The sequence below is a fragment of the Chromobacterium sp. W521 genome, from assembly GCF_052805975.1.
Map to the genome: position 1 here is coordinate 388694 of NZ_JBRBAF010000002.1, position 56937 is coordinate 445630.

Consider the following 56937-nt stretch of genomic DNA (forward strand, 5'->3'; position numbering starts at 1 on the left):
GCTGGAGCTGGAAGACGTGGTGTGCGGCATCCCGGATTACGGCGACGAGCAGCGCCGAGTGATTGCCGCCACGGTGAACGGCATTCGGGTGATCTGCGGCTATTTCGTCAACGGCGAGGCGGTGGATTCGCCCAAGTATCCGTACAAGCTGGAATGGCTGGCCAATCTGGAGCGCTATGTCGCCGCCGAGTTGCAGCGCCACCCGCAGCTGCTGCTGTTGGGCGACTACAATATCGCTCCGGAAGACCGCGATGTGTACGACCCGGAAAGCTGGCACGAGCAAGTGCTGTGCAGCACGCCGGAGCGCGAATCCTTCCGCCGTCTGATCGCGTTGGGCCTGAGCGACAGCTTCCGGCTGTTCAATCAGGAGGAGAAGCAATACAGCTGGTGGGATTACCGCGCGATGATGTTCCGCCGCAACAAGGGCGTGCGCATCGACCATATCCTGGTCAGCGATGCGTTGAAGCCGCGGGCGCTGGACTGCGTGATCGACAAGGCGCCGCGCAAGTGGGAGCGGCCGTCGGACCATACTCCGGTGGTGCTGACGCTGGCGGATTGAGCGACTCCGCCATTCTAAAGGCCGGCTGCCGCCGGCCTATCCGCCAGCTTTCTTGGCTTGCCTCAAAAATATCGCCGGCCGGTTTTGCTAGTCTGGAGCTTTCTTGCTTTCAGATGGCTGCGCGATGACCCAAAACCACCCCAAGCTGCCGGTAGACCCGTATTACGAGGGCGTGCCGGAATATATGACCCAGGTATACGACTGGGCTTACGTCAACCCGCGCAAGGCCGGCTGGCTGGATCGCAACCTGGTTGTGCGCGTGTTGCTGTTCTTCAACGATCAAAGACTGATGCGCGCCTATCTGGAGCAGATCCGGCCCGGCGACAAGGTGTGGCAGGTGGCTCATGTCTACGGCGACCTGGTGCAGCGGGCCGCGGACCGGGCGGGCCGGGACGGGCGCTTTGTGCTTACCGACATCACCCCGGTGCAGATAGAACACGCCGAGCGCAAGCTGCGAGATCGTCCTCAAGCCGCGGTGGTGCGCGCCAACGCCGGCAATTACCGGCTGGAATCCGACGATTTCAACTTGATTTGCAGCTTCTTCCTGCTGCACGAGGTGCCGGATCATCTGAAGCGCGCCATCGTCGACAATATGCTGTCGCAAGTGCCGCCCGGCGGCCGCGCGGTCTTCGTCGATTACCATAGGCCCAAGCCGTGGCAGCCGATAGGCTGGCTGCTCAAATGGGTGAACCGCGTGCTGGAGCCGTTCGCCGAGGCGTTGTGGAATCATGAGATCCGCGACTACGCGCAAGAGGCTGATGGTTTCGACTGGAGCAAGCGCACCTTGTTTGGCGGGGTGTATCAGGTGACGACCGCGAAGAGGAAGCGGTGAGAGCATGCCGTACTTGACGTTACACGGGCTTACAAGCGACTAACAGACCCGGGGCGGGGGCAGGGCTAGGATACGTCTCAAGGAAGCGCCGAATCCGGCGCGATGTGATCGGTGAACGGGAGCCCAAGGTTCCCAAGCCTGAAACTGGAGATGCATCATGAACAAACTGACTCTGCTTGCCCTGACCGCCGCTTTCGGCCTGAGCTCCGCTGCTGGTTTCGCCGCCGAAACCGCCAAGCCGACCGCTTCCGCTCCGGTAGCCAAAATGGCTCCGGCCGCCAAGAAAGCTGAAAAGCACCCGGCCAAGATCCACCACGCCAAGAAAGGCGAAAAGGTAGCCGCTTCCGCTCCGGCGCAAAAAGCCCAGGCCGCCAAGGCTGAAGCCTCCGCTCCGGCCAAGAAGCACGCCGCTAAGAAGCCGCATGCGAAGAAGCCCGCCTCCGCCGCCGCTCAGAAAGCCCAAGCCGCCAAGGCTGAAGCCTCCGCTCCGGCCAAGGCCAAGCACGCCGCTAAGAAGCCGCATGCGAAGAAGGCCGCTTCCGCCGCCGCTCAGAAAGCCCAGGCCGCCAAGGCTGAAGCTTCCGCTCCGGCCAAGAAGCACGCCGCTAAAAAGCCGCACGCCAAGCACGCTAAAAAGGTAGCTTCCGCTCCGGCGCAAAAAGCCCAGGCCGCTAAAGCCGAAGCCTCCGCTCCGGCCAAGAAAGCGGAGAAAAAGCCCGCTCAACACAAGAAGCACGCCGGCAAGGCCAAAAAGGCCGCTGCATCGGCTGCCAAATAAACCGGACCCCGCGTCTGGCTCGCTAAAAAAAACAGGCCCCTCAGGGAGGCCAAGACTCAAAGGAGGCCTCGGCCTCCTTTTTCTTTTTGAGTGGCTTCTTAAGAGCCTGTTCAACGTCGCGCGAGCGAGAGCGAGACAAGGCGAAAACCGCTGAGAAAGCGGAATGTACATAGGGAAGATGAGTATTTCGAAGAGGGGCTCTGCGGGGTGTCGCTGAAGCGCAGCAGACTTTGAACAGGTTCTTGGCGCGCGACCGCCGCCGCTAGGACAGGCGTGCCCGGCGACCGTATGCTGTTACACTCGAGTGGTTCGATGCCGCCCGCATGCTTCGGCGTTGAAACCGCTTTCGTTCATTTTGCGCATAAGGAGCTTCCATGTTAGCCGCCCCGCAAGTTTCCGCCTTCCTGCCGCCGCGCCGCATTCTGATGGGACCGGGTCCGTCCGACGTTTATCCGGAAGTACTGGCCGCTCAGGCCCGTCCCACTGTCGGCCACCTGGACCCGTTGTTCGTCGGCATGATGGACGAGGTGAAAAGCCTGCTGCAATACGCGTTCCAAACTACAAACCCGATGACGGTGGCGCTGTCGGCGCCAGGCTCCGCCGGCATGGAGGCCTGCTTCGTCAACCTGGTTGAGCCGGGGGAGAAAGTCATCGTCTGCCGCAACGGCGTGTTCGGCGAGCGCATGCGCCAGAATGTGGTGCGGCTGGGCGCGGTGCCGGTGTTGGTGGATAGCCCGTGGGGCCAGCCGGTGGACCCGGATGCGGTGGAGAGCGCGCTGAAAGCCAATCCGGACGCGCGTTTCCTGGCTTTTGTCCACGCCGAGACCTCCACTGGCGCGCTGTCCGACGCCAAGACGCTGTGCGCGCTGGCCAAACGTCACGGCTGCCTGAGCATCGTCGACGCGGTGACTTCGCTGGGCGGGGTGGAGCTGCGGGTGGACGAATGGGGTGTAGACGCGGTGTATTCCGGCAGCCAGAAGTGTCTGTCCTGCGTGCCCGGTCTGTCGCCGTTGTCGTTCTCGCCAGCTGCGGTGGATAAGTTGCAGGCGCGGCAAAGTCTGGTGCCCAGTTGGTTTCTGGACCAGACTCTGGTGATGGCCTATTGGGGCGGCGGCAAGCGCAGCTACCATCACACCGCGCCGGTGAACGCTTTGTACGCGCTGCATGAGTCGTTGCGTCAGCTAGCCGTCGAGGGACTGGAGACAGCCTGGCAGCGCCATCGCGACATGCATCTGATTCTGCGCGACGGCCTGGAAAAGCTGGGGCTGAAGTTTGTGGTGGACGCCGCCGCGCGGCTGCCGCAGTTGAACGCGGTCTATATTCCCGAGGGCATAGACGACGCCGCCACGCGCAATCGTCTGTTGCAGGAGTACAACTTGGAGATAGGCGGCGGGCTGGGCGATTTGGCCGGCAAGGCCTGGCGCATCGGCCTGATGGGTTACGGCGCGCGCCGCGAGAATGTGGCCTTGTGTCTGAAAGCGCTGGAGAGCGTGCTGAAATAAGCGTTCGCTCCCTGCCCAGCGGGCGCGGTGAGACCGCGCGTCAGCCGTTGGAATGGAAAAACGCCATCCGTGAAGGATGGCGTTTTTATTGCGGCGGAAGCCAGGCGACGGCTTATTTTTCGACGAAGGCGCGTTCGATCGCGTAGTCGGCCGGTTCGCCCATGCGCGGCGATTCCTTGAAGCCCATGCCGTTCAGGATCTCGCACAGGTCGTGCAGCATGGATGGGCTGCCGCAGATCAGCGCGCGGTCGTGTTCCGGGTTCATTTGCGGCAGGCCGATGTCGGCGCACAGTTTGCCGCTGGTGATCAGATCGGTCAGCCGGCCCTGATTGCGGAACGGCTCGCGGGTCACGGTCGGGTAGTAGATCAGTTTTTCGCGCACCATCTCGCCGAAGAATTCGTTTTCCGGTAGTTCTTTGGTGATGTAGTCGTGGTAGCCCAGCTCGCTGACCCAGCGCACGCCGTGGGTCAAAATCACCTTGTCGTAACGCTCGTACACGTCCGGATCTTTGATGATGGACATAAAGGGGGCGAGGCCGGTGCCGGTGGACAGCAGGTAGAGGTTCTTGCCGGGCAGCAGATTGTCCTGCACCAGGGTGCCGGTGGGCTTCTTGCTGATCATCACGGTGTCGCCCACCTTCAGGTGCTGCAGGCGGGAGGTCAGCGGACCGTCCTGAACCTTGATGCTGTAGAACTCCATGTGCTCTTCGTAGTTGGAGCTAACGATGGAGTAGGCGCGCATCAGCGGCTTGCCGTTGACTTCCAGACCTATCATCACGAACTGGCCGTTGATGAAGCGCAGGCCGGCGTCGCGGGTGCAGGTGAAGCTGAACAGGGTGTCGTTCCAGTGATGGACGGACAGGACCTTTTCGGAGGTCAGGTTGGGAGAGGACATAAGGTTTGCTGCTCGCTAATTTATGAAGTAGAAGCTCGAAAAGTATTGGGGCCGATTTTAACCGGTTTGGCGCTTCGCCGCTCGCTCTTGCTGGGCAAACCCGGCGCGAGCGGCGTTAAATTCAATTGGAACAGCATGTTAACCGACATTGCCGTTACAGCCGAACGATTGTTTTCTGATGTGTTTATCGCTGCGCGTTATTTGTGGGCGGCGCAACGAAAGAGGGCGTCACCATGGCGGGACGCCCTCTCAGACAACATACGGAGAAATACTGTGCGCTTTACCCTTGCTGGCTTCACTACCACTACTACTGCCGCAAGGCCGTTACCAAAGAGCGGGCTGTCCAAGACAGCTCAATGACGTTGCCGTGTTGAGGCGGAGCCATCATCATGACGGGCTGCCGCGCATGTGTCCTTGATGGACATCACAGAAAGACCAACCGCGCCTTTCTTACTTGGCAAATCGACAAACGGTAATCTCAAGTTTGCTAACTCTGAATTTGGCGGACCGGCCGGGCCTGGGCTGCTTGTGCTCCGTCTTGGAGGCTGGCTTGGCGTTGCGGACTGTGCCGATTTGGCTGGCCGTGGTTATTGGCCGATGCTCAACGCGTGTATCACTGGATGGCCGCCGGCATTCTGCCGTGAAAGCATTCGGAACCCTCCCTGTCGTGTTGACTATTCCACTATAAGACTCCGCCGCGCCCAATGCAAGAGGGGCTCAGCCGGCCTTTGGGTCTGGCAGCGGGGCGGCCAGCGCCAGCCTCGCGGGGCGCAAATGTTGTTCGAACTGGCGGCTGGCCGCTTGCCAGGAATAGCGTTCCGCGACGGCGCGCACATGGCCGCGGTCCAATTCCAGGGCTTTGAGGCAGGCGGCCCGCAGGTCCGCGTCCAGCACGCCGGCGCCGCTGTCGCCCACCACGTCCAGCGGGCCTGCCACTGGATAGGCGGCCACCGGCGTGCCGCAGGCCATCGCCTCCAGCAGCACTAGGCCGAAGGTGTCGGTCAGGCTGGGGAACACGAAGACGTCGGCTGCGCGGTAGAAACGCGCCAGTTCATGCTGGGGAAAGATGCCGGCGAAGTGAACGTCCTGATATTGCTGTTTCAGCCGGGCCAGTTGCGGGCCGTCGCCCACCACCCATTTGCTGCCCGGCAGCTCCAGCTTGAGGAAGGCTTCGATGTTTTTTTCCACCGCCACCCGGCCGATGTAGACGAAGCGCGGCGGCGCGGTGCCGTCCAGCCGGTCGCGCGGGCCGGGGCTGAATAGCGCGGTGTCCACGCCGCGGCTCCACAGCTTGACGTTGCGGAAGCCGCGGGCGGTCAAATCGTCGGCGATGGATTGAGTGGGCACCATCACGCAATGGGCGGCGTTGTGGAAGCGGCGCATCCAGGCGTAACTGACCGCCAGCGGCAGCCGGCAGCGGGCGTGCACGTATTCCGGAAAGCGGGTGTGGTAGGCGGTGGAGAAGGCCAGGCCGTGGCGCAGGCAATAGCGGCGCGCGGCCAGGCCCAGCGGTCCCTCGGTGGCGATGTGGACGGCGTCCGGGGCGAAGGCGGAGATGCGCGCGGCTACTGTGCGGTAGGGGAACAGCGACAGCCGGATGTCGGGGTAAGTGGGGCAGGGCAGAGTGCGAAAGGCCTGCGGGGTGATCATTTCCACCTGGTGTCCGAAGCCGGCCAGTTCGCGGGCGGTTTCGGTCAGCGAGCGGACCACGCCGTTGACCTGGGGCAGCCAGGCGTCGGTGACGATCAGGATGCGCATGTCGGTTCCTTGTGGTCGGCTTGCGCCGCTTGGGGTTGCGGCGCGGCGGCCGGCTGGCCCAGTTGGGTCCAGTACAGCACTTCCAGCCGTCCGTCGGGGTGTTCCACCAGCGCGGACAGGCTTTCCACCCAGTCGCCGCTGTTGCCGTAGAGGATGCCGTCGATATCGCGCACCTCGGCCTTGTGGATATGGCCGCAGATCACGCCGTCGAAGCCGCGCCGGCGCGCTTCTCCGGCGAGAATGGTTTCGAAGTTGCTGATGAAGTTGACCGCGTTTTTGACTCGGTGTTTCAGATATTGCGACAGAGACCAGTACGGCAGGCCCAGTTTCAGCCGCGCCCAGTTGAAGCCGCGGTTCAGTTCCAGGATCAGGGTGTATAGGGTGTCGCCGACGTAGGCCAGCCATTTGGCGTATTGGATCACGCCGTCGAACTCGTCGCCGTGCAGGATCAGCAGCCGCTTGCCGTCGGCGGTGCGGTGCTCGGCCTCCTGGCGGATGGCGATGCCGCCGAAGTCCAGCCCGGCGTATTGCCGCGCCGCCTCGTCGTGGTTGCCGGGCACGTAGATCACCTTGGTGCCCTTGCGAGCCTTGCGCAGCACTTTCTGCACCACGTCGTTATGGCTTTGTTTCCAGTACCAGGATTTTTTCAGTTGCCAGCCGTCGACGATGTCGCCGACCAGGTACAGGTATTCGGATTCGTGAAAGCGAAGGAAATCCAGCAGGTGGTCGGCGCGGCAGCCGGAGGTGCCGAGGTGGACGTCGGAAATCCAGATCGCGCGCAGTTGTCGGGCGCTGTCGGGGGCGGGGTCTGGCTGCATGGCGGCTCCGTCGGCCTGTGGACTGCTGGCGATGCTGCCAGCGGCAGGTGACAGTCGCGTGAGATTTCAGTGACGAGGCGATGAAATTTCTTGAGCGCAGCCTTTAAGATTGTCTTAAGCGCAGGCTGCTGCAATCCGGTTTTGCGGCGGCGCTTGTTACGGCGGCGAGAGCGCGCTAGGCTGCCGGGACCTTGAACGCCCGGCGGCGGGGAGACGGATATGCGGGTTTTGGTGGTGGAGGACGACGCTCAGATCGGCGACGGGTTGAAGATGGGCCTGGAGCAGCTGGGTTTCGTCGCGGATTGGTTTCGCGACGGCAAGCAGGGCCTGGCGGCGCTTGGCGCCGCGCCTTACGACGCGGTGGTGCTGGACCTGGGGCTGCCGGGCATGGACGGCATGGATATCTTGTCCGCCTGGCGGCGCGGCGGTCAGGATGTGCCGGTGCTGGTGTTGACCGCGCGCGACGCGCTGGCAGACCGCGTGGGCGGCCTGGACGCCGGCGCCGACGATTATTTGGTCAAGCCGTTCGCGCTGACGGAGGTGGCGGCGCGGCTGCGCGCGCTCCATCGTCGCCGCCACGGCCAGAGCCATCCGGAATGGCGGCATGGCCGTCTCTGTCTGGACCCGGTGGCGCGCGCGGCCACGCTGGACGGCGCGCCGCTTGAGTTGACCGCGCGCGAGCTGGCGCTGCTTGAGCTGCTGCTCAGCCACAAGGGACGAGTGCTGCCGCGCGAGCTGATCGAGGACAAGCTCTACGGTTGGGGACAGGAGCTGGAAAGCAATGCGGTGGAGGTGCATGTGCATCATTTGCGCAAGAAGCTGGGCAGCGCCTTCATCCGCACGCTGCGCGGCGTCGGCTATACCTTGGGAGATCCGGCATGAGAGGACCGCGCAGCCTGCAGGCGCGGCTATTGCTGCTGCTGTTGTTGATTGTGCCGGCGATCTGGCTGGTGGCTTCCGCCGCCGCGGCCTGGCTGGCGCACGAGGAGGTGGACGAGCTGTTCGACACCCAGATGGGCCAATTCGCTCGGCAGCTGCTGCTGGTGGATGTCGGCGACGAAGAGGTGATTGATCTGCCCAAGCTCAAGCATCTGCTCAAACACGCGGACAAGGGGCAGTTGGACAACGACGATTTCGGCTTGGCGGTATGGGACCGCCACGGCCGGTTGCTGCTCAGCGACGGCCGCGGCCGTCGCTTCGATTTCGAGCCGGAACGGCGCGGCTTCCACGATTATCGCGGCAAGGACAGCGATCACAACTGGCGACTGATCTATCTGGCCGCGCCGGACGGTTCGCGGCTGGTGGCGGTGGGGCAGAAGCAGGGCTTGCGACACGACATGGTGCTGAAGGTGGTGTCCGCCCAGCTGCTGCCGTGGTTGTTGGGTCTGCCGGTGATGCTGTTGCTGATCCTGCTGGCGGTGCGTCGCGAACTGGGGCCGCTCAAGCGTCTGGCCGCCGGCATTGCCCAGCGCGCGCCGGACGACAGCGAGCCGGTGTCGCGCGAGGTGCCGCGGGAGGTGATGCCGTTGGTGGACGCGCTCAACGCCTTGTTCGCCCGCATTGCCTCCACGCTGGAACATGAGCGCCGCTTCACCGCCGACGCCGCGCATGAACTGCGCACGCCGCTGGCGGCGCTGAAAGTGCAGGCCGAGGTGTTGGAACTGTTGCCGGACGAGGAACGGCGCAAGCACGCGTTGCGGCAGCTGATGCTGGGCATAGACCGCGCCACGCGGCTGGTGGAGCAGTTGCTGGCTCTGTCGCGGCTGGACCCGCTTAGCCGGCCGGGACAGGGGCAGCCCATCGCCTGGGCGACGCTGGCGGAGCGCTTGCTGGCGGAGATGGCGGCGGAGGCTGCGCTCAAGGGGGTGAAGCTGGAGACGGAATGGCGTTGCGTGCCGGAGCGGGCCTTGCCTTTGAGCGGCGATGAAACCCTGGTGGGGCTGATGCTGCGCAATCTGCTGGAGAACGCTATCCGCTACGGCGCCGAGGGCGGCGAGGCGCGGCTGGTGCTGGCCGAGGACGCGGTTAGCGTGCTGGACCGTGGTCCGGGCGTGGCGGCGGAATGGCTGGCACGGATACGCGAGCGCTTCTTCCGCCCGCCGGGCCAGGACGTGGCCGGCAGCGGGCTGGGGCTGTCCATCGTCGAGCGGGTGGCGGAGCTGCACGGCCTGAGGCTGAGCCTGGCCAACCGCGACGGCGGCGGGCTGGAAGCCAGTTTGCGTCGGCGCTGAGGCTGCGGCAATTTGCCGCATGGGAACGCCGGGGGAATCCGGCTATGCTGGCTGCGCTGGCCCTGACGCAGCCAGCGTTCTACATTTGGTTGCAGCTCGCCGGTTTCGGCGGGCTTTCTTTTTGCCTAGTCGGGTCGGGACGGCGCGCCAAAGCGCATCAGCCAGAACAGCGCGTTGCAGACGCCGCCTGCCATGGCGCCAAGGTAGAGGTTCATCAGGTCGTTGTACAGCAGCGGTTCGGCCAGTCTGGCGTAGACGAAGGTGACCGCGCTGCCGCTGGAAGCGCCGGGCAGGAAGGCGACCAAGGCCAACAGCCAGCGCGGCCATCCCTGTTGCCAGCCAGCGATGGGACGGGCCAGCAACATGCGCAGCAGGCAGAGCAGCAGACCGAATCCCAATGCCGGGATCGCACCCATCAAATAAGCCATCATCGGCACCACGCCGCTGGCCAGCAAGGCCACCAGCGGGCCGAGCAGGATGAACAGGGTCAGGCCGCAAGCGAGGATTTTCAGATAGGGCGTTTTCATCCGGCGGGGAGAGGGCGGTGGCAAAAGGCCTCCAGCCTAGCAGACTGGAGGCACGGCGGCGAGAGGGCGAGGAATCAGAACTGTAATTGCACGCGGCCCCACAGGGTGCGGCCCGGCTCGTTGACCTGCAGGGTGCGTTCGTAACCGGCCACCATCGCGCCTCCCTTGCTGACGCTTTCGGCGTAGGCTTTGTTGAACAGGTTGTCCACGCCAACCAGCAGTTTGGCGTGTTTGTTCAGCCGCAGGCCGCCGTCCAGCGACACCACGCCGAAGCCCGGCGTCGCGCCGATGTCGGTGCCGACGATATTGCCCTGGCCCGGAGCCACGCGGTCCTGGCGCTGCACGCCGTGCACGGTCAGGCCGGCCGCGTATTTGCCGTTGTCCCATTTCAGCGCCGCCTTGGCGTCCAGCGGCGGAGTCTGGCCCAGCGGGCGGTTCTCATCGAGGTTGGCGGCCCAAACCCAGGCCAGGCTGCCGGACAGTGCCCATTCCGGCGCGAAGCGCCAGCTGAGCTCGCCTTCGAAGCCGTAGCGGCGGGCATCGATATTGCGGGCCTTGCCGCCGATTGCGCCGGGCTCGCCTTCCACCAGGATAAAGTTCTGCACGCGGCTGGCGTAGGCGGATAGCGAGCCTTGCAGCTTGTCGTTGCGGTAGAGCAGGCCGGCGTCCAGCTGACGGTTGGTTTCGCTGTTCAGCGTCGAGCTCTTGTTGCGCTCCCAGAAGTCGGGCGCGCGTTCGGCTTGGCCCAGGCCGACGTAGCGGGTCCAATTGCCCGCCGTGTGCTCATAGCGAAGGAAGCCGGCGTTGAGCTGGTACTGGGTTTCCTGGCGCGCTTGAGCCGGCATCATGTGCGTGGCGGCCTTGGCCTCGTAAACCGCCTGGGTCTGGTCGCGGCGCAGACCGGCAATCAGCTTGCCGCCGGCGCCCAGCGGGTGGCTGGCTTCGGCGTAGACGCCGTGATTGTCGAAGCTTTGGTTGGGCGCGCGCGGCTGGTCCACGTATTGGCCGGCATTGACGCCTTTGCCCATGCGGCTGCGGTGGCGGTCGCTGAGCCAGTCGAACCCGGCGCTCACTTCCCAGTCGCCAAACGCCATGTCGGCGGCCAGGCGGCCGGTGTCGGCGCTGCGGTCCGGGTTCATCGCGGAACGGCTGGCCGGGGCGGTCTGCGGGCGCAGGGAGTAGTTGTCCATCACGTGGTCGACATAGCTATGACCCAGTTGCAGCCGCAGCGCGTCCAGCCAGCCGCTGAGGTTGCGGCGCTCGGCTTTGAAGCTCCAGGCGTCGCGGTCGAACTTGCTGCCGTCCATGCCTCGGTCCGCGTAGGCGGCCTGGCCGTGGCTTCGGTCCAGCGCCAGTTCCAGCGTGGTGTCCCGGTCCGGGGTCAGGCCGGCGATCAGGGTCTGGCTGTCGCGGTCGAAGCTGGAGTGGACCTTGGCGCCGTTGCCGTCCTTGTAGTCGCCGCCGTGATTGCGGCTGGCGATGGCGCGCACATAGCCCAGGCTGGAGCCGAAGGCGGCATCGGCGTAGACATCGTTGCGGTCGGCGTTGCCGCCGGTCAGGCTTCCGTTGAAGCGCACGCCGGCCTCGTCAAAGCGCTTGGTCTTGCGTTCGAAGTTGACGCCGCCGCTGATCAGGCCGGGCCCGAGTTTGACGCTTTGCGGACCCTTGACCACGTTCACTTCGTCATAGGCGTCCGGGTAAAGATAGGCGGTGGGCGGGTCCATGCGGCCGCCGCAGCCGCCGAACACGAAATTGCCGTCGGCGAGGATGGCCAGTCGCGAACCGCCCAGGCCGCGCAGCAGCGGATCGCCGGAGGCGCCGCCCTTGCGGATGACGTTGAAACCGGGCAAGCCTTTGAGCAAGCCGGCGCCGTCGGCGGACGGCAGCGGCTGGCGCGGCGCGCGCGGGTCCACCGACATTTTCAGCGGCTGTTCCTCCTTGGCGGCGGTGACGAGGACCTCCTCGCCGCGGAATTCCGGCAGCTCCTGGGCAAAGGCGTGGCCGACGGCGAGCGCCAGCGGGATAGGCAGCAAATAGTGTTTTTTAGACATTTTTTAGAAACTAACATTAACAAATTTGAGAATGACAATTCTAAATTGCATGATGTCCCGCCCCAATGCGGCAAAGTGTCGCAGCGTCCCTGGGCGCTCCATGGTGATAAAGTGTTGGCCATGATTGCCGGATTCCCTGTTTCTTCCCCCCGTCTGGGCCTGACCGCGGACATCGCGCGCTCGGCGCGGCTGATAGGCTGGCTGCGCTGGCTGATGTTGCTGCTGGGCTCTACGGTGGCCTTGGCCTGCTGGTGGCAGCAGGTCTATCTGCCCTGGCCTTTGCTCTCCCAGGCGCTGCTGACGCTGGCCGCGGTCAACGTCTGCCTGCCGTGGTGGCTGCGCCACGGCGGCGACCCTTTGCTGGCTTTGCGCTTGGGACTGGCCGCCGACGTGTTGGTGTTGACCGAGCTGTTGGCCTTCACGGGCGGCGCGGCCAATCCGCTGGCTTCGCTGTTTCTGCCGCCGGTGCTATTCGCCGCCTTGCTGTCGCCGGGCCTGTTCGCCTGGGCCCTGGCGCTGGTCAGCGTCGCGGCCTACGGCCTGTTGTTCGAGTGGCATCTGTCCTGGCCGGTGGACCACGGCAATGCCCTGCATATCTTTTCCATGCATCTGACCGGGATGTGGTTGAGCTTTGCGCTGTCTGCGCTGTTGATCGCCGGCTTCGTATCCTGGCTGGCGCGGCAGCTGGCGCTGCGGGAAGCGGCGCTGGCGACGGCGCGGGAAACCCAGTTGCGCGACGAGCAACTATTGGCGGTGGGCATGCAGGCGGCCGGAGCCGCCCACTCGCTGTCCACGCCGTTGAACACCATGACCCTGCTGGTGGACGAGTTGCTGGCCACCCGGCAGCAGGACGCTGAGCTGATGGAGGACTTGCGGCTGATGAAGGCGCAGCTGGCCAATTGCGGCAGCGCGTTGGCGCGCTTGAAGTTGGGGTCTGAGTCCGCGCCGGGGGAGAGCGGGCTGTTTGCCGCGCTGGCCGAGCAGCTGGCCGGCTGGCGTTCGCTGCGGCCGGACGTGCGGCTGGATTGGCAGGCGCCACGGGGACCGGACCCGCTGGTGGCGTTGGACCCAGCGTTCTGGCCGGCGTTTTTCAATCTGATCAACAACGCGGCCGAGGCCGGCGGCGGCGAACTGACGGTGGCGGCGCGGCTGGAGCAGGGGGCCTTGCTCCTGGACATCGTCAACCATCAAGGCTGTTTGACCGACCAGCAGCTGGAGCGCGCCGGGCTGACCCCGTTGCCGTCCGACAAGCCGGTGGGCATGGGGCTGGGCGTGATGCTGAGCCACGCCACGCTGGCGCGGCTGGGCGGTTCGCTGCGCTTGCTGAACCGGCCGGAGGGCGGCGTGCACGCGCAGGTGCGCCTGCCCTTGCTAGTGAATGATAAGGACGGAGCCTGATGCTGGACTTTCTTTTGGTGGACGACGACGAAGCCTTTGTCGCCATTTTAGCGCGCTCGCTTAGCCGGCGCGGTTTTCAGGTGGCAGCGGCCCAAACCGCCTCGCAGGCTCTGGAGCTGGCCGGCGAAGCCCCGGCGCGCATCGTGCTGGACCTGAATCTGGACGGCGACAGCGGGCTGCGCTTGCTGCCGGCGCTGCACGCCGCCTGTCCGCGCAGCGCCATTCTGATCCTGACCGGCTACGCCAGCATCGCCACCGCGGTGGAGGCCACCAAGCTGGGCGCGGTGCAATACCTGGCCAAGCCGGCGACGGTGGATGAAATCCTGGCCGCTTTCGAACAACAGCAGGCCAATCCGGAACTGCCTCTTACGCCGCAGCCTATGTCATTGCGACGGGTGACCTGGGAGCATCTGCAGCGGGTGCTTAGTGAGAACGACGGCAATATCTCCGCCACAGCGCGGGCCTTGAACATGCACCGGCGCACTTTACAACGGATGCTGGCGAAAAAGCCGGTGAAGAGTTGAAGACAGGCCTGTTGTATTGCTACAGCCTCGCTCGGCTGCCGGCAATTGGCTGGATGCGGACTGTAGCGGTCTTTGTTTCTCAATTACCTATCAATGACAAGGGTATAAATCCGGCTTGGCCGCGCCATCAGAAAAATTGATTGGAGCGTCCACTCTAGCCGCCGTATGGTGAATGTCCATAACCATGCCAATGGAGGGGACAACCATGCTTCACGGACAGATGATGGACCGGCCTTTGCTGATTTCCGATTTGCTGCGCCACGCCGAAACCTATCACGGCGACACGCCCATCGTATCGCGTACCGTTGAGGGCCCCATCCATCGCTATACCTATCGCGAAGCGGCGCGGCGAGCGCGCCAACTGGCCAACGCGCTGGCGGCGCTGGGCGTGCGCCAGGGCGATTGCGTGGGCACCCTGGCCTGGAACGGCTACCGCCATTACGAAACCTACTTCGCCGTGTCCGGTTACGGAGCGGTGTGCCACACGGTGAATCCGCGGCTGTTCGCGGAGCAGATCGCCTGGATCGTCAACCACGCGGAAGACAAGGTGCTGATGTTCGACCTGAGCTTCCTGCCGCTGGTGGAGCAGATCGCGTCGCAGCTGGGTACGGTGGAAACCTTTGTGCTGATGACGGACAAGGCGCATATGCCGACGCAGACGCCGCTGGCCAACTTGCTGTGCTACGAAGACTTGGTCAACAGCCACAGCGACCAGTACCAGTGGCCGTTGCTGGACGAAAACGCAGCATCCAGCCTGTGCTACACCTCAGGCACCACCGGCAATCCCAAGGGTGTGCTGTTCTCGCATCGCTCCACCGTGCTGCACGCCTACGGCAGCGCCTTGCCGGACAGCTTCGACATCTCGGCGCGCGCCTGCGTGATGCCGGTGGTGCCGATGTTCCATGTCAACGCCTGGGGCCTGCCTTACAGTTGCACCATGAACGGCAGCAAGCTGGTGCTGCCGGGGCCCAAGTTGGACGGGGTCAATCTGTACGAGCTGATCGAAAGCGAGCAGGTGACCGTGACAGCCGGGGTGCCGACGGTGTGGATGATGCTGTTGCAGCATTGTCAGAAGAATCATCTGAAACTGCATTCCCTGAAGCGGGTGATCGCGGGCGGCTCGGCGGTGCCGGAAAGCATGATCGAACAACTGGCCGAGCACGGCGTGGAAATGCGTCAACTATGGGGCATGACCGAGCTGTCGCCATGCGGCACCACCGGCACGCCCAAGCTCAAGCACGAAGGCCTGGACCAGGCCGGACTCAACGCCTTGCTCAGCAAGCAAGGGCGGCCGATCTACGGCATCGAGCTTCGCATTGTCGACGACGCCGGCAAACCGCTGCCGCACGACGGTGTGGCTTTCGGTAATCTGCAAGTGCGCGGCCTGTGGGTATTGTCGCAATATTTCCGCCGCGAACTGGATGCCAGCCACAGCGCCGACGGCTGGTTCAACACCGGCGACGTGGTGACCATAGACGCCGACGGTTTCATGCGCATCACCGACCGCACCAAGGACGTGATCAAGTCCGGCGGCGAGTGGATCAGCTCCATCGAACTGGAGAACATTCTGGTGGGCCACCCGGCGGTGGCGGAGGCGGCGGCCATCGGCATTCCGCATCCCAAGTGGGACGAGCGGCCGCTGATGGTGGTGGTGCTTAAGCCCGAGGCCAGCGCCACGGTGGAAGAATTGCTGGGCTTCTATGAAGGCAAGATAGCCAAATGGTGGACGCCGGACGATGTGGTCTTTGTTGAGGAACTGCCGCACACCGCCACCGGCAAATTGCAGAAAGTGCGGCTGCGCGAGCAGTTCCGCGATTATCGCTGGCGTTCCTGACGCCGGCGGCGGAATAGGCTGGACTGAATAGAGTAATTACGCTACAGTGGCGGCTGCACTGAAAACCGTATGGTTTTGAGGTGTTAGCCCCTCGAAATGTCGGCCGGTCCGCCGGACGACGTTTCTTCCTCGTGTTGGCCCCTGCCGTTGTCAAACCGCAGGGGGTTTTTTTGCCCGTCGTACCGGCTGGCCGAGTCCCTATCCTCCTGTGTTTGATCAAACAAAATCATAATCTGTCACAACAGTACCCATATTTGATATTTATAACGGGTGACTTCCGTTAAACTGCCTGGATATAAATCAACAATAACAATTGGCTGCCAACGGTATGGGGAGTGTCGCCGGCAATGCGCGGCATCGGAGCCATGGTTGTCAATCACGCGAGAAAAAAAGGACTGTTCATGAAATCTCTTCGTAGCCGGCTGATCGCCTTGAACGCGCTATTGATGGCTTTGTTCGGGCTGGTGCTCGTCGTCATCGTCTTCGTGCAGATGCGTACGGAAATACTGCAGGGCCTGGACCAGGAATTCGAGGCCAGCCTGAAGGGGCAAAGCTCGGTGGTGACCACTTGGCTGGGAGAGAAGAAGCAGCAAATCGTCGCGCAAAGCACAATGGCGTCCGAGTCCGACGCCATTCGTTTTCTGAAAACCGGCGCCAAGGCCGGCGGATTCAATGTCAACTACGCCGGCTACGCCGACGGCCGCTCGCTGTTTTCCGATGACTGGACCGCGCCGGCCGACTACAAGGTAGCCGACCGCGATTGGTACAAGCGCGCGAAGGATAGCGGCCAGGCCGTGGTGACCGACCCGTACCTGGATGAAGCCACCAAGAAACTGACGGTGACGATTTCCGCTCCCTTCAACCACAACGGCGCTTTCGCCGGCGTGGTGGGCGGCGACGTGATGGTGGACGCGCTGGTGAAATCGGTGCTGGGCTTGAAAGTGCGCGGCAACGGCTACGCCTTCATCATGGACAAGAAGGGCACGGTGATCGCCCACCCGCAAACCGACCTGGCCTTGAAGTCCATCACCAGCGTGGCGCCGGAACTGACGCCGGAGCGCTTGGCCGATATCGTTAGCCACAACCAGGCGTCGGAAGTGCAGATCGGCGGCCAGGCCATGCTGTTGTCCGCGCAGGAAATCCCCGGCACCAACTGGGTGATGGCCTTGGCGGCGGACCGCGCCACCGTGCTGGCGCCGTTGACCACCTTGCTGTACACCATCGCCGGCCTCTCCGCGCTGGTGTTTGTGCTGATGATTCCGTTGGCAAGCCTGGTGATCGGCCGCATGTTGGCCGGTTTGGTGCGCCTGAAAAACGCGATGGAGGACATTTCCCACGGCGAAGGCGATCTGACCTTGCGGTTGAAGGACGACGGCCAGGATGAGATAGCCGCCACCGCGCGCGCCTTCAACACCTTCGTCGCCCAGTTGGCACAGTTGTTCCGCGGCCTGAAGCAGGACGCCGCAGGAGTGGTCAACGGGGTGCAGGACGCCAGTCAATTGGTGGCCGGCGTGGCGGACAGCTCGCGCCATATTTCCGATGTGTCCTCGTCCAACGCCGCCACGCTGGAACAGATCACGGTGTCGATCTCTCACATCGCGGACAGCGCGCGTCAGGCGGATGAGCTGACCAGTCTGACCGGCGCCAGCCTGGAGGCCAGCGCCAGCAATATGCAGCGCCTGTCCAGCGGCATGGAGGGCACGGTGCAGTCGGTGCGCGGCTTGGAGTCCATGTTGTCCTCGCTGGACAAGCGCTCTCAGGAAATCTCCGGCATCACCAATGTGATTCGCGACATCGCGGACCAGACCAACCTGTTGGCCTTGAACGCGGCGATCGAGGCGGCGCGGGCCGGCGAACAGGGCCGCGGCTTCGCCGTGGTGGCCGACGAAGTGCGCAAACTGGCCGAGCGCACCGCCCAGGCCACGCTGGAAATCTCCAATATGGTCAGCGCGATCCGCGACGAAACCGGTCGCGCGGTCAACGACGTTAACCAGACCGTGGCCGCGGTGGACGAGGGCGTGGAACTGACCCGCGAGGCCGTGGCCAAGATAGAGGACATCCGCGCTTCCATGCTGGACGTGGTGGCCAAGATGAACGAGATTTCCGACTCCACCAGCGAACAGCACAAGGCGACGACCTTGATCGCGCAAAGCTCGGAAGCGATCAACGGCCATGTGCTGGAAAACGACGATGCCTTGCAGAATGTCAGCAGCACGCTGACCGGCTTGTCGCTCAATGCCAGCAAGATGAATGCGGAGTTCAACAAGTTCCGCCTGTAAGAGTCTGTTCAAAGCCTCGCGAGCAAGAGCGAGACAAGGCGAAAACGGCTGAGAAAGCCGGATGTACGCGTGGTGCATGAGCATTTGGAAGCCTTACCCACCGTGGGACGCCTCACGACGCGCAGCAGATCGTAAGCAGATTCTAAGGTTGCGTGGGAAACAAAACACGGCCGGAGAGCATGCTCCCCGGCCGTTGTCACGCGTGGCCGCTCAGTAGGCCTCAGCATCCAGCCGGCCACCCAGCCCCAACTCGGTTTGCAGGCCGCGGGCGACGCCAAGCAGACATTCCAGCCCGGCCTGCAGTTCTGCGCCGCTGCTGCTGTCCGGCAGCCGCAGCAAGGCCAGCAGCAACTCGCCATCGGCGTCCGCCGCCAGTGTCACCGGGCTGGCGAAATTGTGCTGTAGCAGGCGCTGCAGCGTGGCGGCGTCGCTGGGCAGCACGCCAAGCGGGCAAGCCATTTCCAGTCCGGCGGCGCTTTCCTCGAAGTGCACCGCGAACTCGTCGCCGAAGAATAGCACCGGTGCCTCGTCGTCCAGAGCCAGCCCCAAGGTATCGTACAAGCTGAGCAAGAGTGTGTTCATCGTGTGAGCCCTCACGATTTGAGCAGGGTGGACAAGCCCTGCGCCTGTAGCCAGGCGTTTGCGTCGCCGATGCGTTGGCTGTAGGACAAATTGAGCAGCGAGCCAAAGGGCAACTGTTTCATTACCTTGTTGCCGGGCGCGCCGGTGTTGTAGGCCTGCACCTCCAGATTGCCGCCCTGAGTCAGCACCTTGCCGAACAATTTACGCATGTCCTCGTCCAGCGCTGCCTCGGGCTGGCTGGGCGCGTGTCTCTGATGCTGGGCAATCGCCTCGCGCTTGATCTCGGCGTCCAGCATGCCGGTGCGATCCTTGCCGCTCTTGCAGTTCCAGCACGGCACCGCGCCGATCTCGAAGGCCAGCATCGCTACCCGTTGCGCAGCCTTGTAAGGCTCGCCGCCGTCGCTGCGGTGGGATTGCTTTGCCCAGATTTCCTGAAGCTGCATGGCCATGATTTCGACCTGCTTCTTATTAGCCGGGTTTTGCGCCAGGTAGTCGCCCACCCAGCCGCCGGGGGCTGTACCCGGCTTCAGATCCGGACCCAACAATTGATGCAAGGCTTCGAGGTTGAGCTTGTCGGATTCTTTGTGGCCCATGCCCAGCTTGAGCGCCAGTTCGTTGACGCCGAAATTGAAGGCGGCCACCTCCAGGTTCACCCTGACGGATTGCAGCTCGCCATCGGCGTTTTTGATTTGCAGCGTCAGCGGTTGCGGCGCCGATGTCAAAGCGCGCCAGGCGCCGACCTGGTCGCGCAGCATGCCGCTTTCGCCGCCCAGACCCGGCGTCACCAGCGCGGTGGAGGTCAGCCGCAGGGTGACGGTGTCGCCGGCCAGCGCTTGTTGCAGTGTGCCCGGCTGCGAGAACAGCGCGGCGGTGGCGACTTCGGTGGCGCGCTGTAGCGCGCCGGCTTGGCGTTGCTGTGCGTCTTCCACGCCGTAAGGCGACAGAATGCCGTGGCGGATGCCTTTGAACCGCGTCTGGTCTGCGTCGTCCTTCAGCTCGGACAACCACAGGTTGGCCGCGTGGCGGGTTTCAGTCGTGGAAGCGGAGCAGACGCCGTTATTGTCATAGCCTTGCGGGAAGATGTCGGCGGCGCCCAGTTTCATCTGTCCGGCAGGAATCAGAGTGCAGCTGTATTCGCGCCCATTGTGTTGTAGGCGGGTTTCCACCGTCTGCCATGGACGTTGGTTCAATAAGCGGGTGCTGGCCTGCTGCAATGAGGCTTTAGCTTCGCGCTGCGCCAGCTTTGCCGGCAGGCCGGCGCGAGTCAGGGCCGTGGCGATCACCGTCCTCACATCGTGGCTCAGCTTAGCATTGGCGGTCATTTCCCGCGGCTGCACCGCGCGGTCGGTTTTGAAGCGGGCGGCTTGCAATTGCTCTGCCATCGCGTGCAAGGTCTTGGCCTCGGTGCTGTCGCCCAGGCCGAATCCATGCAGGGCCAGGTGGGCGGCTTCCAGTTTGTGACTTTGTAGCGCGTACAAACCATGCAAGGAACGCGAGGATGCCTGCGCGGTTTGCGCATGCTGGCTCAGGTGGCTGAGCCAGCCGCCGGCGGGTTCCACGCGTTGGATGTCGGCGGCGCTGAGTTTGCGCGGCGCCGGCGCATTGCCGGCAACGGGACCGGTCTGGGTTCGGGTGGCGGCTTGAGCGTTATTGCCGTGCATCCAGTGAGAGGGGCGTAGTGCTTGGAGGAAATTCAGGCGGAGCATGATAAAGGACATTTCATCAAGAAGAGATGCTGGTTACTATGCGGGAGACGATATTCAGCGGATTTCAAAAAGCGCTTATCGAAACGGAGCCGGACGGTTGTGTTTCGGGCGCTGAAAACTTATGACCGAATCGACTTCCTATGCCTTGCGCGCCGGCGCCTTGCTGGCGGCCGGCGACCTGAACGGCGCGCTGCTGGCCGCGCAAAGCGGTTTACAGGCACAGGCGGACAACGCCGAATTGTGGAACCTGCTGGGTGTGTGCGCAGCGCGGCTGGAGCAACTGGCGATGGCGGAGCAGTGTTGGCGCCAAGCGTTGCAATGCGACCCGTGGACCCCGGACGCCCATTACAATCTGGGCCGTTGTCTGATGGCGCAAGGCCAGCTGGCGCAGGCGGAGGCGCATTACCGCGCGGAACTGGCGCAGCGCCCGGAGCACGCCGCCTGCCAAGGCAATCTGGGGGTGTTGTTGGAGGAGGCGGGGCGGCTGGATGAGGCCGAGGCCCAATATCGGCAGGCCTTGCGCTTGCGGCCGCAGTCCGCCGCTCATTGTTTCAACCTGGGCCGTTTATTGTATCGGCAGCAACCGGAAGAGGCCGAGGACTGCTTGCGCCGGGCATTGACCTGCGCGCCGGACGATGTCGACGCGCTCAATCTGCTGGGACAGCTGCTGGCGGAGCGCGGCGAGCGGGGCGAGGCGGAAACGCTGTTGCGCCGGGCGTTGGCGCTGGAGGCGAGCCATGCCGGGGCGCTGACCAATCTGGGTTTGCTGTTACAGGCTCAGCGGCGTTGGGCCGAGGCGGAAGCCTGCTTGAGCGCGGCCGCTGAGCGAACACCGGAACAGGCGCAGGTGCTGGGCAATCTGGCCTTGTGCCTGTGGCGCCAAGGGCGCAGCGCTGAGGCGGAGCCGCTGGCGCGCCGGGCCTTGGCGCTGGAACCGGCCGGCGCGGAAGCGCATCAGCAATTGGCGCTGGCTCTGGCGCAGCAAGGCGCTTGGGATGAGGCCGAGGCGACGTTGCGCGCCGGGTTGGACGCTCAGCCGCTGCACGCCGGGCTGCGTCGCAATCTGGGCTATCTGCTGCTGACCCTGCGGCGCTGGGGAGAAGGCTGGCCCTTGCACGAGGCCCGGCTGGAAACCGCGCCGTCTCCGGCTTTGACGTCGCCGCGCTGGCGCGGCGAGGCATTGACCGGACGTCGTCTGCTGCTGTGGTTCGAGCAGGGCTACGGCGACGCCTTGCAGATGGCGCGTTACTTGCCGCAGCTGTTGCAGCGTTCGCCAGGGAGCGTGGTCGCCGCCTGCCGGCCGGCCTTGCTGCCCTTGTTGGCGGCTCAGGGCTGGCCGGTGGAGTGCTTGCCGATATCCGACCTGGGCGGGCCGTGGCCCGAGCACGATTGTCATGTATTTTCGATGAGCTTGCCCGGCTTGTTGCAACCGGAGCCGATGCCGGAGCCGGCGTATCTGCGCGCCGACGCCGCCGGCCGCGCCGCCTGGCGCGCGCGCTTGCCGGCCGGCGGACGCAAAGTGGGGCTGGTGTGGCGCGGCAGACCGGAGCATGAATTCGACCATTGCCGGTCTTTACCGGATCTGGAAACGCTGCATCCGTTGCTGACAGCGCCAGGAATCACCTGGCTGGCCTTGCAGCCGGAGTTGAACGAGACGGAGCGCGACTGGCTGCGCGCGCGCGGCGTGGAGGCACTGGGAGATGAACTGACGGACTTCGCCGCCAGCGCCGCCTTGCTGGCGGAATTGGACGGGCTGGTGACGGTGGACACCGCCTTCGGCCACCTGGCCGGCGCCTTGGGACTGCCCTGCGCCTTGTTGCTGTCGGCTGATCACACCGACTGGCGCTGGGGGCTGGACAGCGAAACCACGCCCTGGTATCCGGAGCATCGCTTGTTCCGCCAAAGCGAGCCGGGCGATTGGACCGAGCCGTTGGCGCGGGTTCTGTCGGCGGGCTTCGGCGCTAGCGCCTGAGCCGGCGGCTTACAGCCATTTGCCCGGATTCATCAAGCGCTCCGGGTCCAGCGCGGCTTTGAGCGTGCGCATCAACTCCAGCGCCAGCGGGTCCTTGTAGCGTTCCAGCCATTGCGGTTTGAGCTGGCCTATGCCGTGTTCGGCCGCCAGCGTGCCGCCCAGCCGGTAGACGTGGTCGTAGACGATGGCGTTGACCGCGGGCTCGTCGTCGAACAGATCGACGTTGCCGGGCCGGGTGTAGCTGATGTTGTAATGCAGATTGCCGTCGCCGGCGTGACCAAAGGCGACGATGCGCACGCCGGGGTAAGCCTGGCGCAGGGCGGCGCCGCACTCGCGCACCAGTTGCGGCAAGGCCGAGGTGGGCACCGCAATGTCGTGCTTGATGCTGGGTCCGTCCTGTTTCTGGATTTCCGAAATCTCCTCGCGCAGCAGCCACAGCTTGCGTCGCTCGGCCTCGCTTTGCGCCACCACCCCGTCGCGCGGGGTCTGCCCGGCCAGCCAGTCCAGCAGCGCCTCGTTCAGCGCGGCGTCGTCGCCGCCGTCGGACAACTCGATCAACAGCAGCCAAGGCGCGGTGAACGGCAACTGGCCGGGCCGGTGGCGTGCTATCGCTTGTTGGCAATCGGCCTCGATCACCTCGAAGGCGGTGAGGCGGTCGTCGAAGCGTTGGCGCAGGCCGTTGAGCCAGCGAATGGCGGTTTCGATGTCGTCGACGCCGATCAGCGCCGTGGCGCGGGCGCTGGGCAGCGGGAACAGCTTGAGCGTGGCGGCGGTGATCAGGCCCAGTTGTCCCTCTGCGCCGATGAACCATTGCTTCAGATCCAGGCCGGTGGTGTCTTTGCGCAGGCCGGCCAGCGCGTCCAGCACTCTGCCGTCCGGCAGTACCACTTCCAGGCCCAGCGTCAGTTCGCGCATGGTGCCGTAGCGCAGCACGGCCACGCCGCCGGCGTTGGTGGACAGGTTGCCGCCGATTTGGCAACTGCCTTCCGAGGCCAGCGACAGAGGAAACAGCCGGCCGGCCTGCTCCGCCGCCAGTTGCACTTCGCGTAGGGTGACGCCGGCCTCCACGGTGATGGCGTTGTTGTCCGCGTCCAGCCTGCGCACGGCGCGCAGGCGCCGCATCGCCACCACCAATTGGCGGCCGCTGGCGTCAGGCGTGGCCGCGCCGCAGGTGGAGGTGTTGCCGCCTTGCGGCACGATGGCCACCTGATGGCGGCGGCAGAGCTTGACCAGCTCGGCGGCCTCGGCTGTGCTGCCGGGCAGCGCCACCGCCAGCGGGACGCCCTGGTAGCGGCGGCGCCAGTCCAGGGTGTAGGGCGCGGTGTCGGCGGCGTCGGTCAGCAGATGGGCCGGGCCGATCAGAGCCGCGACGGCCTGGAGAAAATCGCGCATGTCAGAAAGGGCCTCCGGCTGCGCGCAGCAGGTCGGGCAAGCCGTCGTGGTCGCCCAAGGGCCGCTCCGGCGCGTCGCTCCAGTGCAGAGGGCCGATGGCGGCGTTGCGCGCCGGGTGCAGCGGGTAGTGCACCTGGTTGTCGGCGCGGTTGACGTCGCCGACGCAGAGCAGGCGCACGGGCTGCGCGGTGTTGTTGATGAAGGTGTGAGCCAGGCCGGTGCCGGCCTTGAAGCCGACTGAATCGCCCGGCCGCAACCGCTGCAGCGCGCCGTCCAGCCAGACGTCGGGCTCGCCCTCCAGCACATGGACGAATTCATCCTCGGTTTTTTCGGCGTGCGGCCAACTGGTGCGTTGGCCCGGCGCCAAGAGTTCGTGATGGATGCCCAGCCGGGCGAAACCGTAATGCTTGCCCAGCGCCGCACCCCGCGCCAGCGGCTCCCGGCTGTCGGGGTAGCTTTGGGAGTCGGCTTCGATCAACTCGCTCCAGTGTCGGATGCAATCGGGACGGGGGGACATGGCGGGGCTCCGTGGGCGCTCAGTCGGGAATATCCGGGGCCATCAGCACGTCTGGGTGCTGCCAGCCCGGCTGTTGGGCGATGCGTTCCAGCCAGGCCTGGACCCGCGGCCAGCCGGCGATGTCGAGGCCGGCGTCGGCCAGCCACCATAGATAGGCGCTGGCGGACAGGTCGGCGATGCTCGGCCGCTGGCCGGCGAGATAGGGTTGTTCGGCCAGCGCGGCGTCCAGAGTGTCCAGATCGGCGCGCGCGCGCTGTTCCAGCCAGGCCTCCACCTCCGGCTGCGGGAGGCGATTCAGCCGCGACCAGCGCAGATTGGGCACCGACAGGCCAATGCGGTTGGCTTCCCAGCTTAGCCATTCGCGCACGGTTTCCCGGCTGCCGTGCTCGCCGCTGAGCTGGCCGAAATTATTGGCCAGCCATTGCAGAATGGCGTTGGACTGGCACAGCGCGGTGCCGTCGGCCACCAATACAGGGACTTCGCCGAAGCGGCTGGCGGCGCGAAAATCCTCTGGCCGCTGCTCGCGCGGCACAGTCAGGTCCACGTGAACGTAATCATGGGAAACATCGGCCAGCATTAGCGCCAGGCGCACCTTGTAACTGTGGCCGGACAGGCGGTTGCCGTAAAGAGTCAGTGTGGTCATGAGCGTTGGGATCGATTCGAAGTTTGGCTAGCCGATGATACCGCCGTTGCGCCGCGGCGCGAACCCAGCCAAGCCAGCGCAAAGGCCAGCGGCACCGAGAACAGCGCCGGGTTGGCGTAAGGGAATAGCGGCTTGGCGTGGCCCAGCGCGCCCACCCACACAGCCGGGCCGGCCACGATCAGCGCCGCCGCAGCGACAAGCCCGCCCAGGCTGCCCCACAGCGCGCCGCGCGCGCTGAGGCCGGGCCAGTGCAGGGCGAGCAGCAGCACCGGGAAATTGGCGGAGGCGGCGATGGCGAAGGCCAGGCCCATCAGGAAGGCGATGTTTTGCTGCTGGAACAGCGTGGACAGCAGCAGCGCCAGCAGACCCAGACCGACGGTGGCCCATCGCGATACCCGTAGTTCGGCGTTGGCATCGGCGCGGCCGCGCCGCCACCAGGCGGCGTAGAGGTCGTGACTGATGGCGCTGGCGCCAGCCATGGCCAGGCCGGCCACCACCGCCAGGATGGTGGCGAAAGCCACCGCCGCCACCAGGCCCTGCCAGGCCGGCCCGCCCAGCCGGGTGGCCAGATGGATGGCGGCCATATTGCCGCCGCCCAGCAGCTTGCCGGCGGCGTCGTGGAAGCCGGGCTCCGGCGTCACCAAGGCCAGGGCGCCGTAGCCGATGACGATGTTGACGGCGAAGAACAGCGCGATCAGGCCGGTGGCGAAGCAGGCGGACTGCCGCGCGGCGCGGCGGTCCGGCACGGTGAAGAAGCGCATCAGCACATGGGGCAAGCCCAGCAGGCCCAGACAGAGGCCCAGGCCCAGCGACAGCACTTCCAGCGGATCGCTCAGCGCCGGGCTGGGCAGGAAGACTTGCGGCCCGCGCAGCGCCTCGGCGGCGGCGAACAGCCGCGCCGGGTCGCCGCCGAAGCGCGCCAGCACGCCGCCGGCCAGCAGCAGCGCGCAGCCGAACATCAGCACTGCTTTGACCATTTGTACCCAAGTGGTGGCCAGCATGCCGCCCAGCGCCACGTAAAGCACCATCAGCGCCCCCACCAGGCTCACGGCGGCCAGATAGGGCAGGCCGAACAGCAGTTCGATCAGCTTGCCTGCGCCCACCATCTGCACGATCAGATAAAACAGCGTCACCGTCAGCGAGTTGACGCTGGCGGCCAGCCGCACCCCGTCGTGGTCGAAGCGTCGGCCCAGCACCGCGGCGGCGGTGTAGCAGCCGCTGCCGCGCAGTTTTTCTGCCAGCAATAACAGCAAGAGCGGCCAGCCGGCCAGGGTGCCGACGGCGTAGGCCAGCGAATCGTAGCCCTGGGACAGATACATGCCGGCGGCGCCAAGAAAGGCAGCCGCGGATAGATAGTCTCCGGCCAGAGCCAGCCCGTTCTGCCAGCCGCGGATACGGCCGCCTGCGGTGTAGAAGTCGCCGGCCGATGCGGTGCGCCGCGCGGCGGCGGCGGTGATGGCCAGGGTCAGCAACACAAAAAAAAGGAAAAAGGCGGAGGCGTGGTTCATCGGCGCTCCGAGTCGTCGGCGCGGCCGGCGGCCAGCGCGTAACCGGCGGCCAGCAGGAAGAACAGCAGGAACATGGCTAGCGCCAGCAGAACGGACGCCGGCCAGCCGGCGAACTTGGCGCCGAGCCAGGACGGGCGCAGCGCCAGCAGCAAATAGTAGCCGAGGCAGCCTGCGGCGGCGGTCCAGGCCAGCCGGCGGGAGAGAGAGAGGGGAGCAGAGGGCTGGCCCATGTGGGATTACGCCAGAAGTCTAAACCGAGCAGTTTAGCGTATCGGCGGGCCGGGCAGGGACATCAGACCATGCCCGGCGGCGGGCCACGTGAATCAGCCTGCTAGCGGACGATACAAGTGATAACGGCCGCTTTGCCGTTCCGCCAACAGCAGCAGCGGGGGTAGTGACGGGGCCGAGGTATCGATGGCGCGGCGGTTGCGGCTTACCGGCACGCCTTCAGGCAGGCGTTGCTGAAAATGGTCAGAGCGCTCGGCGGCGTCCTTCAGCGTTTGGTAGTCGCGCTCGAAACCCTCAGGGTCGCTATCCGCCTTGCCCAGAAAGGAGACGAACTGGGCGATGGAGTCGGCGTTCTTGAGTCCTTTGAACTCAATGTTGATGTTGTTGATCTGCGCCAGATCGGCGCCGCCGTAGCGGCTATCCTTCTCGATATGCTTATTCGCCAGATTGATCAGTTCGAATACATCGACATCACCGACCCGGGCCTGTTTTTGTGTGCCGACATAAGCGAAGTCCAGCGTGTTGGGGCCGCCATGTGACAGTTCATGGATCAGTACATCAGCGACCGCGCTCGGGTTTTTGCCCATCCGTTCGTAATAGGCGTAGAAGCCATCGCGGCCAACATTGATGATTTTTGAATTGGGTTTGCGGCCCAGCATCTGGTATTGCTCCCTGGATAGTTCCGCCACCGTGGTGGGAGAGCCGACCCGGCTATCGAAATTGAAGTTGGCGGTGTCGATGCGTGCCAGATCGTTCCGGATCTGGTCCAGATACTTGGTCAGCTGAGCCAAGCGTTTCGGCTCCTGATGGAAGGTTTTGCCAAAATAGGCCTCTTCCGCCAACTGGACCTGGGGGCGAAGGTCGGAGCGGTTCAAAGCTTGGATCGCATTGGCGATTTTGGTTTGCGCAATCGGCAGCGCTTTGTTTATGGCTTTACGCGCGGCCCGGATTTTAAGCGGCTTGCCGATGATGGGCATATCAACCAGTTTGAATGCGGGATTGTCCAGGTTGGCTGATTTGGTCAGCCCCACCTCGATGCGCTTACCGTGGGCGCTCAGCTCTATGTGCAGATTGCGGGCGCCCCCAAGCTGAATGTGCTTGCCGTGTCGTTGAACGGGGTAGTACCGCTGGTCGATGGCCAGGACATATTGGCCATCGCCGGTGCGCTGGATGCCAAAGTGATTGGGTGTGGAGAGTTGGCGCTCGTCCAGGGCGAGCGGCGCGATATCGTGCTTGGCGATGGCCGCGCGCAGTTCGGGGGTGGCCTGTCGAGTGAGCTCGTGCTTGAGATGCCACTCGCCTAGGCGGTTTTCCACTTCCTGGGGCGCGGCGTCCGGTCGGCGGGCATCGTAGATGTACTCCTTGCCGGTGGCGAGCTCGTGACGGTAGGGCACCAGGCGGCCAAACAGCTCAATGGCTTCTAGCCGCGCCGGTTGCGCCCCTAAGGAGTTGTGAACGTTATAGACGTGAGGCGTGCCCGCACTGCTGGAGCGATGCAAGTGATGCGGACCCAGTGCCAGTGTATGGGCGGCTAATTGTTCCTGTTTGCTGAAATGCCGGAATTTGCCATCACCCAGCAAGCGCCATTCCTGTGCGAGATGGTTGAAGTAGACTTCGCGGTTTGCGAACTTGCCCTGCTGCTTGGCCGGGATTTGCGCAAAGCTGCGGCCATCTTTCTCCAACAAGGCCACGTCATGGTGCTTGCCGTTGGCTTTGAGTTTGATGTGGTTACGACCATTTTTGAGATGAAATACCGGCAGGTTTATTCCTGACGCCTTGTTGGCAGGCTGAGGCGCGGTTTGCAAGCGCTGCCGCTCGGCATGGCTCATCCCTTCAATGCTGAAGCGGGCTTGTTGGGTCACTTGCTGCAGCAGGTTAAGCTCTTCTTCCCGCGAGGTGGGTTTGCCCTCCAGGTCATTGGCGGCATGCTCTAGCAGAGGACCGACGATGTATTGGGCTATGGCCAAGGGCTGGCTGCCTGGCAGCAGAGTCAGGACTTGAGAGGTGATGGCATCGACTTTCTCTGTGATGTCGGTGATGGCCGAGATCTCCTCGGACGTGGCGCAGCTGCGGCCGTGTCTCCAGCTGTCGACATGCTTGCTTTCCGTGGCCAGCGCGGTGATGGGATTGCGCAAGGTTTTGCCGATTTGGCGCAGAACTTGGGCGAAGGACAGATTCTCGCCTTCGTTCATGCAGGAAAAATCAAACATCTTCACGATCTTGACGTCGTCAGGCGCGGCGGTTGTGGTCGTGGTCTTGGGTTTGGGAACGACATGGCGCACTTGGCGGAGCAGCGGCGTTTCCGGCTGCGGAGGCGCGGAAAGGGGAGAGGGCTGGCTGTGGGCCTGGACCAGCGCCGAGGGGAAGGCGTACGGCGCGGAAGACGCTGGAAGCAACTCTGATTCTCGGTTGAGCAGCGGCTGGACCCCGGCCTGGACATACAGGCTGCTCAGCAGAACGTTTTTCAAGGTGAGTGGAAAGGCGGCGGGCGGCGGCGTGGATGCTGACGAATCGGATGTATTGCGTATCTGTTTCACCTGAGCAAACAGATTTTCCGCTTCACGGCGTTCCGCCGGGGTTTTCGCGTTGGCGAGCAGTTGAGCTTCAATCGGGCTTGGCTGTTGGGAGGGGCGACTTGAGAAAAAGGGAATGGAAGGCATATGGCAGTCCTGAGCAATGAGGGCGATCTTGGGCATCGCGACAGGGGCAATATTAGAGACAGGCTGGAAGCCCGCCTCTCAAAAAGTGTCCATATGCAGCCTTGGTCTTGTTTCGTCACAGCAGGATGCCTACCATGGTCATGTGCTGCACATGACCATCGATCAGGGAGCTTGGGCAATGACAATGGAGCGGATTCCGGTGCTGGTCACCGCGGAGGACAAGAAGCGCTACAAGGCGCTGGCCGAGGCCGCAGGCCTGCCGGTGGGCGAATTCATGCGTCGCGCCGCAGATGCCTTCCGGCCCGGGGACGACGACGCCTTGCTGGCCGGCATGATGGCGCAGATGGAGAAAACCACCGCCCAGGCCGGCGCTGCCATCGATGAGGCCTTGAACTATGTAGAAGCTTCCAACCGCCGCATCGCCGCGATGGAAGCGCGCGCCAGCGGCAAGCGGGTGGCGTGATGGGCGTGGGCGACAAGATGTGGGACGCGCTGACCACCGTGATCAAGATGAACGACAAGGTGGAGCGCATGGCCGGCGCGATGAAAAGCCAGCAGGCTAAGATTGAAAGCCTGACCGAGCGCGTGATCCGCTTGGAGACTCTGCTGGAAATCGCGCTGGCGCAGCAGGGGGCCAAGCCGGCGCGGCTCAAGCGCATAGGCCGGCAGCCTGAAGCCGATGCCGGCGGCGAGTGAGTTTCAGCCCAGCAGCAGCGCGACGTAGAGCCGGAAACGGTCCTCGTGGCGCTCCAGATCCAGGCCGGTGATTTCGGCGATGCGGTCCAGCCGGTAGTCCAGCGTGTTGCGGTGGATGTGCAGCGCCCGCGCGGTGGCGCCGGGATGCGATTGATGGGCGAACCAGGCTTCGGCGGTGCGGCGCAGCCCGCTCTTGCCGGCTTGCTCCAGCCGTTGCAGCGGCTGCCGCAATTGTTGGGCCTGCCAGCCGTGGTCGAGGCCGGACAGCAACACGGGCAGCGCCAGTTCGTAATAGCTGTGAGCCCGTTTTTTGGGCTGCCGTTGCCGGCCGATGCGCGCGGCGGCGCGCGCGCTGAGGCAGGATTGGGCCGCGCCGTCCCGTCCGGGTAGCGCAATGCCCATGCCCAGGCGGAAGCCGGGAGTCTCCATCTCCTCCAGCCAGCCTGCCAGCGCGCTCAGCCGGCGTTGCAGCAGCGCTTCGCGCTCGGCTTCGCCGTCTTCCTCGCAGGCCTCCACCAGCACCAGTTCGTAAGGGCCGGTGGCCGCGCTAAGCAGTCGCGGCCAGCGTGCGGCCAACGCTGATTGCAACTGCTGCAGCGTTGCCTGGGCCTGATCGGCGGCCAAGTTGTCTTCGTCCAGTTGCAGGCTCAGCACCACATGAGGTTGTTCCAGCCTCAGCCCCAGCCGCTGCGCCCAAGCGTCCAGCGCCGGGCCGGGTTCGCCTCGTATCCATTCCAGCACAAAGGCTTCGCGCTGGCGCGCATCGTGTTGCAGCGCCCGCTGCAACTGGGCCTGCTCCAGAATCATCTCGGCGGTGAGCCGTACCAATTCGCCAAACTGGCGCACCTGCTCCGGCTGGCCGGTAAGGCCGACCACGCCCGCGATACGGCCGTCCACATGCAAGGGCAGGTTGATGCCGGGGCGGGAACCGTGCAGTTTGCCGGCGGTGACGTCGTCGATTTCCACCGTGCGCCGCTGCGCCAGCGCCAGCAGCGCGCCATCGTGCAATTGCCCCAGCCTGTCGGAGTCGCCGCTGCCCAGGATTGCGCCTTGGGCATCCATTACATTCACGTTGAAAGGGATGATGCGCATGGTGCGGCTGACGATGTCTTGCGCCAGTTCCGTGGTCAGAATGGACATGAACACTCCCGTTGATGTGCTTTTGCCCAATATATCCGTGGATTGATCCGATATAAATAGTGCGTTTGCATGAAGCATTTTCCGAGCGCGCTGACCAGAATGGGCGGCACAATACAAAAACAATATTCATCAGAACCAAGGAGACGCGCCGGAGGGACGGCCCCCGTGCGCAGAGGAGATGGATTTGAACCCTAGCGACACCCTGAGCGCGCCGCGGCAAGACATTCTGGCCGGCGCTTACAAGAAAGCCGTGTGGCGGCTGATTCCCTTTATTTTTGTCTGTTACCTGTTCAACTACCTGGACCGCGTCAACGTCGGCTTCGCCAAGCTGGAGATGCTGGACGCGTTGGGTTTGAGCGAAACCGTCTACGGGTTGGGCGCCGGCATTTTCTTCATCGGCTATGTGTTGTGCGGCGTGCCCAGCAACCTGATGCTGCACAAGGTGGGCGCGCGGCGCTGGATCGCGCTGCTGATGCTGGTGTGGGGCACGCTGTCCGCCTGCCTGATGTTTGTTTCCACGCCGCAATCTTTTTATGTGCTGCGTTTTTTCACCGGCGTGGCCGAGGCCGGTTTCTTCCCCGGCATCGTGCTGTACTTCACCCGTTGGTTCCCGGCCGACAAACGCGGTCAGGTGATGGCGTTGTTCATGTCGGCGATCCCGGTGTCCGGCGTGCTGGGCGGGCCTTTGTCCGGCTGGATGCTGCAACATTTCGCCGCCGGACAAGGTGGCCTGGCCGGCTGGCAATGGCTGTTTCTGTTACAGGGCCTGCCCACGGTGCTGTTGGGCCTGGGCGTGTATTTCTATCTGAACGACGGCATCGCCCAGGCGCGCTGGCTGAGCGCGGAAGAAAAGGCGGCGATGCAACAGGCTCTGATCGACGATGAGGCGCGGCGCGCGGCGCAGCGTCCAATGGAGCAGTCTTTCGCCAGCGTGTTGCGCAACGCCAACGTCTGGATGCTGGGCGCGATTTACTTCGCCATCCAGATGGGGGTGTACGCCATCAACTTCTGGCTGCCGTCCATCATCAAGGGCCTGGGGTTCCAGAGCGCAGGCGTCATCGGCTGGCTTAGCGCCTTGCCCTACTTGGCCGCTTGTTTCTTCATGGTCTGGGTCGGCCGTTCCGGCGACCGGCGCGGGGAGCGCCGCTGGCACGTGGTGCTGCCGCTGCTGATGGGCGTGCTTGGCCTGCTGTTGGCGGCCAATAGCGGCGGCGCGGTCTGGCTGTCCATGCTGGGTCTGACCCTGGCCACCATGGGCGCGTTGGCCGGCCTGTCCATGTTCTGGCCGCTGCCCACCGCCTTTCTTGGCAGCGCCGCCGCCGCCGGCGGGCTGGCCTTGATCAATTCGCTGGGACAGGTGGCCGGTTTCGTCAGCCCCTTCCTGGTGGGCTGGATCAAGGACCTGACCCATAGCACGGACCCGGCGCTGTACATTCTGTCCGGAGTGATGCTGGCCGGCGCGCTGCTGGTGCTGAGGATTCCGCCGCGGCTGGTCAATCGCTAATATCTTGCTCTTGTCATCTTTTGTGATTGAAAACCGCATGAAAATCGTGATTGCCCCGGACTCCTACAAGGAAAGCCTGAGCGCGCTGCAGGTGGCTCAGGCGATAGAGGACGGCTTCCGCCAGGTATTCCCCGCCGCTCTCTACCACAAGCTGCCGATGGCGGACGGAGGCGAGGGCACGGTGCAGGCCATGTTGGACGCGCTGGGCGGCCAGCGGCGCGAGGCCACGGCGCGAGGCCCGCTGGGCGAGACGCTGTCCGCGAGCTACGGTTTGACCGCGGACGGCGTGGCGGTGATTGAAATGGCCGCCGCCAGCGGTCTGGTGCTGTTGCCGCCGGCGCGACGCAACCCCTTGCTGACTGGCAGCCACGGCACCGGCGACATGATTCGCGACGCGTTGGACGCGGGGGCGCGCCGCTTCGTGTTGGGCATAGGCGGCAGCGCCACCAACGACGGCGGCGCCGGCATGTTGCAGGCCTTGGGCGCCAGGCTGCTGGACGCGGAAGGACGAGACCTGCCGGCCGGCGGCGCGGCCTTGGCGAGACTGGCGCGGCTGGACCTGTCCGGACTGGACCCGCGTTTGGCCGCCTGCCGCATCGATGTGGCTTGCGATGTCGACAACCCCCTGATTGGCCCGCGCGGCGCGTCGGCGGTTTTCGGGCCGCAGAAGGGCGCGACGCCGGAGATGGTGGCGGAACTGGACGCGGCGCTGGCGCATTTCGCGGTGTTGATGGAGGCCGCGTCCGGAGTGGCCGCGGCAGGGGAGGCCGGCGCTGGCGCGGCCGGCGGCATGGGCGCCGCGCTGCTGGCTTGCCTGGGCGGCCGTCTGCGTTCCGGCAGCGCCATCGTCGCGGAGGCCATCGGCCTGGACGCGGCGCTGGCCGACGCCGATCTGGCGCTGACCGGCGAAGGCCGCATCGATAGCCAGAGCGTGCAAGGCAAGACGCCGATTGGCGTCGCCCGCGTCGCTCAGCGATATGGCGTGCCGGTGCTGGCGATAGGGGGGTGTTTGGGCGCGGGCAGCGAACTGACCCACGCGCACGGGCTGGACGCCGTGTTCGCCGCGGTCAGCCGCCCGTGCAGTCAGGAACAGGCTTTGGCCGAGGCCGCGGACAATGTGAGCCGCGCCGCGCGCAACGCGGCGGCGGCATTGGCCCTGGGCATGAAACTAAGCTCTCAGAAACGCTCGAAGTCCGGCACATAACGCCACTGCCCGGCGGTCAACTGACCAATGGCCAGCCGGCCGATGCGGATGCAGCGCAGCGCCAGAGGGCTGACGCCCAGGCCGGCGCAGATATCGTCCAGCCAGCGCGCGTCGCGCGCCGCGAGCACCAGGCGCAGCTGACGGTCGCTTTGGCGCGAAACCTTGAGGTCGCGCAGCGGCTTGCCGCCGGGGCGCAAGCCTTTTTGACGCTGCTGCAGGTCGCCGGCGGCGGGCGCGGCGTCGACATTGATCAGGAACTCCAGCTGGCAATCGGCCAGCCGCTGCGCCAGCTTGCGGTCCTGGGTCAGCGCCACCAGGCCGTGGGCGTGGTCGGCGATGGCGCCGAAACCTTGCAGATGCTGGCGATGCCGCGGCAGCCAGCTCAGCCCGCTGATATCGCCCGGCAACTGGCTGTCCGGCCCCAGCAGCGCCAGCGGCTCGGCGCCGGCGGGCTTGTGCAGCAGCAGGGTGACCGCCGCTTCGCGCTGCGCGTCGGGCCGGCCCATGAGTTCGACGCGCTGTTGCGGTTCCACCCGGCTGCCCAGCGCGGTGACGGTCTGGCCGTCCACTTTCACCAGTCCTTGTTCGATACAGGCGTCGGCTTCGCGCCGCGTGCACAGGCCCAGCTCCACCATGCGTTTTGAAAGTCGGATTGCGGCGTCGCTCATTGTGTCTGGCCTTGAGTGCGGGTGTTCGGGCGGCGATTATCCCCTTTGTCGGCGCAGCCGACAAATTCGACGAATCGAGTATCCTTCTCGTTTGGTACTGCCGCGGGACCGCCGCGCGGATTCATTTTGGAGAAGCCGTGAATATACTGATCATTGGAGCGAGCCGGCGGCTTGGCAAGGCTTTTGTCGAAGGGCTGGGGACAAAAGGGGACCGGGTGATCGGCGTTTCCAGGCGCAGGCCGGAGGGCTTGAAGCCGCCAACCGGCGTTGGCGTGGACTGGATCGAAGCCGACTTGTCCAATCCGGCCCTGGCCGTGCAACAGGTCATTAGCGCGCTTCCGGAACACTTGGACGTGGTGATGTGCAATGTGGGCATTTGGGAGCGGGAGGCGTTCGAGCCGTCTTATGCGTTTTCCCGTTGTTCGGATCTGGAGCTGATGGAAGTGGTCCAGGTCAATATCGCTTCGACCATTCTCTTGCTCAAGCATGTGTTGCCGCGCATGTCGGGCGCGGCCAAACCGCAGTTGTTCCTGACCGGGTCGACATCGGGCCTTCCGCGCAGCGGCCGCCCCGAAGTGGCTTTCGCCGCTAGCAAGTTCGCCTTGAGCGGCATGGCCGACGCGCTGCGAGAGGAGTACCGCGAACAGCGGCTGGCCGTGACGTGCCTGCAATTGGGCTACCTTAACACGGAGGACGATTTGTCCGTGTCCCGCGAGCAAGCCGCCGAACGAGGAGCCGGTCATCTGATCCCGCTGCATGACGTAGTGAGCTTGACGCGGGCTTTGCTGAATTTGTCCGATGCTTCCTTCGCGCGGGAAATCGTCCTGCCCGCGATCTTGGACGAGCGCTTCTGAACGTGGGCGCGCGGTGTGGACAAGCGCGTCTAATCTCGTTTTCCGGGTCGTTTAAATGCTCAAATCGCATTAAAGTGTCGCCATTATGAGCCTGCTTCCCCAAGCGCTGGATGCGCTGAACTGCCCGCTGACCGGCATCAACCTGATCGAGGCTTCGGCCGGCACCGGCAAGACGTGGACCATCGCGGCCCTGTTCGCCCGGCTATTGCTGGAAGAGCGCGACGGCCAGCCGCCGCCCACTGTCGATCAAGTGCTGGTGGTTACCTATACCAAGGCCGCCACCGCCGAGCTGCGCGAGCGCCTGCGCCGACGGCTGAGCGAGCTGGCCCAGACGCTGGCGGGAGACGGCGAGGTTGGCGGAGATCCCTTCCTGTCGGCGCTGGCGGCGCGCTTTCCGCCCGGCTCGGCGCGGGAGCAGGCGTCGCAGCGGCTTAACGCCGCGATCACCGGCTTCGACGCCGCCGCCATCTACACCATCCACGGCTTCTGCCAGCGGGTGCTGACCGACGCCGCTTTTGAAAGCAGCCAGACCTTCGACGCCGAACTGGTCAGCGACGACGAGGATCGCCTGATCGAAATCGTCGACGATTTTTGGCGTCGACGGGTGGTGGACGACCCCTTGCTTGCCCAAGTGCTGGTGGACAACGGGGAGACCCCGGACGGTTGGTTGGCCGACATCCGGCCCTATCTGTCCAAACCTTATCTGCGCATGCGCGCGCCGCACACCGCCGGCCTGGAGCGCGCCTTGCTCGCGGTGGAGCAAGGCTGGCGGGCGCTGGCGGCGCGGCCGGAATACGCGGCGGAGGCGGCCGATTTGCTGCGCTCCGCCGCCGGTTTCAACGCGCGCAGCTACAGCCCCGCCATCATCGAGCGCGCCATAGGCGCTTTGGACGGCCTGCTGGCGGCGCCGGAAACCACGCCGGTGCTGGATAAGGAAAGCCGTCGCCAGTTGGACAAGCTGCTGCCGGCTTCGCTGGCCAAGGGAATGAAAAAAGGCCACGCCGCGCCGGAACATCCCTTGTTCGGGCTGGCGGAGGCCTGGCTGGGGGCCTGGGACGCCTATCTGGACGAAGTGGCGCTGTCCGTGGCCCAGCTCAAGTTGGAACTGATCGCCTGGACCAACCAGCAACTGAGCGCGCGCCGGGCGGGCGAGCGCAGCCGCAGCTTCGACGATTTGCTGACCGACCTGGGGGCGGCCCTGGCCGATCCGATCAGCGGCCCGCTGCTGGCTGCTCACGTGGCCCGCAGCTTTCAGGTGGCGCTGATCGACGAGTTTCAGGACACGGACCCCATCCAGTACTCGATCTTCCGACATTGCTTCGTCGCGCAGCAGCGGCCTGTCTTCTTGGTGGGCGACCCGAAACAGGCCATCTACAGCTTTCGCGGCGCAGACATCTTCGCCTACCTGGCGGCGCGCGGAGACGCGCAACATCATTACACGCTGGACACCAACCGTCGGTCCGAGGCGCCGCTGGTGAGCACCGTCAACGCCTTGTTCGCGCGCGAGCTGCCGTTTCTGATCGAAGGCATCGCCTATCAGCCGGTGGCGGCGCAACCGGCCTCCGGCGGCCGGCTGGAGGTCGACGACGACAGGCCGCCGTTCTGCTTCCAATGGCTGCAGCCGGAGAAGGCGGACAAGGCCGCCAGCGGCGAGAACGCCGCCGAACTGGCGGCCAACGCCAGCGCCGACGAGATCGCGCGCTTGCTGGCGCTGGCCGCCGACGGCCGCGCCGCCATCGTCGCCGGCGATGCCCGACGGCCTTTGGCCGGCGGCGATATCGCGGTACTGGTGTCCACCCACCGTCAGGGTGACCGGGTGCGCCAGGCCTTGGCGGAGCGCGGCGTGGCCAGCGTGGCGCTGACCCAGGAAAGCGTGTTCGCCAGCCGCGAGGCCGGCGAGATGCTGGCCTTGCTGCGCGCTTGGGCGGAGCCGGCCAGCGAGGCGCGTCTGCGCGCGGCGCTGGTGACGGAACTGGCCGGGGTCGACGCCGGCGAATTGCTGGCCAGGGTGGAGGACGAGACGCGCTGGGAAGCGCAACTGCAGGCCAACGCCGCAGACCATCTGCTTTGGCGCGAGCGCGGATTCATGGCGGCTTGGCGGCATTTCTTCGCTCGGGAACGGGTGGCGGAACGCTTGTTGCCGCTGCCGGACGGCGAGCGACGGTTGACCAACTTGTCGCACCTGGCTGAATTGTTGCAACAAGAGAGCGACCAGCGTCAGGGCATGGCGCCGCTGCTGGGCTGGCTGGAAACGCGAGTGGCGCAGCCGCCGGGCGGAGAGGAGGCGGTGTTGAGGTTGGAGAGCGACGCGGCCCTGGTCAAGATCGTCACCATCCACACCGCCAAGGGCCTTCAGTATCCAGTGGCCTTCTGTCCCTTTCTGTGGGGCGGGGCGCTGGAACGGCGCGACGCCGCGTTCTGGCGCTACCACGCTGAAGATCAATCCTGGCTGGCGCCGGACGCCGCGGCCGACGCCGGGGTGAAACTGGCGGCGCGCAGCGAGTTGTTGGCGGAGAAGCTGCGCCTGCTCTATGTGGCGCTGACTCGGGCGCAGTATCGCCAATACCTGTGCTGGGGCTGGGTGCGGGGCATGGAGACGGCGGCTTTGAGCTGGCTGCTGCATGGCCGCGGCGCGCGCGCGCTGCCGGAACTGGAGGCGCTGGAGTTGGACGCCGAGGTGCTAAGGCGAGAGCTGGGCGCTTTCGCGGCCGCGGCCAACGCCCAGGCGTCGGGCGCGTGCGCGGTGCTGGAGGAGAGCGGCGTGGGGCCGGCCTTGGCCGCGCGGCGCGAAACAGGACGGAATTATCTGGCCCAGACATTCTCGCGCCGGCTGGCCGCGCCGTGGCGGGTAGCCAGTTTCACCTCGTTGACCCATGCGCAGGCGGCGGGCAAATGGCAGGAAAGCCCGGACCACGACGCGGGTCAGTCGGCGGTGGCGGCGGAACTGCAAGCGCCCCCGGTCTTGGATCGTTTCGGTTTTCCGCGCGGCGCCAAGGCCGGTACCTGCCTGCATGAGATTTTTGAAACCATCAGCTTCGGCGTCGATGCGGCCGGGCTGCGGCAGGCGGTGGAGCTGGCTCTGGCCAAGCACGGCTTTGCGCCGGAGTGGGGCGATGCCGCTTGCGAAATGGTGACGGCGACGCTGAACGCGGAACTGGACCCGGGCGTGAAGCTGGCTGAAGTGCCGGACGGCAAACGGCTGGTGGAAATGGAGTTCATGTTGCCGGCGCCCAGGTTGGAAGTGGCGAAGCTGGCCGCCATCCTGTCCGCGCCCGAACACGGCTTGGCCGCCCCTTTGCGCGCGGCGGCGGCGCAGTTGGATTTTTCCACCGTGCGCGGTTTTCTCAAGGGCTTCATGGACTTGGTGTTCGAGTCCGGCGGACGCATCTATTTAGTGGACTATAAATCCAACCACCTGGGAGGGCGGCACGAAGACTATCGCGCCGAGCGGCTGGCGGAATCCATCGCCCAAGAACATTATTACCTGCAATACCTGATTTACTGCGTGGCACTGCGGCGCTATTTCAGCGTCCGCGGCGTGGACTTCGCCGCCCGTTTCGGCGGCGTGCGTTATCTTTATCTGCGCGGCGTCGGCGTCGAGGCTTGCGGGATATGGAGCGACCAACCCGCACCGGCCCTGCTGGAGGCGCTGGACCAATGGTTCGCCGGGCATGCGTAGGAATGCGGAGTGCGCAAGCCGCGGTCATAGGACTAAGCTGAACTATCTGGAGTGGAACGCGGCCGGAAGGGGAAAGTGGCACCGGGCGCGGGCCGACAATAAGAACCTGCTCAAAGTCCGCTGAGCGTCGTGAGACGTCACACGGTGAGTACAGCTTCGAAATGCTCATGTACCACCGGTACATTCCGCTTTCTCAGCTGTTTTCGCCTTGTCTCGTTCTTGCTCGCGAGACTTTGGAGCAGGTTAAAACCAAGGACGCATCATGTTTGAATCCGCCGAAATCGGCCACAGCATCGATAAAAAGACATTCCGCGAAGCCATGCCCAAATTGCGCGAGGCCTTGCTGGACCTGCAATACGATTTAAAGGAAAAGGCCGACTTTCCAGTGCTGATCCTGATTCACGGCTTCGACGGCGCCGGTCGCGGCGAAACCATGAATCTGATCAACGAATGGCTGGACCCGCGCCTGATCGACACCGTGGCTTTCGCCGAGGCCAACGACGACGCCCGCGCTCGTCCCTGGATGTGGCGCTACTGGATGCAATTGCCGGCCAAGGGCCGCATCGGCATGTTCTTCGGCTCCTATTACTCCGACGCCTTGTTCGACCGGGTGTTCGCCCGCAGCGACCGCGACGCGCTGGACAAGCAGATCTTCGACATCCTGCGCTTTGAACGCATGCTGACCATGGACGGCGCGTTAGTGCTGAAATTCTGGTTCCATCTGACTCGGGAGCAGCAGCACAAGCGGCTCAAGCAGATGGAAAAAGATCCAGCCAGCAGTTGGCGCGTGACCAAGACCGATTGGGAGCATTACGAGCGCTACGACAAGATACGCAAGTCCGCCGAGCACATTTTGCGGCTGACCAATACCGCCGCCGCGCCCTGGGTGGTGGTGGACGGCGAGGACGCCAATTACCGCAGCCTGACCGTGGGCAACACCCTGCTCAACGCCATTCGCAACCGGCTGGCGCAGGCGCAGGGTTCTAAGGCCGAGCTGATAGACGCGCCGCCGTTGCTGGCGCCGATAGACAACAAGCTGTTGCTGGATACCCTGCAACTGGACCAATCCATGGACAAGGCCAAGTACAAGGCCGAACTGGAGCAATTGCAGGGCCGGCTGCACCGGCTGACCCGACATCCGCGCTTCGCCCAGCATTCGTTGGTCCTGGTTTTCGAAGGCAACGACGCCGCCGGCAAGGGCGGGAGCATACGCCGCATCACCCAGGCGCTGGACGCGCGCCGCTACCGAGTGGTGCCCATCGCCGCGCCCACCCAGGAAGAAAAGGCCAAGCCCTGGTTGTGGCGCTTCTGGCGTCATGTGCCGGGCAAGGGCGGCATCACCATTTTCGACCGTACCTGGTACGGCCGGGTGCTGGTGGAGCGGGTGGAAGGCTTCGCCAAAGAGGCGGACTGGATGCGCGCCTATTACGAAATCAACGACTTTGAGCATCAACTGAGCGAAAACGGCGCCGTCATCGTTAAATTCTGGCTGGCCATCAGCAAGGAAGAGCAGATGGCGCGCTTCAAAGGACGCGAGGAAACCGGTTTCAAACGCTTCAAGATCACGGAGGAAGACTGGCGCAATCGCGACAAGTGGGACGCCTACAAGCTGGCCGTCAGCGATATGGTGGACCGCACCAGCACCAGCAAAGTGCCCTGGACGCTGGTGGAGGCCAACAATAAATACTATGCACGCATCAAAATTCTCAAAACCATTTGCGATGCGCTGGAAGCCCGGCTTGCTTGAGCGCGGCGCCAGCCTGATTGCCTTGCTGCTGGCGGCGCAGGCCGTGTCCGCGGCGGCGCCCAGCCTGCGCGCTGGTGTGGCCAATGACAGTTTTGGCCCGCTCTACAGCGCGCAGGACGGCGCGCTGGCCACTCAGTACCGTGCCGCGCTGGAGCTGATCGGCCGGCACAGCGGCGTCCGCTTCGAACTGGAGTACTACCCGTCGTCGCGGCTGCAGCAATTGTTCGAGGTGGGCAAGGTGGATGTGGAGGTGGGGGTCAATCCGGCCTGGCGCGCCTTGTCCCCGGTGGCCGGCTTCTACACTCGGCCCATCGACGTACAGACGCTGCGGCTGTGCTTCGCCGCCGGCAAGCGGCGCAAGGGGGCGACGCCGGCCAGCCTCAATGGCCTGAGTCTGGGCGTGCTGCAGGGGAGGACCTACCCTGTGCTGGAGCCCGGTTTCGCAAGCGGTCAGCTCAAGCGGATGGAGGCCGCCAGCGAGAGCGATCTGCTCAGCGGCCTGCGTCAGGGCAGCATGCAGGCCATCGTCCTGAGCCAGCGTCAGCTGGACGCGCTGCTGAACCGCGCGCCGGAGGCGCAGCCCTGCGCGGCCGGCGACGCCGTAGGCAGCGTGCCGGTGATGTTGCGTCTGCATCCGCAATACCGGCAACTGTTGCCGCAATTGGACAAGGCGATTCAGCAGTTGCAAGATAACGGCAAATTGCGCTGAAGCGCCTCCAGTCTTTCCATTCAGGCTCCGCGCCGCGCGGAGCGCAAAGCATCCGGATTCCCGCCCATGTCTGTCCAGCAAGCCCTGTTGCCCGCCGAACTGGCTCACTTGTTCGCCCGCCTCGATCCCGGCGTGGACGAGGCCGCGTTGGCGCTGATTCATGAACTGGCCAGCGCCAATCAGGCCGGCCATGTCTGCCTGCCGCTGGCGCAGCGTCCGGAGCGCAAAGCCTTGCAGGCCAGCGCGCTGGTTGGCCGCCCCGGCGATTACGCTCCGCTGATCCTGGACGCGGCCGGCCGCTTGTATTTTGCCCGTCACTGGTTCGATGAAGCACGGCTTGCCGAGCGCCTGGCCGCCCTGGCCGAGCCGGGGCCGGCGCTGGACGGCGCGCGCTTGCGTCCGCTGCTGGAGGCCTTGTTCGGTTCGGCATCCGCTACGGGGCCGGACCGGCAGAAGCTGGCGGCGGCTCTGGCGGCGCGCCAGCGCTTGATGGTCATTTCCGGCGGTCCGGGCACCGGCAAGACCACCACCGTGCTCAAGTTGCTGGCCTTGCTGGCCGGACTGTCGCCGCGGCCGCTGGTCATGGCGATGGCAGCGCCCACCGGCAAGGCCGCCGCGCGGCTGTCGGAATCGGTCCGCGGCGCGCGCGAGCGGCTGGACTTGGCCGAGGAAACACTGCGGCAATTGCCGCAGCAGGCGCAGACTCTGCACCGCCTGCTGGGCTTGCGTCCGGGCGCGGCGGCGCCGCGCCACCACGCAGGCAACCCTTTGCCGCTGGACGTGCTGGTGGTGGACGAGGCGTCGATGATAGATCTGTCCTTGATGGCGCGCATGGTGGAGGCCCTGCCGTCCCAAGCGCGGCTGATTCTGCTGGGCGATCGCGATCAGTTGGCCTCGGTGGACGCCGGCGCGGTGCTGGGCGATTTGTGCGCCAACATCCATTACCGGCCGGACACGCTGGAGTGGCTGCGGGTGAACTGCGGCGAAACTTTGCTGCCCACGCCGGGCGCGGGAGGCAAACTCACCGATTGCGTGGCGCTGCTCACTCACAGCCATCGTTTCGGCGCCGACTCCGGCATTGGCGAACTGGCGAGAAGGGTGAACGCCGGCGATGGCGCCGGCAGTTGGGCGGTGTTGCAAGATCCGGCTTGGCGCGATGTGGAGGCGGTGCCGACGCTGGACGCGGCGGAAGTGCTGGCGCGCTGGCGGCCGTATTGGCGGGCGGTGCGCGCCGGCGAGCCCCTGGCCGAGCGCCAGCGAGCCTTCGCCGGTTTCATGTTGCTGGCGGCGGAGCGGCGGCAGGTAGAGGCCTTCAATCTGCGCATTGAGAGACAACTGGAAGCCGATGGGGACAAGCCGGCCGGCCGAGACTGGTATCCGGGGCGTCCGGTGATGATCAGCGAGAACGATTACGGCCTGGGCCTGTTCAACGGCGACATCGGCTTCACGGTGCAAGGCGAGGCCGGCTTGAGGGTGGCTTTTCCCGGAGACGACGGCGGCTGGCGCGAGTTCGCTCCCGGCCGCCTGCCGCAGCACGATACCGTGTACGCGATGACGGTGCACAAGAGCCAGGGGTCCGAGTTCGGCGAAGTCTGTTTGCAGCTGCCGGAGGCGGCGGGGCCGCTGCTAAACCGAGCGCTGGTGTATACCGCGATCACCCGGGCGCGGGAGCGCTTCGTCGTGTCCGGCGCGCAGCTGGTGTGGGAACAGGCGGCAGAGGCGGCGCCGCAACGTTACTCCGGGCTGGCCGACAAACTGAAATGACGTTGTTGTTAAATTGAATGGGCGACGCGGTTTTCGTATTGGCCACCGAGACAATTCCGCAACATCCTACCGCAAAATAATCTGTTTATTTGCCGGCTGTTACGCCAGATATAGTCAAAGCCGAAGAAGCATCCTAAGATGCAGCCTTCCCGAAACACATCGCAGCGGAGTCGGCAATGCAAGTGGATGCGGTTCTGGCCTATCTCGACAAGATCACCCGTTTTGATCGTCAGCAATTCACGCCCTTGTATATCGGCAAGGAGCGCTTGGGTTGGGTCAACGCGGCGTGGAAGGAACGTTTGCTGAACAGCGAATCCCAGCTGTTCGAGGAGCAATACCAGAAACTGCATTGCCGTCTCGACGGCAGTTACCGCAGCATCAGCCATGCGCTGGCCCAAGCGGCGCGGCGCTGGCAGCAGGCAGGCTGGCTCAATGGCTGGCGCAATGAAAACTTCACCGCCTTCCGTCACGATGGGGCCCCGTATTTTGAGCTGGAGCGGGCCGCCTTCCGTCCGCTGGGCCTGACCAGCCGCGCCGTGCACCTGAACGGGCTGACCCGGCTGCCGTCCGGCGAAGTGCGGATGTGGGTGGGGCGCCGCAGTCCGCACAAGGCGGTGGACCCCAATCGCATGGACAATCTGGTTGGCGGCGGGGTGGCCGCCGGAGAGACCATTGAACTGGCTCTGGAGCGCGAGGGCTGGGAGGAAGCCGGCGTGCGCCGCGATCAGGTGTTGGGCTTGCCGCAATCCAGCTTGCTGCTGGCCGAGCGCCCTGTGCAGCGAGGCCTGCATCGCGAATGGATTTACGCTTTCGACCTGTGGTTGGAGTCCGGCGAAATCCCCTGTAATCAGGACGGCGAGGTGGCCGAGCACATCCTGACGCCGTTTGCCGAAGTCGAGCGTTTGCTGCTGGAAGAGCGTTTCATGATAGATGCGGCGCTGGTGGCTACCGACTGCCTGGCGCGCCACGGCTATTGGGGAGAGCACACCCCGACGATAGACGCCGCCTTGGCGCGCATCCGCCGTCCGCAGCTGCACGACGTGCACGCACTGGCTCACTAGCCGGTTTCGAAAGCGCCGGGCCGCCTCAGCGGCGGTTCCGCCTGGCCCGGCGCGGCATTGGAATAACTCCCCTTGGTTTATGTTACAACTGCGTGAATTAATTCAGGAATCTTTGCCTGATACTGCTAGTAATGGGTAGAATCATTCACAAGAGCGGCAAAAGCCGTCAATAAATGCCATGGGCTAAAGGCCCGCGCCGTTTTCCCACGCCAAACACCGAGCCACCACACGCCGTCATCTACGAAACGGCGCTTGGCTTGTATTGATTTATGCCATTGGGTTCATTTTGGCAGGATTAACGAAACGGCGGCATGGCGAATTTCTCACTTTTTGTCGGCGGCGATGGAAGCCGCCGCGGCCTTGGGGGGCTCAAGGGGGATGTATCGTTTGAAACTGATCTCGGAGCAGTTCGGCGTCGACGACAGCGGGCCGCTGCATCCCAGCCAGGAGCAGGCGCGGCGGGCCGCGCTGGTGATGTGGAACGTCTACCGCGGCCAACTGCGCATCGAGATTCACAGAGTGGTGGACCTGCGCAGCCGCAAGACGGAAAAGCTTGAGGAGTTTTGCTGACTGTCGCGTTTTAGCCAATGTAGTTGACGACAAATAAACTACGTTCGTGTTCATTGGCTGAATATGACAAATGGGGTCGTGCTCGACGATAATTTTCCATTGCGCGATTTCCAGCCCTTGGCTATTGTCCTACTTCCTATTAAACCCAAAGCAGGCGCGGCCCAAGCGGCGGCCTCTGCACTGGAGCGATCTTTGTTCAACTGGTTCGAAAAGCGGATCAATCCGTATCCCGACACGTCTCCCGCCCAACCCCCCAAGGGCTTTTTCCCATTTTTGTGGTTCTGCACCCGCGGCTTGCGCGGTCTGATTGCGGCCGTCATTCTGTTGACCGCCGGCATCGGCGCCTTTGAGGCTTTGCTGTTCTCCATGCTCGGTTCCGTCGTGGACTGGCTAAGCTTGGTCAAGCCCGCGCTGTTGTGGGACACGCAGCGCCATAATCTGCTGTTGCTGGCGGGCATTCTGCTGGCCAGCCCGTTGCTGATCGCCCTGCAGGCCTTGATCAAGTATCAGGGCATTTCCGCCAATTTTCCGATGCTGCTGCGCTGGAATTTCCATCGCCACCTGCTGCGGCAGAGCATGAACTTTTATCAAGACGAGTTCGCCGGCAGGGTATCCGCCAAGGTGATGCAAACCGCGATCGCGGTGCGCGAAACGGTGATGATCGTCGCCGATATTCTGGTGTTCGTGGTGATTTACTTCGTCACCATGATCGCCGTGGTCGGCAGTTTCGACAGCCGTTTGCTGTGGCCCTTCCTGGCCTGGCTGGCCTTGTACGTGGCCACGCTGTATTTCTTTGTGCCGCGCCTGGGTCTGGCCGCTACCGCCCAGGCCGACGCGCGCAGCCTGATGACCGGCCGCATCACCGACGCCTATACCAATATCGCCACGGTGAAGCTGTTCTCGCACGCCCAGCGAGAGGCCGGCTTCGCCCGCGGCGCGATGCAGGAATTCCTGGCCACGGCCTATCGTCAGATGCGTTTGATCAGCGGCTTCGAAATCATCAACCACAGCCTGAGCATGTTGCTGATCGCCAGTACCGCCGGCGCTACCTTGTGGCTGTGGAGCATGGGCGAAGTCGGCGTCGGCGCGGTGGCGGCGGCCACCGCGATGGCCTTGAGGTTGAACGGCATTTCGCACTGGATCATGTGGGAGATGGCTTCGCTGTTCGAACAAGTGGGCACGGTGCAGGACGGCATCGCCACCTTGTCGCGGCCGGTGTCGATCAATGACCGGGCCGACGCCAAGCCCTTGGAAGTGAAGCAGGGAGAAATCCGCTTCGACCAAGTGGACTTCAGTTACGGCGGCAGCAAGACAGTGATCGAGCAATTGTCGCTAACGATACGCCCGGGCGAGAAGATCGGTCTGGTCGGCCGTTCGGGCGCGGGCAAGTCCACCATCGTCAACTTACTGTTGCGTTTCTATGATTTGGACGGCGGCCGCATTTTGATTGATGGCCAGGACATCGCTCATGTGACGCAAGACAGCCTGCGCGCCCAGGTGGGGATGGTGACGCAGGATACTTCCTTGTTGCACCGCTCTGTGCGCGACAACCTGCTCTACGGCAGGCCGGACGCCGGCGACGCCGAGATGGAGGCGGCCGCGCGCCGCGCCGAGGCGCATGACTTCATCCTGACCTTGACCGATCCGAAAGGTCGCAGCGCTTACGATGCCCATGTAGGAGAGCGAGGGGTCAAGCTGTCCGGCGGGCAGCGCCAGCGCATCGCCATCGCCAGGGTGATGTTGAAGGATGCGCCCATCCTGTTGCTGGATGAAGCCACCAGCGCGCTGGATTCGGAAGTGGAAGCGGCGATCCAGCGCAGCTTGTACCGGCTGATGGAAGGCAAAACCGTGGTGGCTATCGCTCACCGCTTGTCCACCATCGCGGCGATGGACCGGCTGATCGTGCTGGACAAGGGGCGCATCGTGGAAGAGGGCGATCATCGCAGCCTGTTGGCCAAGGGCGGGTTGTATTCGAGGCTGTGGGCGCACCAGAGCGGAGGCTTTCTCGGCGAAGAGGACGACGATGCCGCCGAGCCGATGGCCACGTTGGCCTGAGGCTAGACGAATGGAGCGAAGCGGGACGCGTGAGCGGCCCGCTTTTTCATTGCGGCGACGCTAGCGCAGCATGGCCGAGCAGGACGTGTTTCGACGAAAACATGGTTTTGACGTTAAGCGTGGGAAATAATAGGGAAAAGCGGGAAAAACAGAAAACTTCGAGGAGTTGTGGCGCACCCGACAGGGATCGAACCTGTGACCTTCAGCTTCGGAAACTGACACTCTATCCAACTGAGCTACGGGTGCGCTGTGCTTGCTTTGAGGCAGGCCCGCATCATAGCGCAACTTCCTTACCCGAGTCCAGTGTATGGTTTTGCCTTGCCTTCAGGCTTACCGTATAATTATCCTATTTTAAATGTCATTAATTCCAGGCGAGGCTCGTAATGAGTAATGAGAACGGAATGGCTCCCGGCCAGGTCATCAAAGTGCTGGTTGGCGTCGTTGTCTTTCTTGTGGTGGCAATTTGGCTTCTGGCCAAGCTGGCCACCAGCGGTTACAACGTGGATGCCGAAGTAATGACCAAGGAGGCCGTCGCGTCTCGCCTGAAACCGGTCGGCGAAGCCAAGGCCAGCGACGCGCCTCCGGGAATGCGCACTGGCGAACAGGTATATAAAGGCATCTGTATCTCCTGTCACGGCACCGGCCTCGCCGGCTCGCCCAAGTTTGGCGACACCGCCGCTTGGGGCTCTCGCATCGCCAAAGGCTGGGACATGCTGACCCAGCACGCGCTGCAGGGCTTCAACGCGATGCCGGCCAAGGGCGGCGCAACCGACTTGAGCGATGACGAAGTGAAGCGCGCGGTAGCCTATATGGGCAACTCCGCGGGCGGAAAGTTCACTGAGCCGCCGGTGGGCGGCGCTGGCGGCGCTGGCGGCGCGGCCGCGGCGGCCGATCCGGCCGTGGTGGGCAAGAAGATCTACGACAGCGTGTGCATGGCCTGCCACGCGGCAGGCATCGCCGGCGCGCCTAAGTTCGGCGACAAGGCGGCTTGGGCCGTGCGTCTGAAGCCGGGCCTGGACGAAGTGGTCAAGATCGGCATCAAGGGCTTGAACGCGATGCCGGCCAAAGGCGGTTACACCGGCAGCGACGCCGAGTTCCGCTCCGCTGTCGAGTACATGGTGAATAATTCCAAATAATCGGCTGATCAGCGCAGCAAAAAACGCCTTGTGGTATTGCAAGGCGTTTTTTATCGCCTAAAAGCGAGGATTTCTATGTTTTTTGGGAAATTTCTGCCGGATGAAATGGCAATGTGCTATGTCAACAAAACCCCGCTGTAAGAAGGGACAGGTGCCCTTCGGAGGCGCATAGTGCATGATGGCTTCATCTGTTTAGGTCGTGAAGCGTCAGGCGCTTCGCGGCTTGGTGTGGGGATTCAGTGGGCTTCCACTTTCGCTTCACCCAGAGATGTTCCTCATTCTTCATATGGCGCCGCTGGCGCCATTTTCTTTTTGGCGGCCGGTATAGACCGTCGGCGCGGAAGCAAGTTCTCGCCTGGGTCGCCGGCGCCTTCATGAATCCGCCGGTTTCTCCTTGTTGGCCAGCATGGCGCTGAGGCTGGCCAACCGCGATTTGCCCTCGGTTTTGCTGACGATGGGTTCCGCGCCGGGTTTGCCGAAGTGGCGCAGATCATCGCCGTTGATCTCGGAGATAAAGCGCGACGGCTCGACAAACTGCCATTCGCCGGCGCGTTTGCGCTTGACGCAATAGGTGAGCGTCAGCATGCGCTGCGCGCGGGTGATGCCGACGTACATCAGCCGGCGTTCTTCCTCCACCATGCCGTTGTCCACCGATTCGCTGTGGGGCAGGATGCCTTCCTCGGTGCCTACCAGGAACACGTAAGGGTATTCCAGGCCCTTGGACGCGTGCAGCGTGGACATCTTCACCGCGTCCACCTCGCCTTCCTCGCGGCCTTCCAGCATGGTGATCAGCGCGATGGTCTGGGTCAGCTCCACCAGATTCTTGCCGCTGTCCTCGCCTTTGCGGCTGAGCCAGCTCACCATTTCCAGGATGTTTTTCCACTTGGTTTCGGCGATGCGCGGGCTGTCCTCGCTATCGTAAAGCCAGGCTTCGTAGCCTATGGCCTGCATCATCTCCATCGCCAGCGGGCCGCCGTCCTCTCGGGTGGCGCGGTATTGCAGGTTGGCGATGAAGTCGCAGAACTGTTCCAACGGCTCGAGTTGGGCTTTTTGCACTTGCAGGCGGAAACCCTCTTCATGGGCGCAGGCGAACAGGCTCTTGCCGCGTTCGCCGGCCCAGGCGCCCAGACGTTCCAGCGTGGTGGCGCCTACGCCGCGCTTGGGCGTGGTCAGCGCGCGGATGAAGGCCGGGTCGTCGTTGGGATTGGCGATCAAGCGCATATAAGCCAGCATGTCTTTGATTTCCGGCTTGTCGAAAAAACTCTGGCCGCCGGCCATCTGGTAAGGAATGCGTTGGTTGCGCAAGGCTTGTTCGAAGATGCGCGCCTGGTAGTTGCCGCGATAGAGGATGGCGTAGTCCTTGAACTCGGTGCGGTATTCGAATTTATGCGCCAACAGCCTTTGCACCACGGTCTCAGCCTCGTGCTCTTCGTCCTTGCACTGAACCACGTGGATGGGGTCGCCCAGGCCCAGTTCGCTCCACAGTTGTTTCTCGAACAGCTTGGGGTTGTTGGAGATCACCGAGTTGGCCGCGCGCAGGATCCGGGCGGTGGAGCGGTAGTTCTGCTCCAGCTTGATGACCTTGAGCTTGGGGAAGTCGCTTTGCAGCAGCCTCAGGTTTTCCATATTGGCGCCGCGCCAAGCGTAGATGGACTGGTCGTCGTCGCCCACCGCGGTGAACATGCCGCGCAGGCCGGTCAGCAGCTTGACCAGCTGGTATTGGCAGGTGTTGGTGTCCTGGTATTCGTCTATCAGCAGGTAGCGCAGCTTGTGCTGCCACTTCTGCAGCACTTCTTCATTACTCTGGAACAGTTGCACCGGCAGGCGGATCAGGTCGTCGAAGTCCATCGCCTGGTAGGCGCTCAAAGTGTCTTGATAGGCCACATACGTGGTGGCGCAGATGCTTTCCCATTCGCCCTGAGCCTCCAGCAGCATCTGGTCCGGTGTTTTCAGGTCGTTCTTCCATAGCGAGATCTGGCTCTGCACCTTGCGCACCTCATCCTTTGAGGTGGTTTTCAGAATGTCGGAGATGATCTTGCCGGCGTCAAAGGCGTCGAGAATGGAGAATTGCGGTTTATAGCCCAGGTGCGGCGCTTCCTGGCGCAGCATTTGCATGCCCAGAGAGTGGAAAGTGGATACGGTGATGCCCCGGATTTCCGCCGGCGTCATCAGCTTGCCCACCCGTTCCAGCATCTCGCGCGCGGCCTTGTTGGTGAAGGTGATGGCGGCGATATTGCGCGCATTGATGCCGCCTTCGCGGATCAGGTGCGAAATCTTGAAGGTGATGACTCGGGTTTTGCCGGAACCTGCGCCGGCAAGCACCAGCAAGGGGCCGTCAAGATACTGGATCGCCGCGCGTTGCGGCGGATTGAGCAAGGGAGCGGACATGGCGGTATGGGGGAAGGGGCCCGGCAGGGCGCAGTAAATCGGTAACTCAGCCAGTGCATTGTAGCATGCGGTATCATGGCGCTATCCGCGGATGACATCTCAGATCGATCCGCCACTTATGGGGTGCATATGGCCATCTACGCTATTGGCGACATTCAAGGGTGTTTCCAGCCGTTTCAGCAGTTGCTGCGGCAAATCGATTTCAATCCCGGCAAGGATACTTTGTGGTTGACGGGAGATTTGGTCAATCGCGGGCCGCAGTCGCTGGAAGTCCTGCGCTGGGTGTTCCAGCATCAGGATCATGTCGAGATCGTGTTGGGCAACCACGATCTGCATTTGCTGGCGGTGTCCGAGGGCTTCGGCAAACTGCACCGCAGCGATACGGTGCTGGACATCCTCAACGCCGCCGATGGCAAGGTCCTGCTGGATTGGCTGCGCTGTCAGCCAATGATGATAGCCGGCCAGGGCTACGCGATGGTGCACGCTGGGCTGCTGCCGGAGTGGAGCATAGATCGCGCGCTGGACCTGGCGGAGGAAGTGGAAGCCGGGCTGTCCGGTCCCAGGCATCGTGAATTCCTGTCGCGCTTGTACGGCAACCGGCCGACGCGCTGGAACGAGGAGCTGCGCGGTTCGGACCGTTTGCGCGTGATCGTCAACGCGATGACCCGGATGCGTTTCTTGAACCGCGACGGAGAGATCGATCTTAATTATAAGGGCGAGCTGGAGAACGCGCCGGCCGGCCTGACGCCCTGGTTCGAGGCGCCGGGACGCTGGCAAGGCGAGATGCCCATTATCTGCGGCCATTGGTCTGCGCTGGGCGTGCATATCACCGACGATGTGGCGGCTATCGACTCCGGTTGTTTGTGGGGCGGCAGCCTGACCGCGATGCGTTTGGGCGACCAAGCTTTATTTTCTTTGCCGTGTTCCGCATATCGCGAAATAACCGCGTAAAGAATATTGGCGGCGGCGCTGTAAATAAAATATTGGCAAGCCATAGTCAGCCGGGCCCTATGGCTGTCATAATCTCGGCTCTTGCCAGAGCCGTTTTTTATTTGTATGAGTTACCTTTCGATTGAGTTCGCACTGGCATTCCTCGCCTTTTTCGCCCTGTATTGGCTGTGCCGCAAGCGCACGGATTGGCAGAATGGTTTGCTGTTATTGGGCAGTTACGCCTTTTATGCCAAGCTAGATTGGCGTTTTGCGCTGATTCTGGCCGTTTATACCCTGTTATTGACCCTGATATCGTCGCGGATGCTTGATTCCGTCCGTCCCAAGCGCTGGTTGCGCATGGGGCTGCTGATGGCGGTGGGCAATCTGGCGGTATTCAAATATTTCGACTTCTTCCGTGAAAGCGCGCAAGCGGCTTTGCATGCGCTGGGTATTGCGGCGATATTGCCGGCGGTGGATTTCCTGATGCCGGTGGGCATCTCCTTTTACACTTTTCAATCGGTCAGTTATCTGGTGTCCTTGTACCGCGGCGAGTTGCGTTTCGCCCGGGCCAGGGAACTGGGGCTGTTCCTGGCTTTCTTCCCCACTTTGTTGGCCGGGCCTATCTGCCGGGCCACCGGTCTGCTGGAGCAGTTGCGCAGCGGCGAACGCCGCCACATCTTGCAACTGGACCGTGCGTTGGGGCTGATCGTGCTGGCCCTGGCCAAAAAACTGTGGTTGGCCGGCTGGCTGGCCAGCGCCTGGGTGGACCCGGTGTTCAGCGCGCCGGAAACCTACCACGCGCTGGAGGTCTGGGCGGCGTTCTACGCCTACGCCTTCCAGATCTATCTGGATTTCTCCGGCTATACCGACCTGGTCACCGCCTTGGCGTTGTTGCTGGGCATCCAGTTGCCGCGCAATTTCGACGCGCCGTATCTGGCCCACAATCTACGCGATTTCTGGCGGCGCTGGCATATGTCGCTGTCCAGTTGGATTCGCGATTACATCTATATTCCCTTGGGCGGCAACCGGCTGGGCTTTGCCCGCGCCCAGCTCAATTTACTGCTTGCCATGGTGTTGTCCGGCCTGTGGCACGGCGCCAGCCTGAAATACCTGGCGTGGGGCGGCATGCACGGTTTGGGCGTGGTGAGTTTGAATCTGGGAGACAAGCTGCTTGGCAAGGAGGCTGTGTCGCGGCGGCTGACCTGGCTGGCGCGTCTGCTGACCTTCCATTACGTTTGTCTGGCCTGGGTGTTTTTCCGCGCCGCGTCGCTGGAAGACGCCTGGAGTTTCTTGGAAGCCATGACCGGCACCGATCAGGAACTGACGCTGAACGCGCCGGGCTTCCTGGCGCTGAGCGCCGCGGCGTTTGCCGCGCTGCCCTATCTGGGCGCGGCTTGCGAACGCGGCATCGCCCAATTGGGCCGCCTGCCGTGGTGGGGCAAGCCCAGCTTGCTGGCCGGCTGCGCCTTGCTGATCATCGTGGTGTCGCCGCCGGGCATTCCGGGCTTTATTTATTACCAGTTTTAGCCGTGCCGGCGCGATGGCATCTCCGCGGTCGCGCTTTTCGTTTCTTACCGCATTGAGGCAAGCGTCAAATGATCGCCCGTTCCGCCATCCGTCAGGCCCTGGCCATCCTCGGCAGCAGCATGTTGCTGCTGTGCTGGATTGAGCAGACCTCAATCAACGCCTATTGGCGGCAGACCTTTCACCGCCCCAGCCAGCTGGAGGCCTTGTCCGAGTTGAGCGTCTGGCGTCTAGGAGCGGAGCTGGGGCGGGAGTTCCGGGATCAGAGCCGAGGGCTGTTGACCAGGCTGGATCGGTGGGACGACGAGATGATCGCCTATTTCAACGCCTGCTGCCTGCGACCGGCTTTGTCGCCGGAAGCGGCGCCGGCGGAGCCCGTCGCGGCGCGGACAACGGCTGTAGTTCCTAGCGCGCCCCCGGTGCAGCCATTGCCGTCGCCGTCGGCTCCGCCGCCGCAAGCGGCGGCCAAAGATCCCCGCATCTTGCTGCGGCCGGGGAGCAAGGTGTTGCTGGCCGGCGATTCCATGATGCAGGGGGTGGCGCCGCATTTGCTGCGGCCCTTGTTCAAGCTGCACCAGATCAAGGCGCTGGACCTCAGCAAGCAGAGCACGGGGCTGACCTATCCCGACTTTTTCAATTGGCCGGATACGATAGAACGACAGCTGGCGGCGAATCCGGACACCGGCCTCGTGGTGGTTTTCTTGGGCGCCAACGATACTTGGGACATGGTGGGCGGCAGCCGCTACATCCGCTTTGCCTCCGAGGAGTGGGAGCAGCGCTACCGCGAGCGCATCCGCGCCATCCTGGCTTCGGCTCGCAAGCACCGGACGCAACTGCTGTGGTTGGGCGCGCCGAACATGGGCAAGGACAAGCTCAATCGCGGGGTGCATTACATCAACGGCATCTTCCGGGAGGAAGTTGAAGGCGCAGGCCAGCGTTATTTGTCCACCCGCGAAGCCCTGGGGAGCGTGGACGAGGCGTTCACCAAGTTCATGACGCTGCCCGATCAGGGCGAAGTGGCGGTACGCACCGCCGATGGCATTCATTTCACTCGCCAGGGCCAGGTATTGCTGGCGCGGCGCGTGTTGGCAGAATTGAGGTTTGAATGAAGTTGAGAATCAGCGCGGCATGGGTCGGCTGGCTGGCGGCGGCATCGGCGTTGGCCGCGCCGGTGCAGGATTTCGGCGAGATCAACCTGCCGAGGCTGGCGTCGCGGTTGAAGGCGATCTCCACAGCAGTGCAACCGGTGCGAGTCACCCAACTGGGGGATTCGCACACCGCGGCGGATTATCTGACCGGCACGTTGCGCGAGCGTTTCCAGGCCAAATTCGGCGACGCCGGCATCGGCTGGACGCCGCCGATGGCCGTGCCCGGCCAGCGCCACGCCCTGGTGATCGAGCGCAGCGAGGGTTGGGCCTTGACCAATAGCCGCAAGGACGGCGATCCGGACTTCCCGCTGGGCGGCTATATTGCCCAAGCCCAGAGGCCGGGCGCTGCCATCAGCCTGTTGCCGCGTAATCTGCTGGACGGCTTGTGGCGGGTGCGTTTCCGCGTACGAGCGGCCCAGGACGGGGCCGGCGCGCTGGACGTGGACGATGGTCACGGCAGCCGCAAATTGAATCCGCCAGAACCGGGCAGAGGCTGGCAGACGGTGGAACAGAAGCTGTATTTCCCCTTCGTGGTGCGTGCCGGCGCGCTGCCGGCGGTGGAGCTGGGCGGGATAGAGCTGGAGCGGCTGGCGCCGGGCGTGGTGCTGGACAGCATCGGCAGCAACGGCGCTCAGCTTTCGATCTGGCAGCGCTGGGGCAAGAGCTGGAGCGCGCAGCTGGCGGAGCGCGGCAGCGATCTGGTGATCTTGGCCTACGGCGTCAACGAAGCCTTTGACGATCGTCTGGACCTGATCGAGTATCAGCTCAATCTGCAGGCGGCTATCAACACCATACGCCGGGATCTGCCGCAGGCGGCTATCCTGATGCTGGGCGCGCAGGATGCCGCGCGCAAGCGTGGCGCGGCCAGCAAGGAGTGCGCGCCGGGTCGTCCCTTGCAACTGGCCGCGGTCAAGCGCATTCAACAGAAAGTCGCGCGCGACAGCCATGTGCTGTATTGGGATTGGGAGCAGGCGATGGGCGGCCCTTGCAGCATGAAGCGTTGGCAAGCGCAGCAGCTGGCGCGGCCGGATATGGTGCACTTCTCGCAGCAAGGCTATGCCAAGTTGGCCGACGATTTATTCGATAACCTGATGGCGCGGCTCAGCCTGTGAGCGTGGCCGGCGATGGATTAAGAAAAGCCCCCTGACGGGGGCTTTGCGTTGAAGAGGTTTTGCTCAGATATTTAGAAGCTGTTTATGCTCTCGCGAGCAAGGGCGAGGCAAGGCGAAAACGGCTGAAAAAACGGAGTGTACACACGGTGCATGAGCATTTTGAAGGTGCACTCACCGAGCCACGTTTCACGACGCGCAGCAGATCGTAAACAGGTTCTTAAACCTGTCGTGCCGTGTCCGGCTCCTGCACGCTCTCCGTGGCCGGGGGCGGGCTCAGGCGCAGCGCGCGCGCCACTTCCTGCTGTGCCCGCTCTGCCAGCGCAAAGCGGGTTTCCAGTCCGTTTTCCCAGGCTTTCAGCGGCTGGCCGTAGCTGACTTCCACCTCCATCGCCGGCATCGCCAGCACTTTGCGCACGCTTTGCAGAAAAGTCAGATCGCCGATAAAGGCGGGCTCCAGCGTTTGTTGTCCGTCCGCGCCGTAATAGCGCAAGCCCACCGGCTGCACGGTGCCGCGCGACAGCAAGGCGGCTTCGAACAACGAGGCCTTGAACGGCAGGAGATTCAGGCCGTCCGAGGTGGTGGACTCGGGAAACACCGCCATGCACGCGCCGTGCTCCATCGCATGCGCCAACGCCTTGTAGACGCGGCTGGCGTCCTTGCGCTTGCTGCGGTCGATGAACAGAGTGCCGCCCAGGTGCGCCAGCCAGCCCAGCACCGGCCAGGAGCGAATCTCTCGTTTGGCGACGAAGCGGGACACTGTGCAGCTATTGAGCACGAAGATGTCCAGCCAGGAAATGTGGTTGGCCACCAGCAAGGTGTTGGGCGGGTAAAAGCCGGGATTGACGCCGTTGATCCGCACGCTGATGCCCAGAATTTTCAGCGCGTGGGCGGCCCAGCGCCGGGTGACGACGGCGCGTTCGGCGTGGGCTAGCCGAGAATAACGAGTGGCCAGGATGAAGACACCGATGGCCAAGTGGCCGAACAGGCGCACGATGCGTCCTATCCGGGTGAGCGAAGAGGTTGTGGCGGTTGACTTCAAGATGCTTTGAGGCTCGGTACGCAAGGTTGAGGCCGTAACTCTAGCATGGCTGGCATAGCGGACAATAGTAGGAACTGCGTTGGCCCTGGCGCAAATGCCGGATCGGCGTGCCGCATTGTCGGCAGGGCTGGTCCTGCCGGCCGTACACCATATAAGTTTGCTGGAAATAGCCGGGCTTGCCGTCACTGTGCACGAAGTCGCGCAGCGTGCTGCCTCCGGCCTGTATGGCGCGGTTCAGCACGCCGCGGATTTCCTCGGCCAGCCGACGGTATTCGCCGTCGCGCACCGTGTTGGCTGCGCGTGCGGGATGGATGCCTGCGTGAAACAGCGCTTCGTTGGCGTAGATGTTGCCGACTCCGACCACCACGTGGTTGTCCATCAGCATCAGCTTGACCGCGCTGCCGCGGCGTTGCGCGGCCCGGATCAGCGTGTCGCCGTCAAAGCCGTCGGACAGCGGCTCGGGCCCCAGCGCTTGCAGCAAGGGGTGGTGCTCGATGGCGCCGACATGCCACAGCACCGCGCCGAAGCGGCGCGGATCGCGGTAGCGCAGCACATTGGAGCCCAACAGCAGATCGACGTGGTCGTGTTTCTCCGGCGGAGTGTCCGCAGGCAGGAAGCGCAGGCTGCCGGACATGCCCAGATGGATGATCAGGGTGCCGGCGTCGGTGCCCAGCAGCAGATATTTGGCGCGGCGGTCGACGGAACGTATCGTCAGCCCGCGCAGGGTGGCATGCAGCTCCGGCGGCACCGGCCAGCGCAGGCCGGCGTGGCGGACCACGGCGCCATCCAGTTTGGCGTTCAATAGATGGGGCAGA

Annotated in this window: 46 protein-coding genes and 1 tRNA gene (2 of these 47 only partly in view); 28 read left to right on the forward strand and 19 right to left on the reverse strand. The window is 64.0% G+C overall.

Features of this window, described 5'->3' with window-relative positions; genetic code table 11:
* From xth to ACUXV1_RS04290, 4 genes are all read left to right on the forward strand, one after another.
* On the forward strand, positions 1–559 hold the 3' portion of the coding sequence (gene xth / locus ACUXV1_RS04275) for an exodeoxyribonuclease III (RefSeq protein WP_081556592.1). Its footprint begins 215 nt before the window's first position; 559 of the gene's 774 nt are visible here — the last part of the coding sequence; its start codon lies off the left edge, out of view; it ends in the stop codon at positions 557–559.
* Between the two features lie 124 nt (positions 560–683).
* Positions 684–1391, forward strand: coding sequence for a rhodoquinone biosynthesis methyltransferase RquA (rquA, locus tag ACUXV1_RS04280; protein ID WP_043637131.1), 708 nt, complete (start codon positions 684–686; stop codon positions 1389–1391).
* Between the two features lie 157 nt (positions 1392–1548).
* A complete protein-coding gene (locus tag ACUXV1_RS04285; protein ID WP_081556593.1) occupies positions 1549–2169 on the forward strand; it encodes a hypothetical protein in 621 nt (206 codons plus the stop codon).
* Positions 2170–2543: 374 nt separating this feature from the next.
* Entirely contained in the window at positions 2544–3671 is a 1128-nt protein-coding gene (locus ACUXV1_RS04290; RefSeq protein ID WP_043637127.1) for a pyridoxal-phosphate-dependent aminotransferase family protein, read from the forward strand.
* Positions 3672–3783: 112 nt separating this feature from the next.
* On the opposite strand, the gene ACUXV1_RS04295 is transcribed toward ACUXV1_RS04290, so the two are convergent.
* The 3 genes from ACUXV1_RS04295 to ACUXV1_RS04305 all read right to left on the reverse strand — a co-directional run bounded on the left by ACUXV1_RS04295 (position 3784) and on the right by ACUXV1_RS04305 (position 7142).
* The gene (locus tag ACUXV1_RS04295; RefSeq protein WP_019104206.1) at positions 3784–4566 is read right to left on the reverse strand and encodes a ferredoxin--NADP reductase; all 783 of its coding nucleotides are present in this window, start codon (positions 4564–4566) and stop codon (positions 3784–3786) included.
* Positions 4567–5283: 717 nt separating this feature from the next.
* Positions 5284–6324 (reverse strand): glycosyltransferase family 4 protein, encoded by a 1041-nt coding sequence (locus ACUXV1_RS04300; RefSeq protein WP_043637122.1) that lies wholly within the window; start codon positions 6322–6324, stop codon positions 5284–5286.
* Positions 6312–7142 (reverse strand): UDP-2,3-diacylglucosamine diphosphatase, encoded by an 831-nt coding sequence (locus ACUXV1_RS04305; RefSeq protein WP_043637118.1) that lies wholly within the window; start codon positions 7140–7142, stop codon positions 6312–6314. The genes ACUXV1_RS04300 and ACUXV1_RS04305 overlap by 13 nt, the downstream gene beginning before the upstream one ends.
* Positions 7143–7361: 219 nt before the next feature.
* Here ACUXV1_RS04305 and ACUXV1_RS04310 point away from each other — a divergent pair, with 219 nt between their 5' ends.
* Both ACUXV1_RS04310 and ACUXV1_RS04315 read left to right on the forward strand, forming a co-directional pair.
* Positions 7362–8024: a response regulator gene (locus tag ACUXV1_RS04310; RefSeq protein WP_019104203.1), complete on the forward strand. Its 663-nt coding sequence runs from the start codon at positions 7362–7364 to the stop codon at positions 8022–8024.
* A complete protein-coding gene (locus ACUXV1_RS04315) occupies positions 8021–9373 on the forward strand; it encodes an ATP-binding protein (RefSeq protein ID WP_043637114.1) in 1353 nt (450 codons plus the stop codon). The genes ACUXV1_RS04310 and ACUXV1_RS04315 overlap by 4 nt, the downstream gene beginning before the upstream one ends.
* Before the next feature lie 125 nt (positions 9374–9498).
* On the opposite strand, the gene ACUXV1_RS04320 is transcribed toward ACUXV1_RS04315, so the two are convergent.
* Both ACUXV1_RS04320 and ACUXV1_RS04325 read right to left on the reverse strand, forming a co-directional pair.
* Complete coding sequence (locus ACUXV1_RS04320; protein ID WP_446014538.1) at positions 9499–9924, reverse strand: hypothetical protein; 426 nt, start codon at positions 9922–9924, stop codon at positions 9499–9501.
* A 50-nt stretch (positions 9925–9974) separates the two neighbouring features.
* Positions 9975–11951, reverse strand: coding sequence for a TonB-dependent copper receptor (locus ACUXV1_RS04325; protein ID WP_446014537.1), 1977 nt, complete (start codon positions 11949–11951; stop codon positions 9975–9977).
* Between the two features lie 120 nt (positions 11952–12071).
* On the opposite strand from ACUXV1_RS04325, the gene ACUXV1_RS04330 reads away from it, so the two are divergent.
* The 4 genes from ACUXV1_RS04330 to ACUXV1_RS04345 all read left to right on the forward strand — a co-directional run bounded on the left by ACUXV1_RS04330 (position 12072) and on the right by ACUXV1_RS04345 (position 17986).
* Positions 12072–13349: an ATP-binding protein gene (locus ACUXV1_RS04330; protein WP_043637197.1), complete on the forward strand. Its 1278-nt coding sequence runs from the start codon at positions 12072–12074 to the stop codon at positions 13347–13349.
* Entirely contained in the window at positions 13349–13873 is a 525-nt protein-coding gene (locus ACUXV1_RS04335; RefSeq protein WP_043637108.1) for a response regulator transcription factor, read from the forward strand. Before ACUXV1_RS04330 ends, ACUXV1_RS04335 begins: the two co-directional genes overlap by 1 nt.
* A gap of 205 nt (positions 13874–14078) precedes the next feature.
* The gene (locus ACUXV1_RS04340) at positions 14079–15707 is read left to right on the forward strand and encodes a 3-(methylthio)propionyl-CoA ligase (protein WP_081556599.1); all 1629 of its coding nucleotides are present in this window, start codon (positions 14079–14081) and stop codon (positions 15705–15707) included.
* Positions 15708–16108: 401 nt separating this feature from the next.
* On the forward strand, positions 16109–17986 hold the full coding sequence (locus ACUXV1_RS04345; protein ID WP_205208421.1) for a methyl-accepting chemotaxis protein: 1878 nt from the start codon (positions 16109–16111) through the stop codon (positions 17984–17986).
* 210 nt (positions 17987–18196) lie between these two features.
* On the opposite strand, the gene ACUXV1_RS04350 is transcribed toward ACUXV1_RS04345, so the two are convergent.
* Together ACUXV1_RS04350 and ACUXV1_RS04355 are read right to left on the reverse strand one after the other, a co-directional pair.
* Positions 18197–18568, reverse strand: a complete 372-nt coding sequence (locus ACUXV1_RS04350; RefSeq protein WP_203390784.1) for a CesT family type III secretion system chaperone — start codon at positions 18566–18568, stop codon at positions 18197–18199.
* Between the two features lie 11 nt (positions 18569–18579).
* The gene (locus ACUXV1_RS04355; RefSeq protein WP_446014535.1) at positions 18580–20274 is read right to left on the reverse strand and encodes a type III secretion system effector inositol phosphate phosphatase; all 1695 of its coding nucleotides are present in this window, start codon (positions 20272–20274) and stop codon (positions 18580–18582) included.
* Between the two features lie 121 nt (positions 20275–20395).
* On the opposite strand from ACUXV1_RS04355, the gene ACUXV1_RS04360 reads away from it, so the two are divergent.
* A complete protein-coding gene (locus ACUXV1_RS04360) occupies positions 20396–22246 on the forward strand; it encodes a tetratricopeptide repeat protein (RefSeq protein WP_446014534.1) in 1851 nt (616 codons plus the stop codon).
* A 9-nt stretch (positions 22247–22255) separates the two neighbouring features.
* On the opposite strand, the gene ACUXV1_RS04365 is transcribed toward ACUXV1_RS04360, so the two are convergent.
* The 6 genes from ACUXV1_RS04365 to ACUXV1_RS04390 form a co-directional block, all read right to left on the reverse strand.
* The gene (locus ACUXV1_RS04365) at positions 22256–23638 is read right to left on the reverse strand and encodes an FAD-binding oxidoreductase (protein ID WP_446014533.1); all 1383 of its coding nucleotides are present in this window, start codon (positions 23636–23638) and stop codon (positions 22256–22258) included.
* Between the two features lies 1 nt (position 23639).
* A complete protein-coding gene (locus tag ACUXV1_RS04370) occupies positions 23640–24155 on the reverse strand; it encodes a cupin domain-containing protein (protein WP_446014532.1) in 516 nt (171 codons plus the stop codon).
* Between the two features lie 19 nt (positions 24156–24174).
* Complete coding sequence (locus ACUXV1_RS04375; protein ID WP_043637096.1) at positions 24175–24798, reverse strand: glutathione S-transferase family protein; 624 nt, start codon at positions 24796–24798, stop codon at positions 24175–24177.
* Positions 24795–26306, reverse strand: a complete 1512-nt coding sequence (locus ACUXV1_RS04380) for a sodium:solute symporter family transporter (protein ID WP_446014530.1) — start codon at positions 26304–26306, stop codon at positions 24795–24797. Before ACUXV1_RS04380 ends, ACUXV1_RS04375 begins: the two co-directional genes overlap by 4 nt.
* Positions 26303–26536 carry a DUF485 domain-containing protein gene (locus tag ACUXV1_RS04385; protein ID WP_052370511.1) on the reverse strand — a complete coding sequence of 78 codons (234 nt, stop codon included), beginning with the start codon at positions 26534–26536 and terminating at the stop codon, positions 26303–26305. The genes ACUXV1_RS04380 and ACUXV1_RS04385 overlap by 4 nt, the downstream gene beginning before the upstream one ends.
* 93 nt (positions 26537–26629) lie before the next feature.
* Positions 26630–29194, reverse strand: coding sequence for a hypothetical protein (locus ACUXV1_RS04390; protein WP_446014529.1), 2565 nt, complete (start codon positions 29192–29194; stop codon positions 26630–26632).
* Positions 29195–29372: 178 nt separating this feature from the next.
* Between ACUXV1_RS04390 and ACUXV1_RS04395 the strand changes: the two genes are divergently transcribed.
* Both ACUXV1_RS04395 and ACUXV1_RS04400 read left to right on the forward strand, forming a co-directional pair.
* Complete coding sequence (locus ACUXV1_RS04395; RefSeq protein WP_043637093.1) at positions 29373–29657, forward strand: hypothetical protein; 285 nt, start codon at positions 29373–29375, stop codon at positions 29655–29657.
* Positions 29657–29890: a hypothetical protein gene (locus tag ACUXV1_RS04400; RefSeq protein ID WP_043637090.1), complete on the forward strand. Its 234-nt coding sequence runs from the start codon at positions 29657–29659 to the stop codon at positions 29888–29890. Before ACUXV1_RS04395 ends, ACUXV1_RS04400 begins: the two co-directional genes overlap by 1 nt.
* A 3-nt stretch (positions 29891–29893) precedes the next feature.
* Here ACUXV1_RS04400 and ACUXV1_RS04405 read toward each other — a convergent pair whose 3' ends face one another.
* Entirely contained in the window at positions 29894–31030 is a 1137-nt protein-coding gene (locus ACUXV1_RS04405) for a sugar diacid recognition domain-containing protein (protein ID WP_043589873.1), read from the reverse strand.
* Between the two features lie 184 nt (positions 31031–31214).
* Here ACUXV1_RS04405 and ACUXV1_RS04410 point away from each other — a divergent pair, with 184 nt between their 5' ends.
* On the forward strand, positions 31215–32534 hold the full coding sequence (locus ACUXV1_RS04410; RefSeq protein ID WP_231138286.1) for an MFS transporter: 1320 nt from the start codon (positions 31215–31217) through the stop codon (positions 32532–32534).
* A gap of 37 nt (positions 32535–32571) precedes the next feature.
* The gene (locus ACUXV1_RS04415; protein WP_203390793.1) at positions 32572–33738 is read left to right on the forward strand and encodes a glycerate kinase family protein; all 1167 of its coding nucleotides are present in this window, start codon (positions 32572–32574) and stop codon (positions 33736–33738) included.
* On the opposite strand, the gene ACUXV1_RS04420 is transcribed toward ACUXV1_RS04415, so the two are convergent.
* Entirely contained in the window at positions 33711–34406 is a 696-nt protein-coding gene (locus tag ACUXV1_RS04420; protein ID WP_114154193.1) for a S4 domain-containing protein, read from the reverse strand. The two genes, ACUXV1_RS04415 and ACUXV1_RS04420, sit on opposite strands and share 28 nt — an antisense overlap.
* A 137-nt stretch (positions 34407–34543) precedes the next feature.
* Here ACUXV1_RS04420 and ACUXV1_RS04425 point away from each other — a divergent pair, with 137 nt between their 5' ends.
* The 8 genes from ACUXV1_RS04425 (at position 34544) to ACUXV1_RS04460 (ending at position 46845) form a co-directional block, all read left to right on the forward strand.
* Positions 34544–35260, forward strand: a complete 717-nt coding sequence (locus ACUXV1_RS04425; protein WP_446014525.1) for an SDR family NAD(P)-dependent oxidoreductase — start codon at positions 34544–34546, stop codon at positions 35258–35260.
* An 85-nt stretch (positions 35261–35345) separates the two neighbouring features.
* Positions 35346–38939, forward strand: a complete 3594-nt coding sequence (gene recB / locus ACUXV1_RS04430; protein ID WP_446014524.1) for an exodeoxyribonuclease V subunit beta — start codon at positions 35346–35348, stop codon at positions 38937–38939.
* A gap of 262 nt (positions 38940–39201) precedes the next feature.
* Positions 39202–40686 (forward strand): polyphosphate:AMP phosphotransferase, encoded by a 1485-nt coding sequence (gene pap / locus ACUXV1_RS04435; RefSeq protein WP_446014523.1) that lies wholly within the window; start codon positions 39202–39204, stop codon positions 40684–40686.
* Entirely contained in the window at positions 40661–41395 is a 735-nt protein-coding gene (locus ACUXV1_RS04440) for a substrate-binding periplasmic protein (protein ID WP_179140762.1), read from the forward strand. The genes pap and ACUXV1_RS04440 overlap by 26 nt, the downstream gene beginning before the upstream one ends.
* A 66-nt stretch (positions 41396–41461) precedes the next feature.
* The gene (gene recD, locus ACUXV1_RS04445; protein WP_446014522.1) at positions 41462–43159 is read left to right on the forward strand and encodes an exodeoxyribonuclease V subunit alpha; all 1698 of its coding nucleotides are present in this window, start codon (positions 41462–41464) and stop codon (positions 43157–43159) included.
* Positions 43160–43335: 176 nt separating this feature from the next.
* Entirely contained in the window at positions 43336–44220 is an 885-nt protein-coding gene (locus tag ACUXV1_RS04450; RefSeq protein WP_446014521.1) for an NUDIX hydrolase, read from the forward strand.
* 387 nt (positions 44221–44607) lie between these two features.
* Entirely contained in the window at positions 44608–44790 is a 183-nt protein-coding gene (locus ACUXV1_RS04455) for a hypothetical protein (protein WP_141111266.1), read from the forward strand.
* A gap of 192 nt (positions 44791–44982) precedes the next feature.
* On the forward strand, positions 44983–46845 hold the full coding sequence (locus tag ACUXV1_RS04460) for an ABC transporter ATP-binding protein (RefSeq protein ID WP_081555751.1): 1863 nt from the start codon (positions 44983–44985) through the stop codon (positions 46843–46845).
* 169 nt (positions 46846–47014) lie between these two features.
* On the opposite strand, the gene ACUXV1_RS04465 is transcribed toward ACUXV1_RS04460, so the two are convergent.
* Positions 47015–47091 (reverse strand) — tRNA-Arg (locus tag ACUXV1_RS04465).
* A gap of 137 nt (positions 47092–47228) precedes the next feature.
* Here ACUXV1_RS04465 and ACUXV1_RS04470 point away from each other — a divergent pair.
* Positions 47229–47981 carry a c-type cytochrome gene (locus ACUXV1_RS04470; RefSeq protein ID WP_446014520.1) on the forward strand — a complete coding sequence of 251 codons (753 nt, stop codon included), beginning with the start codon at positions 47229–47231 and terminating at the stop codon, positions 47979–47981.
* A gap of 372 nt (positions 47982–48353) precedes the next feature.
* Here ACUXV1_RS04470 and ACUXV1_RS04475 read toward each other — a convergent pair whose 3' ends face one another.
* Entirely contained in the window at positions 48354–50369 is a 2016-nt protein-coding gene (locus ACUXV1_RS04475; protein ID WP_446014518.1) for a UvrD-helicase domain-containing protein, read from the reverse strand.
* 129 nt (positions 50370–50498) lie between these two features.
* On the opposite strand from ACUXV1_RS04475, the gene ACUXV1_RS04480 reads away from it, so the two are divergent.
* The 4 genes from ACUXV1_RS04480 to ACUXV1_RS04495 all read left to right on the forward strand — a co-directional run bounded on the left by ACUXV1_RS04480 (position 50499) and on the right by ACUXV1_RS04495 (position 55083).
* Positions 50499–51320, forward strand: coding sequence for a symmetrical bis(5'-nucleosyl)-tetraphosphatase (locus tag ACUXV1_RS04480; protein WP_043637055.1), 822 nt, complete (start codon positions 50499–50501; stop codon positions 51318–51320).
* 105 nt (positions 51321–51425) lie between these two features.
* A complete protein-coding gene (locus ACUXV1_RS04485; RefSeq protein WP_446014516.1) occupies positions 51426–52826 on the forward strand; it encodes an MBOAT family O-acyltransferase in 1401 nt (466 codons plus the stop codon).
* Between the two features lie 68 nt (positions 52827–52894).
* A complete protein-coding gene (locus ACUXV1_RS04490) occupies positions 52895–53932 on the forward strand; it encodes an SGNH/GDSL hydrolase family protein (RefSeq protein WP_446014515.1) in 1038 nt (345 codons plus the stop codon).
* Positions 53929–55083 carry an SGNH/GDSL hydrolase family protein gene (locus tag ACUXV1_RS04495; protein WP_446014513.1) on the forward strand — a complete coding sequence of 385 codons (1155 nt, stop codon included), beginning with the start codon at positions 53929–53931 and terminating at the stop codon, positions 55081–55083. The genes ACUXV1_RS04490 and ACUXV1_RS04495 overlap by 4 nt, the downstream gene beginning before the upstream one ends.
* Positions 55084–55300: 217 nt before the next feature.
* On the opposite strand, the gene ACUXV1_RS04500 is transcribed toward ACUXV1_RS04495, so the two are convergent.
* Both ACUXV1_RS04500 and mutM read right to left on the reverse strand, forming a co-directional pair.
* Positions 55301–56122 carry a lysophospholipid acyltransferase family protein gene (locus tag ACUXV1_RS04500; RefSeq protein WP_446014511.1) on the reverse strand — a complete coding sequence of 274 codons (822 nt, stop codon included), beginning with the start codon at positions 56120–56122 and terminating at the stop codon, positions 55301–55303.
* 40 nt (positions 56123–56162) lie between these two features.
* Positions 56163–56937, reverse strand: partial view of a bifunctional DNA-formamidopyrimidine glycosylase/DNA-(apurinic or apyrimidinic site) lyase gene (mutM, locus tag ACUXV1_RS04505; protein ID WP_043637170.1) — the 3' portion only. It continues 41 nt past the right edge of the window; 775 of the gene's 816 nt are visible here — the last part of the coding sequence; the start codon falls outside the window, past its right edge — the gene reads right to left on this strand; its stop codon occupies positions 56163–56165.

Bases quoted from the DNA above. Each gene is read 5' to 3' on its own strand.
- rquA (WP_043637131.1), top strand. From the start codon at position 684: ATGACCCAAAACCACCCCAAGCTGCCGGTAGACCCGTATTACGAGGGC.
- ACUXV1_RS04285 (WP_081556593.1), top strand. From the start codon at position 1,549: ATGAACAAACTGACTCTGCTTGCCCTGACCGCCGCTTTCGGCCTGAGC.
- ACUXV1_RS04290 (WP_043637127.1), top strand. From the start codon at position 2,544: ATGTTAGCCGCCCCGCAAGTTTCCGCCTTCCTGCCGCCGCGCCGCATT.
- ACUXV1_RS04295 (WP_019104206.1), bottom strand. From the start codon at position 4,566: ATGTCCTCTCCCAACCTGACCTCCGAAAAGGTCCTGTCCGTCCATCAC.
- ACUXV1_RS04300 (WP_043637122.1), bottom strand. From the start codon at position 6,324: ATGCGCATCCTGATCGTCACCGACGCCTGGCTGCCCCAGGTCAACGGC.
- ACUXV1_RS04305 (WP_043637118.1), bottom strand. From the start codon at position 7,142: ATGCAGCCAGACCCCGCCCCCGACAGCGCCCGACAACTGCGCGCGATC.
- ACUXV1_RS04310 (WP_019104203.1), top strand. From the start codon at position 7,362: ATGCGGGTTTTGGTGGTGGAGGACGACGCTCAGATCGGCGACGGGTTG.
- ACUXV1_RS04315 (WP_043637114.1), top strand. From the start codon at position 8,021: ATGAGAGGACCGCGCAGCCTGCAGGCGCGGCTATTGCTGCTGCTGTTG.
- ACUXV1_RS04325 (WP_446014537.1), bottom strand. From the start codon at position 11,951: ATGTCTAAAAAACACTATTTGCTGCCTATCCCGCTGGCGCTCGCCGTC.
- ACUXV1_RS04330 (WP_043637197.1), top strand. From the start codon at position 12,072: ATGATTGCCGGATTCCCTGTTTCTTCCCCCCGTCTGGGCCTGACCGCG.
- ACUXV1_RS04335 (WP_043637108.1), top strand. From the start codon at position 13,349: ATGCTGGACTTTCTTTTGGTGGACGACGACGAAGCCTTTGTCGCCATT.
- ACUXV1_RS04340 (WP_081556599.1), top strand. From the start codon at position 14,079: ATGCTTCACGGACAGATGATGGACCGGCCTTTGCTGATTTCCGATTTG.
- ACUXV1_RS04345 (WP_205208421.1), top strand. From the start codon at position 16,109: ATGAAATCTCTTCGTAGCCGGCTGATCGCCTTGAACGCGCTATTGATG.
- ACUXV1_RS04350 (WP_203390784.1), bottom strand. From the start codon at position 18,568: ATGAACACACTCTTGCTCAGCTTGTACGATACCTTGGGGCTGGCTCTG.
- ACUXV1_RS04355 (WP_446014535.1), bottom strand. From the start codon at position 20,274: ATGCTCCGCCTGAATTTCCTCCAAGCACTACGCCCCTCTCACTGGATG.
- ACUXV1_RS04360 (WP_446014534.1), top strand. From the start codon at position 20,396: ATGACCGAATCGACTTCCTATGCCTTGCGCGCCGGCGCCTTGCTGGCG.
- ACUXV1_RS04365 (WP_446014533.1), bottom strand. From the start codon at position 23,638: ATGCGCGATTTTCTCCAGGCCGTCGCGGCTCTGATCGGCCCGGCCCAT.
- ACUXV1_RS04370 (WP_446014532.1), bottom strand. From the start codon at position 24,155: ATGTCCCCCCGTCCCGATTGCATCCGACACTGGAGCGAGTTGATCGAA.
- ACUXV1_RS04375 (WP_043637096.1), bottom strand. From the start codon at position 24,798: ATGACCACACTGACTCTTTACGGCAACCGCCTGTCCGGCCACAGTTAC.
- ACUXV1_RS04380 (WP_446014530.1), bottom strand. From the start codon at position 26,306: ATGAACCACGCCTCCGCCTTTTTCCTTTTTTTTGTGTTGCTGACCCTG.
- ACUXV1_RS04385 (WP_052370511.1), bottom strand. From the start codon at position 26,536: ATGGGCCAGCCCTCTGCTCCCCTCTCTCTCTCCCGCCGGCTGGCCTGG.
- ACUXV1_RS04390 (WP_446014529.1), bottom strand. From the start codon at position 29,194: ATGCCTTCCATTCCCTTTTTCTCAAGTCGCCCCTCCCAACAGCCAAGC.
- ACUXV1_RS04395 (WP_043637093.1), top strand. From the start codon at position 29,373: ATGACAATGGAGCGGATTCCGGTGCTGGTCACCGCGGAGGACAAGAAG.
- ACUXV1_RS04400 (WP_043637090.1), top strand. From the start codon at position 29,657: ATGGGCGTGGGCGACAAGATGTGGGACGCGCTGACCACCGTGATCAAG.
- ACUXV1_RS04405 (WP_043589873.1), bottom strand. From the start codon at position 31,030: ATGTCCATTCTGACCACGGAACTGGCGCAAGACATCGTCAGCCGCACC.
- ACUXV1_RS04415 (WP_203390793.1), top strand. From the start codon at position 32,572: ATGAAAATCGTGATTGCCCCGGACTCCTACAAGGAAAGCCTGAGCGCG.
- ACUXV1_RS04420 (WP_114154193.1), bottom strand. From the start codon at position 34,406: ATGAGCGACGCCGCAATCCGACTTTCAAAACGCATGGTGGAGCTGGGC.
- recB (WP_446014524.1), top strand. From the start codon at position 35,346: ATGAGCCTGCTTCCCCAAGCGCTGGATGCGCTGAACTGCCCGCTGACC.
- pap (WP_446014523.1), top strand. From the start codon at position 39,202: ATGTTTGAATCCGCCGAAATCGGCCACAGCATCGATAAAAAGACATTC.
- ACUXV1_RS04440 (WP_179140762.1), top strand. From the start codon at position 40,661: ATGCGCTGGAAGCCCGGCTTGCTTGAGCGCGGCGCCAGCCTGATTGCC.
- recD (WP_446014522.1), top strand. From the start codon at position 41,462: ATGTCTGTCCAGCAAGCCCTGTTGCCCGCCGAACTGGCTCACTTGTTC.
- ACUXV1_RS04450 (WP_446014521.1), top strand. From the start codon at position 43,336: ATGCAAGTGGATGCGGTTCTGGCCTATCTCGACAAGATCACCCGTTTT.
- ACUXV1_RS04470 (WP_446014520.1), top strand. From the start codon at position 47,229: ATGAGTAATGAGAACGGAATGGCTCCCGGCCAGGTCATCAAAGTGCTG.
- ACUXV1_RS04475 (WP_446014518.1), bottom strand. From the start codon at position 50,369: ATGTCCGCTCCCTTGCTCAATCCGCCGCAACGCGCGGCGATCCAGTAT.
- ACUXV1_RS04480 (WP_043637055.1), top strand. From the start codon at position 50,499: ATGGCCATCTACGCTATTGGCGACATTCAAGGGTGTTTCCAGCCGTTT.
- ACUXV1_RS04485 (WP_446014516.1), top strand. From the start codon at position 51,426: ATGAGTTACCTTTCGATTGAGTTCGCACTGGCATTCCTCGCCTTTTTC.
- ACUXV1_RS04490 (WP_446014515.1), top strand. From the start codon at position 52,895: ATGATCGCCCGTTCCGCCATCCGTCAGGCCCTGGCCATCCTCGGCAGC.
- ACUXV1_RS04495 (WP_446014513.1), top strand. From the start codon at position 53,929: ATGAAGTTGAGAATCAGCGCGGCATGGGTCGGCTGGCTGGCGGCGGCA.